This is a genomic window from Formivibrio citricus (assembly GCF_900115065.1).
Classification (GTDB): domain Bacteria; phylum Pseudomonadota; class Gammaproteobacteria; order Burkholderiales; family Chitinibacteraceae; genus Formivibrio; species Formivibrio citricus.
The window spans coordinates 1-56,239 of the sequence record NZ_FOVE01000019.1; the positions used below are offsets into that span (position 1 = coordinate 1).

Here is a 56,239-nt window from a genome sequence, read left to right on the forward strand (position 1 = left end):
AGTTGTAATCCTTGCCGTTGACCTCGCCCGTGCGCGGCGCGCGGGTGGTGAAGGAAACGGAAAGCTGGACCTTGTGATCGGCGGCGAGCAGCGCGCGGACCAGCGTGGTCTTGCCTGCGCCGGAAGGGGCGGTGACGACGTAAATGTTGCCTCGGGACATGGATGGCTCCGGAAACGGTCGATCGTGCTAGTAGTCAGTCACACAGATTCTGCTATGTTCGTCACGCCCTGCATCCCCATGCGCTTTGTCGCTCATCCTCGCCATAGCCCTGCTATGGCTGCGGTTCACTTCGTGCGCATGGGGCGCAGATGCGCGTCTCGGCATCTACGCGAACCTGCGTGACTGACTACTAGTTCTCAGAATGTCTTTATTTTAACGGCTCGCTGGGCGGGCCATGCATTTTTCTTGGCTGGGCGTTTGTGGGCGCTACAAGCCGGCCCCTGCTCCATGTTGCCGCAGCCAGCTCACCGCGCGTTCATAATCCGGCAATGCCCGCTCCACCGCATCCCAGAAATGGCGGCTGTGTGTCGGTTCGAGCCGGTGGGCGAGTTCATGCACCACGATGTAGTCGAGCACCTTCAGGGGCAGCAGCATCGTGCGCCAGTGAAAATTCAGCGTGCCGTCCGCCGAGCACGATCCCCAACGGTGGCCGAGCTCCATGACCCGAATGCCGGGTACTTGGACTCCCAGCATGGGCTGATAGCGGCGCAAGCGCTCGGGGATGCGTTCTTGGCCTTTCTGGCGATAGAACGCCTTGAACTGCTCACGGGCATCAGAGAGCTTGTGCGCGGCCATGATGATCCGTGATCAAAACAATGGGCGGATTATAGCGCCGCTTGCGGCATAGTCTGCCAATGAAAAACCCGCAAAGCCTTGAGCGATGCGGGTTTGTGGCGCCGGATGGAACGGTATGAAACGCTATTCGATGTTTTGCACCTGCTCCCGCATCTGCTCAATGAGCACCTTCAACTCCATCGAAACCCGGCTGGAATCGACGGCGACGGATTTGGAGCCGAGCGTGTTGGCTTCGCGGTTGAGTTCCTGCATCAGGAAATCGAGGCGTTTGCCGACCACGCCGCCTTTTTTCAGGATGTGGCGCAGTTCGTCAAGGTGCGTGACCAGCCGGTCGAGCTCTTCGGCGACATCGATGCGCTGGGCGAAGAGGACGATTTCCTGGCGGATGCGTTCTTCGTCGTGGCTGCCGAGCGCGTCCTGCAGGCGCTGGGTGAGGCGGGCTTCGTAGTCTGCAACGATCTGCGGCAGGCGCGGCTTGATGCCTTCGACCAGCGTTTGCATCTGCGTGGCGCGGTCGGTGAGCAGCGCGGCGAGCTTTTCGCCTTCGCGGCCACGGTTGGCGATGAAATCGACGAGCGCGGCATCGAGCAGCTCCAGCGCGGCGGCTTGCAGGGTTTCCGGGGGCAGCGCGTCCGTGGCCAGTACGCCGGGCCAGCGCAGCACTTCACCGATACTCAAGGGGCGGGCTTCGGGCGCAAAGCTGGACAGTTCCTGACCCAGTTGCAGCAGGGATTCGGCGAGCTTGCGGTTGAGCTGCAGCGAAGCCGAATCGGCGCCCTGTTGGGCGTTGAAGGCAATGCGGCATTCCACCTTGCCGCGCGACAGCTTGGCGGCGATCTTTTCGCGGATGGCGCTTTCCAGCGGGCGGAATTCCTCGGGCAGGCGCAGCGAGGCATCAAGGAAGCGGTGGTTGACGGCGCGCAGTTCCACGAGGAGTACGCCTTGCGGCCATTCGCGTTGGGCGCTGGCGTAGCCGGTCATGCTGTAGATCATGTCGAATCCTGTTCAAGGGGTGGTTTGTCCGGGTGATGCGGCGCAGCTTTACTTTCGCCGATCCAAAACCCAGAATGTGATAGCGAGAGTATAACCAATCCAGAGAATGCCGACCCCAAACGTCCCGCCGCTGGCCCGCGGTTACCAATTGCAGAATTACACCATTGCGAAGCTGCTTTCTGCGGGCGGGTTCAGTATCGTCTATCTGGCGCACGACGAAAACGATTACCCGGTCGCGATCAAGGAATACCTGCCCAACTCGCTGGAGCTGCGGCGCGAGAACAATGCGCTGGTGCAGGCCACGAACGAAAACAACTCGATCATGTTCAAGCATGGTCTCAAGTGTTTCTTCGAGGAAGGCAAGACGCTGGCGCGCATCCGCCATCCCAACATTGTGCGCGTGATCAATTTCTTCCGCGCCAACGAAACCGTCTACATGGTGATGGAATACGAGCGCGGACGCACCTTGCAGAAGGAAATCCAGCTCAAGCGCGACCGCGAAGGGGTCAGCGAGAAACTGATCCGCCACGTGTTTCTGCAGGTGCTCAACGGCCTGCGCGAAGTCCACCTGCACAAGCTGCTGCACCTTGACGTCAAGCCGGCCAACATCTACATCCGCAAGGACATGACGCCGCTACTGCTGGATTTCGGCTCGGCGCGTCAGGCGCTCACCGGCGAGCATAGCCGTCTTGCGCCGATGTACACGCCGGGTTTTGCCGCGCCCGAGCAGTATCGCCGTCAGGAGCCGCTGGGGCCGTGGACCGACATCTACGGGATCGGCGCTTCAATGTATGCCTGCATTGCCGGATGTTCGCCGCCTTCGGCCGAGCAGCGGGAAAAAGACCCCCAGCCCCTCAACTTGCACAGCCTGTTTGGCGACCGGTATTCGCCTGAGCTGCTCGACATCATCGAATATTGTCTGCAGCTTGAGCACGAAAAGCGTCCGCAGAGCGTGCACCAGTTGCAGAAAGCGCTGCAGGAACCGGCATCGCCGCCAAGGAAGAAAGGATCGGTGCTGCATGCGATCAAGCGCAAGTGGTTTGGCTTCACTCGCATGAGCAACCAACAACAAACCGAATGAAATTCACCGTCTACCAGGATAGCCGCAAGGGCGGCCGCAAATACAATCAGGACCGGGTGGGGTATTCCTACAGCCGGGATGCGTTGCTGCTGGTCGTCGCCGACGGCATGGGCGGCCATCTGCATGGCGAAGTGGCGGCGCAGATCACGGTCGAACTGATCTGCGACCAGTTCCAGAAAAAAGCCAAGCCGGTGCTGGCGCGTCCGGCGCAGTTCCTGACCGATACGTTCAATCTGTGCCACGATGCGATCTTCAGCTATGCCGCCAACCATCACATGGTCGAGGTGCCGCGTACAACCTGTGTGGCCTGCGTGGTGCAGGACGGCATCGCCTATTGGGCGCACGTCGGTGATTCGCGCCTCTACCTCGTGCGCGGTGACAAGGTCGTCGCGCGCACGCGCGATCATTCCAAGGTGCGCAAGATGGTCGATGCCGGTCTGATTACGCCGGAAGAGGCCAGGAACCACTCGGAAAAGAACAAGATCTACACCTGCCTGGGCGGTTTCTATCCGCCGGAAATCGAATCGGGCGGCAAGGTGGCGCTGGTCAACGGCGATAGCCTGCTGCTCTGCACGGACGGCTTCTGGGGCGAGCTCGCCGAGCACGAAATCACGCACTTTATGTCTTCATTTCCGGTGCTTTTCGCAGTGCCGCAGCTCATGGATCGTGCCGAGATCCGCGGCGGCAAGGATGGCGACAATCTCTCGGCGCTGGCGGTCAACTGGCACGAGGACGAGAGTCCGGTCAGCAGCGAGCAGGACTTCATCTCGACGATGCGGCTCGATGCCAATACGATCAGCACGCACATCAGCCAGATGAAGTCCGGAGGCAAGCAGGAAGACGAAGTGACCGAGGACGATATCGAGAAGGCGATTGCCGAGATTCAGGCGGCGATCAGGAAATATTCGAAGTAGGCTTAACCTGGAAACCTCAGTTGAACCACAGAGGTACAGAGAACACCGAGGAAAAACAAGTCGTTATGCCTTGAGATTGCTTCACCCCATGGCTAAGCAATGCCACAACGCACAAGGGACTGATTTTTCGTTTTTCTCCCCGTCTCTGTGGTGAGAGATTTAGGTCTAATCAGTCCACAATAGGCGAACGAACCAAAGCAGGTTGCGGGAGGCCGGAGCGCAGAAACCGGAATGTACATGCGAGTACATGAGGATTTCGAGCACCGCCCGACCGCAAGATGCGAAGACGCAGCCGCCTGTTTCAATAGGCACCTTTACCGGTCAGCACCGTACGCACGGTCTTGCACAGGATCGCGATGTCGTACCACAGGTTCCAGTTCTTCACGTACCACGCATCCAGTGCCACGCGCTCGTCATAGGTGGTTTCGTTGCGGCCGGAAACCTGCCACAGGCCCGTGAGACCCGGTCGGGCTTCGAGGTAGAAGTCCACGCGCTCGGCGTAGCGCTCCAGTTCCGCTTCGATGATCGGGCGCGGGCCGACGAGGCTCATTTCGCCCTTCAACACGTTCCACAGTTGCGGAATCTCGTCGAGGCTGGTTTTGCGCAGGAAGGCGCCGATCCGGGTGATGCGCGGGTCGTTCTTGAGCTTGAAATCCTTGTCCCACTCGGCGCGAGCTTCGGCGCTGGTGGCGAGCAGGTGTTCGAGCACTTCCTTCGAGTTGTGCACCATGGTGCGGAATTTCCAGCACTTGAACGGCTTGCCGTTCATGCCGACGCGCACGTGGCCGAAAAAGACTTCGCCCGGCCCACCCTGGCGCTTGATCTGCCAGGCCACGTAGGCGAACAGCGGGGAGAGCATCAGCAGTCCGCAGAAAGCGCCACAGAAATCGAACACGCGTTTGAGCAACATCAGCGACGGCGAGGCCAGATTGTTGCGCACCCGCAGCAGCAGTACTTCGTGGCTGAAGAAGTGGTTGGCGGTTACGCCGAACAGCGGCAGGCCGGCCAGCGGCGGGATGACGTGCATGTCTTTGTAGCGCAGGCTCAGAAGCTCGATCTCGCTCTGTGCGTTGCGCAGTTCGTCTTCGTTCACGGCGATGGTGACGTGCGGGTGGTTTTGCTGCTCCAGCCAGGGCAGCAATTCGCCCGCGGAAAGCCGCACCACGGGCAAGGTCTTGCCCTCTTCAACCTCAAGCCGATCCGGCGCGTCGCTGTCCACGGAAACGAAGCAGCGCACCTCGAAGCCCAGCAGCCGTTCGCTGCGCATTGCGCGCCAGGCTTCCACTGCATTCTGCCCGCAACCGATGATCACGGTCGGCAATTGCCAGCGCTGCATTGTCAGCAGCCAGGACTTCATGCGCGAGCGCAGCAGCGGCACCAGCACGAGTGCCAACCCCCAAGATACCGGCCACAGGAAGCGCGAGATCGGCCATTTGGCGAACAGCACGACCATGCCGTTGAGCAGCGCTGCGAGCACCAGGCTGCGCAGGATCTCCAGCAGCTCGTCCCAGAACGGCAGGCGCAGGCTGTAGTGGCCTCGCCACCAGAAGGTGCCGACCGTCAGCACGGCCAGAATCAGGAAAGCCAGCGCCTGCTGGCTGCCTTCGGCCGACCACCAGTAGAAGATGTCCGGGCGGATGCGGTGGCTGCGCAGCAGCACCAGCAGGATCGATGCGCCGGCGAAGGCCAGCAGCAAAGCAGCAAAATCGGCGAGCGCCAGCCAGGGTTTGGCGGTTTCCGCGCGTTGGTGAATGGCCATTATTTCTCCGTCAAACCATAAACCCGGTTCAAGTTTTCCATCATTGTATCGAGCGAATAGTGCGCGCGGGCAAAAGCCTTGGCCTGCGCGCCCAGCCGCTGGCGTTCGCCCCGGCTTTCGATCAATGGCACGAGGCGGGCGAGGAAGTCGTCGCGGTCATTCGCCAGCCAGCCGTTCTCGCCGTCTTTGACCAGATCGCGGTTGCCGACCACGTTGGTCGCGACCACGGGCAAGCCCGCCGCCATGGCCTCGATCACCGCGACCGGTAGCCCTTCCCAGCGCGAGGTCTGGATGTAGATGTCGAGCGTGGCAAGCTGTTTGAGCGCTTCGGCGCGGTCCACCCAGCCGGTCAGTTGCACGCCGGCGTTTTTCAGCGCGGTTTCGCCCGATTCGTCGCCGCCGCCGATCCAGACGAATTCCACGCCCGCGCCGCGCAGGGCCTCGGCGATACTGGCAAAGAGCTCCGGGTTGCGCGCCAGCGCCACGCGGCCGACGGTGCCGATGCGCACGATATTTTCATTGCCGGGGGCTGCCGGTATTGCATCCAGATCGACCCCGTTGCAGACCACCTCTACCCGGTTGGTCAGGTTGGCGCGGATCTGCTCAGCTTCCGAGGGCGAGCAGGCGATGAACGTGACCGGGATGCGCGCGAGCAGTTTCTCGATCAGCAGGAAGACGGTGTTCTTCAGCCGCCCTTCGGCGCGTTGCAGGAAAGACAGGCCGTGCGGCGAGAAGAACCAGCGCGGCCCGCGATGGAACACGCTGGTCAGCCGCCCCAAGGCCCCTGCCTTGGACGAATGCAGATGCACCACGTCCGGCCGGATGCGGCGCAGCTCCTGGGTCAGCATCCGCCCGGCGTGCCAGTCCGCTCCGGGCTTGATCGCGCGCACCATCGGCAACTGGATGAATTCGATGCGGGCATCGAACAGCGCACGCCAGTTGGCCGGTGTTTCCTCGCGTAGCGAATGGATCACCGTAACCGCCTGACCAACCTGTGCCTGGCGGTTGGCGATGGCGCTGACCATCGACAGCGTACCGGCGCCGAAGGATTCGACGACGTGGACGATTTTGGCCATTTATTTCAAATTTTCCTGTGTTCACTCCCCTCTCCCCTTGTGGGAGAGGGGTTGGGGGAGAGGGGGCAACCCAACTCTGTCCAGATACGTTCCAGTACCTCATCGGTACAGGCCAAAATTTCGTTATTCCAGAATCGCAAAATCCGGAATCCCTGCGTTTTCAACCATGCATCGCGGATTAAGTCAGTCGCTGATTCGTTGTGTTGCCCGCCATCGGCTTCAACAATCAGCCGCGCACCGAAATCCACAAAATCCACTATATAGGGACCGATGGGTTGCTGGCGCTTGAACTTTGCGCCGCCAAGCCTGTGAGCGCGCAAATGTTGCCAAAGCAATTGTTCGGCGTCAGTCATGTTTTGCCGCAAATGTTTGGCGAATCCGCGCGGCCCCATTGTTGCCCCCTCTCCCCGGCCCTCTCCCGCGAGGGGAGAGGGAGTAAATATCAGCCCCGCAACCAGCTCTTCAGCTTGAAGACCATCCCATACGGTAGCAGTAGCATGGCCCGCGTGCGCAGCATGCCGATCCACGCGGCCAGCGAGCCGTCGTTGTGCCTCTGCTGTACCGCAAGGCGCGAGCACAGTTGCTGCCAGCGTTTGCCCAGCGAAATGCCGCCGGGGTCGAGCTCGTAGCGGATCAGCACGTCGGGCAGGTTGGCGACCTGGAAGCACTCGGCCAGCGTCCAGAACAGCGCGTAGTCTTCGGCGGCGCGCGCATCAAGCGGGTAGCCGCCGGCAGCCTCCACGGCGCTGCGGCGCATGACGACGGTGGGGTGGATGAAGGCCGAATTGTTCTTGAGCGCCCGGCAGATTTCCGCATGCCCGGTCGGGTGGCGCAAGACGAACTGTTCCGCGCCCTGCAGGTCGACGAAGCTTGCCGCGCCGCCGAGCAGGGCGATTTCCGGGTGTTGTTCAAGGAAGGCCGTTTGCCGGGCGAAACGGTCGGGCAGGTTTTCGTCGCCGCAATCGAGGCGCGCGATCAGCTCGTAGCCGCGCTCGGCAATCCACGCCAGCCCGGCGTTGAGCGCGTGTTCGATGCCCCGGTTTTGCGGCAGGCGCAGGAAGTGGAGTTCGCCCTGAGCGGCAAACGCGGCGCGCGCGGCTGCCTCGTCGAGCGGCTGCTTGATGCTGCCGTCGTCGACCACCAGTACGTCGCACTGCTCGTCGCTCCCGATTGAGGCAAGCGATTTCGCCAGCCCGTGCGGGTTGTTGTAGTGCGGAATCAGGCAGACCAGTTTCATTCAAAAGCCTTACCACAGAGTCACAGAGCTTGGGAGAAAAGCAGAATCAGGTTCTGGTTTTTCTCTGTGTTCTCGGTACCTCTGTGGTTCAAAAGAAGTTCACGACCACGATTTAATGCCAACCAGCCGCTTCACGCGCTGGGCGAAAGAAAACGGAATCACCTGCCACAGCAGCGGTTTCAGCAACAGCAATGCCGAGCGCGGCGACCAGTCGAAATGGCGCCAAAGGATTTTCAGCCGTGTGCGCTGCTGCAGCTTGCGTTTGGAAAGCGAAATGCCGCCTGCCGCGTATTCGGTCCGGACCAGCACTTCCGGCAGGTTCGCGGTCTGGTAGCGGGCGACGAATTGCCAGAACCAGGCGAAATCCTCGGCGGCCTTGCAGTCGGTCGGGTAGAGGCCGACCTCCCTGACCGCTGCGATGCGGAACATCACCGCCGGATGGGTGAAGGCGTTGTCGTCGTGCATCTGGCGCACGATTTCGGCATGAGTTTGCGGCTGGCGCAGCGTGAAGCGGTCGCCGGTGGCGTCAAAAAACACCACGGACGAGCCGAGCAGCGCGACCTCGGGATGCGCGTCCAGAAACGCGGCCTGCCTTGCGCAGCGGTCCGGCAGGTTCAGGTCGCCGCAATCGAGCCGCGCTGCGTAGTCGTAGCCGGCTTCGACAATCGCCGCGAGACCGGTGTTCAGCGCATGCTCAATACCGCGATTCTCGGGCAGGTAGAGGAACTTCACCTCGCCCCGCGCCCGCCATGCGGCCTGCGCCCGCGCTTCGTCGAGCGGCGCGCGCGTGCTGCCGTCGTCGACGACATAGGCATCGACGCACTCGTCCGCCCCGACCGAGGCCAGCGATTCGGCCAGCCCCTGCGGGTTGTTGTAGTGCGGGATCAGCAGCGCAATGCGGTTCATGACTTACTTTTGCAGGGCTTTTCTCGCCAGCGCCGGCAACTGACCCTTGGCCTGCTGCGTCTTCAGGGTTTCGAGTTCGGCGATCTTCACCTTGTTCTTTTTCTTGATGATGTCGTAGGACTTCAGCGCGAATTGCCAGCCGGCCAGCGGCGTGTCGACGGGTTTGCCTGCCGCGAGCTGGGCCTTGGTGTTGCCGGCCATGTAGGCGACGAGCAGCATATAGCGGAACTGTTCTTCTGCCTTGCTTGCTGCGGGCTTGTCGCCGAAAACCCAAGGCGCCGTCTTGGGGCTCAATTGCATGCTTACGTCCTTGCTGTACTGCACGAACTGCATGACGGTCTGCGCGGCGAGCGGTGCTTCGTCGCCGAGGAAGGTGTTTTCCAGCACGGCGATGGCCTTGGTTACTTCTGCCTTGCTCGGCACGACCGGTGCCTTGGCTGCGGCTGGTGCGGAAGCTGTTGCGGCAGCCGGAGCCGAGGCGGAAACGGCGGCAGGAGCGGATGCGTTTTCTTCCGCGGCTTGGGCCAGGGGGGCCAGAATGCAGCCGGCCAGCAGGATGCGGGAAATCAAGGTGTTCATGAGGGCTCCTGAATAAAGGACTCAAACAAAACAGCACATTCCCGTAGGAATGCGATACGGATAAAGGCGGGTCAGCGGTTGCTTAACAAGCGCGCCCATGTTTTCAGCAACACCGCCGGGGCATAGTTTTTGGCGCGCTCGCACAGCCAAGCCCCGATTTCGGCATGATGCGGCAATTGTTCGGCGATTTTAGCCGCGAGCGCCTGGCCTGTCGCCTCGTTTACGACAAATTCACTGACGCGCCCGGCAAAGAAGTCGTTTACGCCGCCCGAATCGGTGCTGACCACCGGCAGGCCAACCTGCATCGCTTCGAGCACGACCAGACCGAAACCTTCGAAGTTGGAAGTCAGCAGCAGCCAGTCGGCGCGGCGCATGAAATCTTCAACTCCGCCGACCTGCCCGTGGAAGTGTACGGCCAGACGGCGGCGGGCCGCTTCGTTTTTTACCCATTCTTGCATCGGCCCCGCGCCGAGGACGGTCAGCTCGGACGGCAAGCCGCGCGCGGCCAGTGCTTCGAGCGTATCGAGCCACAGGTGCGGCTGTTTTTCCTCGGCGATGCGGCCGACGAAGAGGAGTTGCAGGGGGTGTTCGCGCCCCTCTCCCCCATCCCCTCGCCCACGGAGGGGAGAGGGGGGCAGGTTGGCGGATGTGTCCACAAGGGCTCCCTCCCCCCTCGCGGGGGAGGGCTGGGGAGAGGGGGCTTCCCTTGGCTTGACCGATGGCTCAACAAAATTCGGCATCACCAACCAACCCGGCTGTATCGGCATGCCGAGCCAGCGCGCGAGCGACTGGCGCGTGTGGTCGGAGACGCAGAGGGTTTCCGGCAGGCGGCGGTAAATGAATTGGCAGGCGGCGCGGTGGATCGGGTTCATGCGGGCGAAGGCATCGAGTTCGGCCATCGGGCCATGCACCCAGCCGATCAGACGCTTCTTCAAGCCGATGGTTGCGGCCCATGCCATGTACAGCGGCATCAGGAAGGTCGCAGCGATGACGACATCGGCTTCCTTCGCCAGCCTCCGCGCCGCGCGCCAGCCTGCGAGCCAGGTCCACGGGCGCTTGCCGTGCCAGAGCGGGGAAAGATCGACCACGCGCACGTTGGCGGTGTTCTTCTCCCACAGGTTGCGGCTGCCGCCGAGCAGGGCGATGGTGACCTCGAAACCGCTCGCGGCCAGCCCCTCGGCGACGAGCGAAACGCAGCGCTCGACACCGCCCAGGCCCAGATCGCGAACGAAGAACAGGATTTTCATTTGCGCAGCCTGTCCCGCAACGACTTGCCCATCAGGCAGCGCACGATCAGCCGCCGGTAGCGGCGGATTTCGCTGCCCGGCAACGGGTAGTGGTGCTGCATCAGACGGGTCAGCAGCACGAGCTTCAAGCCCGCATCCGGCGTGCGTTGCAGGGCGTCGAGCCAGATCGTTCCCAGCCCGCCGATGGCCGGGGTTTCCTTGTGCAGCCGCAGCAGGAACACGAACAGCCAGTGGCATTCGTCCGCAGTCAGCACGCGGCCCGGCTCGGCGAGTTCGGTCAGGCGCGGCGCGACGGATTGCAGCGCGGGCGGCAGGGCGGCGGGGATGTAGCGGGCGCGGCTTTGCTGCGCGGCAGCGAGCAGGGCATCGGCGCGGCTTTGCGTGATCTGCCCGGCATGGGTGCGGTAATCGAGCAGCACTTCCGGTACGTTGGCGAACTTGGCGCCGGCCTGCGCCAGCGTGCACCACAGGCCGTAGTCCTCGGCATGCTGGTTGGCCGGGTCGTAGGGGTGTGCGCGCATCAGGCTGGTTTTGGCCAGCACCGTCGGATGGGCGAGCGGCGAGTTGAACATCAGGTAAACGCGGATGGCGCTGTCGTCCACCGGCATGCGCCATTCGCCCTGCCGGTCGCCGAAGAAGCGAATCCAGCAGCCGCAGATGTCGGCCCCGGTCTGCTCGACGTGCGCGAGCTGCTTTTCGAGCCGCGTCGGGTGCGCGATGTCGTCGGCATCCATGCGTGCGATCCACTCGCACTGGGCGGCGGCGATGCCCTCGTTGAGCGAGGCGATCAGCCCGCGGTTTTCGCGGCTGATGATCTTGAAGCGCGGGTCGATGGCCGCGTGCGCTTCGAGAATGGCGCGGGTGGCATCGCTCGAACCGTCGTCGATGGCGATGCACTCGAAATCGCGCAAGGTCTGCATCGAGAGCGAATCCAGCGTTTCCTGCAGGTGCGCAGCGGCGTTGTAACAGGGCAGGACGATCGAAATACGGGGGGTCATGCGGCAATCTCCCGGTGAATGGCGCGCGCGCGCCACCAGAAAGCGGCAAGGATGAAGCCTTCGACCGCGACCACGACTTGCGCAGCAGTCACGGCGCTGTGGGCAAACGGCAGCAGCGCGCACAGCAAGGCGACGTTGAGAACACCGGCGACGACGAGAACGCGGCTGTAGTAGCGCTCCTCGCCGAACGGCAGCAGGGTTTGCAGGCCGTAAACATAACTCAGCGCGCCGATCAGGATTACGGCGGCCAGCCACATCTGCGTGGCGACCGCACCGGCCATGCCCTGGCCCAGCAGCAGCGGAACGATCCACGGCGCCCCGGCGGCGAGCACCAGCGTCAGCCCCAGCCCCACCCCGCCCTGGAAAACGAACGATTTTCGGATCAACGCCAGTGCGCCCTTGCGGTCATGCGCGGCGAGCTGGGCAATGCGCGGGTAGGTGGCCTGCACCAGCGGCCCGATCAGCCCCTGGGCGGTGTAGGTCAGCTTGTTGGCGGCTGCAAAGAAGCCGACCTCGGCGGCAGGCGCGAAAAAGCCGAGCAGCACGGTGGTCGAAGTCGTGTAGAGGTTGGTCGCGACCGAAGAGAGGAACAGCGGCCAGCTCGCCTTGAGCGAAGTCGCGATTTCGGCGGCGGTGGGCTTCACCCACAGCGGGCGCGCCACGCCCCAGCCGCTGCTCCACCAGATCACCCCGGCGAGCATCTGCGGTGCGGCCTGCAGCAATACGGCCAGCACCACGTCCTGCGGCCCGTCCACCCAGAAGATCAGCAGGCCGAGCATCAACGCGCGCGAAACCACGGTCAGGAACGACGCGAGCCGCATTTCCTCAAAGCCCTGGAACCACCAGATCGGGAAGAACACCGAGCTGACGATGTACACCAAGGACGCGAGGAAAACCGGCGCCTGCGCCTGCCATTGCGGAATCGCGAACGTGCAGGGAATCAGCGCCAGAAAGGAAGCCAGCATCAACCCGGTCTTGGCCCAGGTGGTGCGCCAGAACACCGCCGCCGCCGCGCGTGGATCGTCGCGCACCACGGCGACTTCGCGCGTGGCCGAAAGGTTGAAGCCGAAATCGGTAAACAGCACGCCGTACTGGATCGCCGCAAAGGCATAGTTCATCACCCCGAAGCCTTCCGCGCCGAGCGTGCGCGCCAGAAACGGAAAGGTGACGAACGAAACCAGATAATTCAGCCCTTGCACGAGATACAGCGAAACAATGTTGGAGCGCAGGCGGGAATCGAGGGTCATGGGGTGTGGCGGCAGTGGCAGGGTGCTGAATTTTAAACCTTATTGGCCACGGCGGCACGGGGGAAAAGGGAAAGCGGCTATTCTCCCGGCGTCGAGGAGCCACGCAACAAGGCTTCAACGAAGAAAGGCCCAATGGTAGGGCAATGGGATGGACTCCTCCCTCCCGAAACGGCATCTGAGTGCCAGACTGGAAGTGTCAGCCACCAGTCGAAAGAAGAAAGGAGTCCACCATGAAGATTATGCGCATCGGTCTTGATTTGGCCAAGAATGTTTTCCAGGTCTACGGCGTGGACACGCAGGGCAAGAAGGTTTTGAGCCGCCAGTTGAAGCGCCATCAGATGCGGGAGTTCTTCCAGAAGCTCTCGCCTTGTCTGATCGGCATGGAAGCCTGCGCCAGTGCGCACTACTGGGCGCGGACATTGGCCGCACTAGGCTATGAAGTGAAATTGATTGCCCCGCAGTTTGTAAAACCCTACGTGAAGGGCAACAAGAACGACGCCAACGATGCCGAAGCGATCTGCGAAGCGGTCAGTCGGCCGAACATGCGCTTTGTCCCGGTCAAAACCATCGAGCAGCAGGATATTCAGGCGCTACACCGCATCCGGTCTGAGCTGGTGCGCCAGCGCACTGCCAAGGTGAACCAGATACGCGGCTTGTTGGGAGAATACGGTATTACCGTGGAACAGCGGGTACCGGCTTTGCGCAAGAAACTGCCGGAGATACTGGAGGATGCCGAGAACGGCCTGAGCGCAGAATTTCGAGTACTGCTCGATGGTCTGCGAGAAGACTTGGTGAATCTGGATACGCGGATTGCCAGCATGGATCAGGCCCTCCAGAAGCTGGCGCAAGAACACGCGGGAGCCAAACGCTTGCAGCAACTGCGCGGTATTGGCCCCGTTACCGCCACCGCACTGATCGCCGCCATCGGCGATGGCAGCATGTTTAAACGCGGACGCGATGCCGCAGCTTGGTGTGGTCTGACACCGGCACAACACAGCAGTGGCGGCAAAGACCGACTACTGGGCATCAGCAAACGCGGCGATGCCTACCTGCGCACCTTGCTGATTCACGGTGCGCGGGCGGTGCTCAAAACCGCCACCGGTAAGGAAGATCGACTGAGCCAATGGCTGCAAAGCTTGTGCAGCCGGCGAAACAAGAATATCGCTGCCGTCGCACTGGCCAACAAAACGATGCGAATGGCCTGGGCGCTGCTGACTAGCGAACAGGATTACGATCCTGAGTTTGGTATGGAAACAGAATCGGCTTGCGCCGAACCCGCCTGAGAAGTGACCAGGCAAGCAGGCCCCGTCTCAGACGGGTTGATGAACAGAGCAACAGTCTTCACGATTGCGAAGCATGAAACGTTGATGGCAAACAGGTCGAACCGGCGCCTGGAAAACCTTACGAGACCGATGTGCCTTTGAGCACGCTAGGGCGATCAGGACCGGACGCGCGAACAGCCCATTATGGCCCGGGCAATTGAGCCCAACTCAGAGGCCGGATATACGTGTGCAGTCGAACCTACAGTCAAAAGCGTGAAATGCTTGCAAGCCGGGAGGAGTCCATATACGGCCTCGCCGCGCAGCGGCAGCCCGCCGGATCAACCGCCGAAGGCAAAACATCCGGCGGTTGATTTGTGCGTCGTACATGGGTTTATGCGCCTATCGGCGCGGGTGTTTTGAATGCGGGGTTCCGCCCCGCCTGCGGGAAAGGGGAATTGTCTCGCTCCGCTTCCTCGGCGCTGGCTGAGGGGGTAGGGAAACCATCTGCCATGGTGGCAGTACGGAATTGCGTAGCCTGGATTAGCCGCAAAGCGGCGTAATCCGGGTCGCCGCAGGCGATGTGAATCCATGAACGAAGAGGTGTTGTGGATTGTGTATTCGGCGCAAATCAGCCGATCTGTCCCAATTTGATTGTGGGCGAGGAGAAACCACTGCCCATGGTAGGGCGGCCTCGCCGCTCAGCGGCAGCCCGCCGGATCAACCGCCGAAGGCAAAACATCCGGCGGTTGATTTGTGCGTCGTACATGGGCTTATGCGCCTGTCGGCGCGGGTTTTTTGAATGCGGGGGCCGCCCCGCCTGCGGGAAAGGGGAATTGTCTCGTCGCCAAATCCCCCTTCACCCCCAAGGCGACCCCATCGCCCGCCCTCCGGGTTCCCTGTGCTTCTCACTTGTCGCGGCGGCTGCGGAACTCGGCCTGCGGCCTCAAACAGTCCTCGCCGAAACCCCCGCGCCAAGCTGCGATGCTCGGCGGGCTCAAGGGGATGAAAACCGTCTGCCATGGTGGCAGTGCGGAATTGCGTAGCCTGGATTAGCCGTGAAGCGGCGTAATCCGGGTCGCCGCAGGCGATGTGAATCCATGAACGAAGAGATGTTGTGGATTGTGTATTCGGCGCAAATCAATCGAGTCTGACCCCATTGATTGTTGCGGCGGCACGGGGGAAAGGGAAAGAGGTTATTTCGCCGGCGCGAGTGGGCATGCAACAAGGCTTCAACGAAGAAAGGCCCAATGGTAGGGCGGCCTCGCCGCGCAGCGGCAGCCCGCCGAACCAATTGCCGAAGGCAAAACAGCCTACGGTCGATTTGTGCGGCGTACATGGGGTTATGCGCCTGTCGGCGCGGGTGTTTTGAATGCGGGGTTCCGCCCCGCTTGCGGGAAAGGGGAATTGTCTCGCCAATTCCCCTTTCATCCCCAAGGCGACCCCGCCCTGCGGCCCTCCGGGCTGCCCTCGGTCGGTCGCGAGCCAGGGTCTCGCTCCGCTTCCTCGGCGCTGGCTGAGGGGATAGGGAAACCATCTGCCATGGTGGCAGTGCGGAATTGCGTAGCCTGGATTAGCCGTGAAGCGGCGTAATCCGGGTCGCCGCAGGCGATGTGAATCCGTGAAGCGAAGAGGTATTGTGGGTTGTGTATTCGGCGCAAATCAATCGAGTCTGACCCTATTGATTTTCTATTGTTCCTGTTGTTCACACCAGCAATATTATGATTTGCGGATAAGCCGAACATGGAAAAGGAGTGCCCCAGACAAAGTTAATAACGCAATTATGACTAATGTTTCTTTTATATCATCCAGTGAAAATATTTCTTTCCCATTCTTCCAAATTCTATGGGCCTGATTTCCGTCGTGGGTTATGTGAAATAACCCAGTTGCTGAACGCCACGCGTTAAATTGATCGGTCGGGCAAGATTTATGAAATGCAACGTGCCTTACCAATTTGCCATTTGTAAGTTCGAATGTGATAACTAGATCAGCGTTTGGTGTCGTTTTGTGTTCTCGGCATTCAACGTGCTTAATTGTTCCAGTATCGGTCGACATATCCGATTCATATGGAAACCATGGTGACCATATCATCAGGCCACAAAAGGCTGCGGTGGCCAAAAGTATGGTGCGCATTTTTCGAAGATCGCTGGTTGGCATAGCTGTGGGCGATGTATGCAATACGCAACTCCCTCAATCCCCAAACCCATCCGGATTCCCGCTCTGCCAGCGCCATGAATCGGCGCACATGTCGTCGAGCGTTTTTTCCGCTTTCCAGCCCAGCACTTCGAATGCCATGGCTGGGTCGGCGTAGCAGGCGGCGATGTCGCCGGGGCGGCGGGCGACGATCTGGTAGGGGATCGGCTTGCCGCAGGCTTTGGCAAAGGCGGAAACCATGTCGAGTACCGAATAGCCTTGCCCGGTGCCGAGGTTGACGGTGACGAGGCCCGGATTGCCGGCGAGTTTCTGCAATGCCTTGACGTGCCCCTTGGCCAGATCGACGACGTGGATGTAGTCGCGCACGCCGGTGCCGTCGGGGGTCGGGTAGTCGTTGCCGAATACCGAAAGCTGTTCGCGTTTGCCCACTGCCACCTGGGCGATGAAGGGCATCAGGTTGTTGGGGATGCCTTGCGGGTCTTCGCCGATCAGGCCGGATTCGTGCGCGCCGACCGGGTTGAAGTAGCGCAGCAGTGCCAAGTCCCAGCTTGGGTCGGATTTGTACAGGTCGCGCAGGATGTCTTCGACCATCAGCTTGGAGCGCCCGTAGGGGTTTGTCGCGGAGAGCGGGAAATCTTCCTTGATCGGCACCGCGTGCGGATCGCCATAGACGGTGGCGGACGATGAGAACACGAGCTTTTTCACGCCTGCGGCCTGCATGGCTTCGAGCAGTTTCAGCGTGCCGGTGACGTTGTTGTCGTAGTACATCAGCGGCTTGGCGACCGATTCGCCGACGGCTTTCAGTCCGGCAAAGTGCACCACGGCGCTGAAACTCCACTTGGCGAAAACGGCGTCGAGCGCGGCGCGGTCGCGCACGTCGGCTTCGGCGAATTCGACCGGCTGGCCGGTGATGGTTTCCAGCCGCTTCAGCACTTCGGGTTTGGCGTTGTAGTAGTTGTCGAGGATGACCGGCTTGAAGCCGGCGCTGACGAGTTCGATCCAGGTGTGGGAGCCGATGTAGCCGGCGCCGCCGGTGAGCAGGATGTGTTTCATGAAGCGCGTCCTTTTATTGTTTTTCCTGTCGCCACAGCACAACGGCGGCGAGCGAGATCAATAGCAGCGTGGGTAGTCCCGCAGCCAGTGGCGGCGGCAGGCGGTAGAGCGCGCCCAGGTGGCCCATGACCTGGCTGAGGAAGTTGAAGCCGACGCCGAGCAGGATGCCGAGGAAGACGCGGATGCCGACATTGCCGCTGCGCCGCTGCAAGAGGGCGAAAGGCAGGGCGATCAGCATCATCGAGATGCAGGCGACGGGGTAGAAGATCTTGGTCCACAGCGCGAGTTCGTAGCGCGCGGTGTCCTGCGCGTTGTCGCGCAGGTGGCCGATGTAGCGCGCCAGCGCGCGCATCGACATGTCCTGCGGCTTGACCATCAGCACGGCCAGCATGTCCGGGTTGACCGAGGTTTTCCAGTGCAGTTCGTCCACGGCGCTGACCGCAACGCGCGTCTGGTCGGCGGGGAAATCGGTTACGGTGCTGCCGCGCAGCGCCCAGTCGCGGCGGGCTTCGTCGAACTGCGCGCCGCGGGCGTCGATGATGCGCGCCAGCCGCTGGCTCTCGGCAAATTCGTAGATGCGCAGCTTGTCGAGCGTCATGTCCGGATTCATCGCCGAGATGTTGGCGATCTGCTTGCCGTCCTTGACCCAGATCCCGGACTGGAAATCACCGACGAGCACTTCCTTGGTGGCCTGCACGCGGTAGCGGTTGCCCGCCTTGGATGCGGCCGGGCCGATGTATTCGCCGATCACGGCGGTCAGCAGCGCGAAGACCACGCCGATGCTGGCCAGCCAGCCGGTCAGGCGCAGGATCGACACGCCGGAGGCGCGCATCACGGTGAGTTCGGAGTTAGCCGCGAGCGTGGAAATCGCGAAGATGCCGCCGATCAGCGTGGCGACGGGCAGCAGTTCGTAAACGTGGCCGGGCATTGAGAACAGCACGTAGATCACCACGTCGATGAAGCGGTAAGCGCCCTTGCCGATGTTGCCGAGGTCGCCCAGGAGATCGAAGAAGACAAAGAGGCCGGTGAAGGCCAGCAGGGCGAAGCCGGTGCAGAGCGCGATTTCCGCGGCGAGGTAGCGTAGCAGGAGCTTGATCATCGCTTCGCTCCCATCTGCGCGCGCCGGTGCATCAGGAAGGCGGCCAGCCCGGCAAAAGCGGCATGCAGCGGCCACATGCCGATGAGCGCGGGCAGCTTGCCGGCGCCGATCCAGGCCTGGGCGATGTTGATGCAGTTGTAATAGAGGAAGGCCAGCGCCAGCGCGAACAGCAGGTTGAAGGTGCGCCCGCCGCGTACGTTGTAGAACGCGAGCGGCAGCGCGAGGATGCTCAGGATCAGCGCGGAAACCGGCAGCGCGATGCGCCAGGCGAGTTCGGCTTGGTGGTGCGGTTTGTCGCTTTTCAGCAGCGTGAGCGTCGGCAGCGCCTGCGTGGCGGGGTCAACGGCGGCTTTCTGCGGCGAATCCAGCCGTACACGGCCCTTGGCGAATTCCATCGTGTCGTAGGCGGCCGATCCGGGCGTGCCTTCGACGGCGCGCCCGCCGTCGAGCGAAAGCCAGCGCGCGCCGGTCTCGTCGACGATCATGCCGCCGCGTTTGGCGGTGATGACGGCGATCTTGTCGTTGCGGCGGATCTGCACGAAGACGTTGTTGCCTTCCTGGGTGTCGGTGGAAAAATTCTCGACGAAATACACGCGGTCCGCGCCTTTGGTTTCGCGGAACACGCCGGGGGCGATCTGGGTGGTTTCCTGCTGGCGCAGCATGTGTTCGCGGTATTCGCGGCTTTTCTGCATCGACCACGGCGAAACGAACAGCGACAGGATCGCGGTAAAAATGACCACCGGCACGGCAAAGCGCAGCACCGGATCGAGAAAGTCGTGGATCGAGCGCCCGCTGGCGAACCAGATCACCATTTCCGAATCGCGCCACAGGCGGGTGATCGTGGTCAGCACGGTGATGAACAGCATCAGGCAGAACAGGATGGGCAGGTAGCGCACGGCGGCAAAACCCATGACGGTCCAGACCGCGCCGGAAGCCAGCGCGCCGATGGCCGCTTCGCCCAGCAGGCGCACGATCTGCGAAGTCATGACGACCAGGAGCAGTACCACGAACAGCCCGCTGGCGAACCAGTTCATTTCGTGGACGAGGCTTCTGCGGAAAATCATGTCGATGTTTGCTTTTGACTTGTGTCAGGGGCTGGGAAATAATCGTTCGATCAAACGAGCCAGGAGTTCAAGACGTGGAATTTACCATAAAACCGCTTTCCCCTTGCGATACCGGCGCTGAGTGCCTCGTTTTGCCGGTGGCAGGCGAGAAGCTGCCTGCAGCGACCGCCGAAGTGGATGCGGCGCTGGGCGGATTGATCGGACGGCTGGTTGCCGAGGGCGATCTCGCAGCGAAGGCCGGCAGCACCCTGCTGGTACCCGTGTCGGCGACGCTGGCCAAAAAGATTCTGCTGCTCCAGTTCGGCAAGGAAAAGGAATTCAAGGTCAAAACGGTGCGCGATACGCTGCGTGCAGCGGCCAAGGCTGCGCTTGGCGCCAATGCTGCGAGCGTTGCGCTGTGTCTGGACGGGCTGAAAAAGGTCGATGCCGAAGCCGCAGCGGGCGATTTTGCCCAAGCGCTGGTCACGGAAGGCTATCGTTTCGACCGGCTCAAGAAGAAGCCGGAACCTGCCTGCAAGCTTTTGCATGTCACGTTGGCCTTGGGCAAGAAGGACGACGTTGCCAAGGTCGAGGCCGCTCTGGCCAAGGGGCTGGCGGTCGGTCATGGCGTCAATTTCGCTCGCGATCTGGGCAACCTGCCGGGTAACCTGTGCACGCCGCTCCACCTCGCAGAAGCCGCCGAATCGATGGCGCGCGAATTCGGCTTCAAGTGCCAGGTGCTGGACGAACAGGCCATCGCCTCGCAAGGAATGACTTCGTTCCTGTCGGTCGCCAAGGGCAGCGACGTTCCGCCGCGCCTGATCGTTCTCGAATACAAGGGCGGCAAAGGCAAGCCGGTGGCGTTGGTCGGCAAGGGGCTGACCTTCGATGCCGGCGGCATTTCGCTCAAGCCGGGCGAAGGCATGGACGAGATGAAGTACGACATGTGCGGCGGTGCCGCCGTGCTCGGCACCTTCCGCGCCATCGCCGAGCTGGGCCTGCCGGTCAACGTGGTCGGCGTGATCCCGGCCTGCGAGAACATGCCGTCCGGTCGCGCCAACAAACCGGGCGATGTGATTGCCACCATGGACGGCCAGACCGTCGAAATCCTCAATACCGATGCCGAAGGCCGGCTGATCCTGTGCGATGCGCTGACCTATACCGCGCGCTTCGAACCGGAAGTGGTCGTTGACCTTGCCACGCTCACCGGTGCCTGCGTGATTGCGCTCGGCCACGTGACCAATGGCCTGTTCGCCAACGACGACGAGCTGGCCGACGAGTTGCTCGCGGCTGCGGATAAATCCGGCGACTTGACCTGGCGCCTGCCGCTGTTCGAGGAATACCAGGAACAGCTCAAATCGAACTTTGCCGACATGGCCAACATCGGCGGCCGCCCGGCCGGTGCGATCACTGCGGCGTGTTTCCTGTCGCGGTTCGCCGAAAAATATCGCTGGGCGCATCTGGATATCGCGGGTACGGCTTGGAAATCCGGCGCAGCCAAGGGCGCGACGGGCCGCCCGGTGCCGCTGCTGGTCGAATTTCTGACCAAGCGTGCGAAGAAAAAGTGAGGAATCAGGAGTGAGGAGCGAGGTGCGGGGATAACCCCTCACGCCTTACCCCTTCCTCCTCACACATAAATGCAGATCACCTTCTATTTCAACGTCAAAAACCGCGAGCAGGCGCTGTGCCAACTGGTCGGCAAGGCGCTCGCGCAAGGGCTGGAAATTGCGATCCTGACGGAAAGCGCCGCCGCCAGCACGGTGCTGGACCGGCTGCTGTGGGAAATCCCGCAGCACGGTTTCATGCCGCATTGCGGCGCGGATGATCCGCGCGCCGCGCAGACTCCGGTTATCATCGACCACCGACCGGAAAAGCTGCCGGCGCGATCCATCCTGTTCAACTGGACAGACCGGGTTGCCGGCGGCCTGGAGCGTTACGAGCGCTTGATCGAGATCGTCGATACCGACGAAGAATTGCGAGCTGCCGCGCGTGAGCGCTGGCGGGCCTATCAGGCGCAGGGGCATGAGCCGCGCGCCATCGACATGCAGGAGTTGGCACGCAATGGCTGAAAGCAGAAATTCCGCGGCTACAGGCGCAAGCCCTTTGTTCGACAAGATGGATGCCCTGATGCGCAAGCACCGGGGTGGCTCCGACTCGGCCAACGGCATCCCCGTCCTGACCGAGGAGGCGATCGAATTCGATCTTGAAGTGGATCATATTCCGGTGCTGACGGAAGAGTTCTCACACGACGGATTGATGTTCGACCCAAGCGAATTTTGCTCCCCCCCGCCGCCCGCGCAACCTGCTCCCGCGCCTGTTGCGGCAACGCCTCCCCGCTCCGAGCCGCCTGCGGTGCAATTTCTCGATCTGCCCCTGCTCGATCTGGACGTTGACGAACCGCCTCCCGCCGCCGCCCCGGCAGTCATTCCAGCCGTGGAAATTGAAGAGATCGAATTGCCGGCGTTTGAAGTGCTTGAAGGCGGAGACTGGCCGGATGAGGTGACTCCCCCCCTGCAAACAATCGCCGAACCAGCTGCCGAGCCGGCTTCTGCTGTCGAAGCGCCCTGCCCCGACGAGACGGTGCCGCAGGTGCCTTCGATTGGTTTTGCGCCTGAGCCGGTCACGGTCATGGAACTGGGCGAGGACAGCTTTGCAGCCCCCGAGCTTGAAATCAGCCTGCCCGCCGAACCGGCCGCCCGGTTGGAGGAGGTGGCGGAACGCCCGGCGATGACTTCGCTGCAGTCCGCAGAGCCTGCCGAAGAAGAGCTGACCTTGACCGAACTGCCGGAAGCACCAGCGCCGCAAATCCTGACGCTGGATGCCGCGGAGCCCGAACCCGTTGCCGCCGTCGCGCATGCCGCGCAGCCGCTGAAACTCGATGACGCAGCCGTGGCTGAAATCACGGCCAGCGTGGCGGCCCAGATCGCCGTGGACATCTCCACCGAAGTCGCCCAGCTCACGCGTCAGCATTTCACCAGCATGATGAACAGCTTCTATGGCGAAGCGTTGCGCAAGGTCACCGAAGAAATCAGCCGCGACATGGAAATGTGCCTGGCGCCGCGTATCGCCGATCTGGTGCAGGATGAGTTGCGGCGGAAAGGGGTGGCGGAGTAGTCGTTCCGCAGCAGCCTCCCCTTCCGTATAACACAACTCCTGTGTCGTACCATTCTGCCATGGGTGGCGAAAGCGCTTCTAAGCGCGCTGTTTATGGCCTCTCCCCAAGGGCGGAGCCGAATCTCATCGCAATCCGAAAACCATCATTTGGGCCAACTCCCGTCGTGCCGGGCCGATGAGGTCCAGCGCCAGCAGGCCGAGGCTGCGCGCATGCCTGAGTGGGGCGAAGTCGGGGCGGAACAGCTCGACAAGGCCGTCGGTGAAGCCGGTGACGAGGTCCGCATCGCGGTGGCGCAGGTGGGTGTAGCGGGCAAGCTGGGCCGGGGAGCCCAGTTCGGCGCGCGGGCTGTTCGCCAGCAACTGCGCGAGCGTGTCGGCATCGCGCAATCCCAGATTCAGTCCCTGTCCAGCAATCGGATGCAGTGTCTGCGCAGCGTTACCGATCATGACCAGCCGTTTCCCCGTCACGTTGTCCACGGTTTTCAGCGCCAGTGCAAAGCTCGTACGCGGGCCCACCGCCGTCATTTTCGGCGTACGCTGGCCAAGCCGGGTATTGAGTTCGGAGAGGAAATCCGCGTCGCCGAGTGCCAGCCGGCGCTCGGCCTGCTCCGGCTCCTGCGCCCAGACCAGCGCCAGTTGCTCGCCGCAGGGCAGCAGCGCCAGCGGTCCGTCGGTGGCAAAGCGCTCCCACGCGGTGTTGCGATGGGCGGCTTCCGGAGTGAGCATCGCCAGCAGCGCGTGCTGGCGGTAGGGCTTGCAGCGGGGGGCAAGACCGGGAAGAGTCGCGGCCAGCCCGCCGCCATCGGCGAGCACCACGAGGCGGGCCGTGAGCGTATGCTCGAACTCCGCCTGCCGCAGCGTGGCGACGGCGTAACCGTCGAGCAAATCCAGCGCGGCGACTTCCGTTCCGGGTGCAAGCAGCCCCGGAGTCGTGGCCAGCCGCTCCCGCGCCAAACCAGCCAGCTTTGCATAGGGCACGACGCAGCCGAGTTCGGGCAAGCCGATTTCTTCGGCGGCGAGTTCGACCCGCCCCAGCGTGCCTTGCTGCGAGACATGCACGCGCTCGATGGCGGTAGGCTGCAGGCCGGCATCCCAAAGCCCGGCCTCGCCGAGGATCTGTCGGCTGCTCCACGAAAGCGCCAGCGCGCGCGGATCGTCGGCGGGTTCGGTGCGGGCTTCGGCGACCAGCACCGAGAGTTGCGTCTTTGCCAGTCGTTGGGCCAGCAAGGCGCCGACCGGGCCGCCGCCCACGATCAGCACGTCGACATGAAGGGGCAGGTTCGGTGTTCTCATTTGGCCGCCATCACGGTTTCGATATCCGCCACGCTGCGCGGGCACAGCGCGGTGAGGTTTTCGTGGCCGTCGGTGGTGACCAGCACGTCGTCCTCGATGCGGATGCCGATGTTCTCCAGATGCTTCGGCACATTCGCTGCCGGACGGATGTAGAAGCCCGGCTCGATGGTGAACACCATGCCCGGTTCCAGTTTGCGCCAGTCGTCGCCGACCTTGTATTCGCCCACGTCATGCACGTCGAGCCCCAGCCAGTGGCCGGTACGGTGCATGTAGAACTGCTTGTAGCTGCCCGATTCGAGCACCGCGTCGAGCGTGCCCTGCAACAACCCCAGATCGAGCATGCCCTGTGCCAGCACTTTCGTCGCCGCATCGTGGATTTCGTGCCAGGCCGTACCCGGCTTGGCGAGATCGAACGCAGCCTGATGCGCCGCGAGCGTGATTTCGTAGACGTCCCGTTGCGGGCTGCTGAACCGGCCGTTGACCGGGAAAGTGCGCGTGATGTCGCTGGCGTAGCCGTCGAGCTCGCAGCCGGCATCGATCAGCAACAGGTCGCCGTCCTGCATGCGGCGGTCGTTTTCCACGTAATGCAGCACGCAGGCGTTTGCGCCGGAAGCCACGATGCTGCCGTAGGCCGGAAAGCGGCTGCCGTGGCGGCAGAATTCGTGCAGGAATTCGGCTTCGATTTCGTATTCGACGAGACCCGGCCTGGCGGCGCGCATGGCGCGGATGTGTGCGGTGGCGTTGATGCGCCCGGCATGGCGCAGCAGTGCGATCTCGTGGGCATCCTTGTAAAGGCGCATCTCGTGCAGCGTGTTGCGGATGTCGACAATTTCGTTGGGGGCGCGGATGCCGTTGCGGACCTGGGCGCGCACGGCATCGAGCCAGCCCGCCAGTCGCCGATCCCAGCCCGCATCCTTGCCGAACGGGAAATAGATGCGCGGCTGGTTTTGCAGCAGTTCGGCGAGCTTCGCGTCGAGTTCATCAATCGGGAAAGCCGCATCGAAACCGAACTTTTCCGCCGCGGCGGCCGGCCCGTAGCGGTAGCCGTCCCAGATCTCGCGCTCCTCGTTCTTTTCGCGGCAGAACAGCAGGTTTTCCACCTTGCCCTCGCCGATTACCTGCACGAACACCGCTTCCGGTTCGCGAAAACCGGTCAGGTAGAAAAAACTGGAATCGAAACGGTAGGGATAGGAGGAATCCGCATTGCGCGCCATTTCCGGATTGGTCGGCAGGATCACCACGCCGGGGCGGAGCCGGCTGGCCAGTCGCTGGCGGCGCTCGGCGAATGAAGGGGGATGCGACATACGGCTTTCCATGAACGGTTTGCGGTGATTATACCTTCGCGGATTACATCCGCTCCCACAACCCTTGCAATGACCGCGGGTTTACCTGCCCCTTGGCCAGCGCCGAGGAAGTGGAGCGAGACCAGAGGCTCGCGACCGACCGAGGGTAGCCCGGAGGGCCGCAAGGCGGGGGCGGCTTGGGGGTGTTGGGGGCTTTGCCGAGACAAAGTCCCCAACCTGCCTGCCGTGCGGAAACGGCACTTAAACACTGCGCCGCAGGCGCTGAAGAAACTGGGTCGCGGCCTGTGCCTGCGTTTGCATGAAGCCGCGATATCGTTCAGCGCGCGTGAATACGCCGGAAAACCGGCGTGTTGTCCACCCCGTTGGCATACTGATCCAGCTTGTCGCCGACGCTTTCCTCTATCTTGTCCAGCCGTTCGCGCGGGCTGGGGTGGGTGCTGAACAAAAGCCCCACCGCATCATCCTTGGGATTGATGTTCCCGATGGTCGTCAGCACCGCAGGCAGGGCGAACGGGTTGTAGCCGGCGCGCGCGGCCAGCACCATGCCGTAGACGTCGGCCTCGAATTCGTCGTTCTTGTCCATGCCGCGCACAAAGATTTCCGTTCCCCCGGAGAAGGCATTGGCCGCGTAATTGGCTTCGCTGCGACCGCGCGATTCGGCGACGATCTTGGCCGTGGTGGAAAGGAATTCGCCGCCCTTGGCTGATTTCATCGCGCGGATCTGGTGGCCTTTGACCACATGGGCGATCTCGTGCGCCAACACGCTGGCAAGCTCGGCTTCCGAATGGAGCCGGTCGTAAAGCCCCCGGGTGATCAGGATGTAACCGCCCGGTGCGGCAAAACTGTTGACATGCAAATCGTCGGTCACGCCGAAACGCCACGGCAGGTTGGGTCGTTCCGATTGCAGCGCCACCCATAAACCGATCTGGTTCACATAGCGCTGCATGCCGGGATTGTTGACGAGCGGTGCCGCACCTAGAAGATCGGCCATGACGCGCCGGCCGATGGCGTCTTCCTGTTCCGGGGTGTAGTCCTTCAGCGCTTCGCCGGCGCTGCTGACGGCTTTGACGACCTTGCCCAAGTCGAGCCCGCCGCCGCTGCCACTGCCGCCCCCGCCCAGCAGGTCGCCCAAGCCGAATGCCAGCGCCGGATTGCTGATACTTGCACCGAAGGCCAGTGCGATAAGGAATTTTTTCATGGTCGTCTCCTCAATCACTGGTTTTTTGGGGTTGGGAGGTGCTGGCGGAGACCTCGATTGCGGCGACTTTCTGCGGTTGCAGTTGGCTTGTCTTGGCAAAGCGTTGCGCCTCCTGCGCATTGACGCCATAACTCTTCAGCCGATCCACTTCCTGCGGGCTGGGGCGGGCATTCTTGATCTGTTCGGCAGACAGCCCCTTGACGCCGGTCGTGACGGTGCTGCCCGAGGACCCGGTGCGTGCCACGTTGAGCAGTTGGCCTACGCCGCCCAGCCCTGTGCCGTTACTGCTGGCCATGCTGCGCAAATTGAGTACCTTGAGCCATCCGGATTTCCCCTCTCCGGTCCGGACCTGCGCCCAAGCGCCCTGACGGGACTGGATGTCGACCTTGCTGTCGGCGGCGATTCTGGCGATGGTGGCCGAGTCCAGGAAAGGTTTTTCCTTGAGATCGGTGGCGCGGGTAACGCTGCCGGGTTCGGCCAGCGCGAGCGCGCTGGAAAAAAGCAACAAAGGCAAGAGCTTGTGCATCATGCATCCTCCTGGATTCGGGAAACGCTGAACAATTGCTGCGAAGACGCATGGCTGCGTCGCGCCCTCTTGCGACTTGTTCAGTGCTTCCCTTGGGGTTCAAAAAGCGCCACGGCTTGCTCGCGGCCCTTGACCGTGTAGCTGCCGTGATCAATGAATTCGAAAGCGTTGGCAGAGGCCGCCCGGGTCGAATCGGATACCAGGATGCGCGAAACGCCCTTGGTCAGCCCCTCGATGCGGGAAGCGAGGTTCACCGTATCGCCGATTACAGTGTAGTCCAGACGTGCCTGCGAGCCGATGAATCCGACAACCGCCGGTCCGGTATGGATGCCGATGCCGACGTCGAAATGCTCGCCCAATTCCGGAATTTCGCGGCGGAAGTCTTCGAGCACCTGCGCCATTTCCAGTGCTGCGGCCACGGCATGACGGGCGTGGTCCGGGTCGTGCACCGGCGCGCCCCAGAAAGCCATGATCGCATCGCCGATGAATTTGTCGAGCGTGCCGCCGTGGCGGAATATTACTTCGACCTGCCGGGTGAAATAACGGTTCAGCAGGTTGACAATGTATTCCGGGGAATGCGTTTCCGACAGGGTGGTAAAACCGCGAATATCGGAAAACAGCACCGTGATTTCGCGCGATTCGGCGTGTTGCTCGGGATCGATTCGTCCGCTTTCCACCAGATCCTTGACCACGCGCGCATCGAGAAAGCGGCCGAACATGGCCACGGCCTGCGCACCGCGCGCCTTTTCTTCGAGATAGGCGAGCAGCGCGCCCAGCCAGTAATAGCCCCAGGCCCAAGCCAGCGAACCAGCCAGCGGCCAGAACTGGCGCAGGGCCAATCCCTGCCATTGCACGGCCAGCATGCCCGCCGAAACCAGCAGCAGCCCTCCGGCCAGCCACAGGGTGTTGATGCGGCGCCGGAAGCCCAGCCAGACCAGAAGCATCAGCGCAATGCCGAGCGGGGCGAAATGCCGGCGCGGCGGCGCTTCCAGCCAGTCGCCATGTTTCAGGTTGTCGATGGCGGTGGCCAGAATGTCAACGCCGGGGTAGAGCTTTGCGACCGGCGTGGGCCGCAAATCCCACAGTCCCGGCGCGGCAGCACCGATGATCACGATCTTGTCGGTAAATTCATTTTGCGGACGTTGCGGTTGTTGTTTGTTGAAATCCAGATACAGATCGGCATAACTGATGTGTTGGCGCTTGCTTTGCCAGTTGAGCATGAAGCGCCGTCCTTCCGGGGGCGGCCAGCCGAAATCATGCGCCAGCCGGGCGGGCAGCGAAGGCATGATCCAGCCGGACTTTTCAGCTCGCATCAGGTAATGGCGCCCCACGCCGTCGCTGTCCTTGTCGAAGTTGACGAGCCCGCCGCGCCAGGTTTCGGGCGGCAAAACCAGGGGAAGCAGCAAGGGCGCGCGCGCCTTGGGGTCGGCTCGGCCGGTTTTTTCCAGCTGCAGGATGGCAGGCAGATCGGCCAGCGGCGCGCCGAGGCCATCGCCGAGCAGGGCCATCGGCAAATAGACTTCGGGGTGCGCCTTCACCGCCTCGCGAAAAGCGGCTTCGCTGTCCAGGCGGAAGGTGTCGATCTCGTTAAAGAAGATGTCGAAAACGATGGCGCGCGGCTTCTGGCGGGCAATGCCTTCCACCAGTTCGGCATGGATCGCGCGCGGCCAGGGCCAGTTGCCGGCCACCTCGTTCAGGTTTTCCAGGCTTTTCTGGTCGATATCGATCACAACCACATCGGATGAGGCCGGGCGGTGTTGGGCATGAAGCTTCAGCAGGGCATCGCCTGCGCGCTGGTCGACGGCCTTGCCAAAACCCAGCCCGCCGTAATCCAGAGCCAGAAGGCCGGCCAACAGCAGGAACAGGGAGAAAAAGGACAGTTTGCGCAGCAGGGAGGTCATTTCATGGGGGGGCGGTATTCGTATCGTTTCAATTTCGCGGTTTTGGCTGTTTTTGTCCAGTGTCCCAAACTAAAACGACGCCGGACAAAGCCGGCGCCGAAGTGGGCTATCCTAATATCGGTCAGCAATCAGGCCGCGGCCTCGCAAGCGACATCACCCTGCACTTCCCCCAACGCTTCCATGGTCCGGATACGGGCGGCAATGTCATTTTCGACCGTTTGCATGGCGGCATTGCACTTGTCTGCTTCAAGCTGTGCCGCATTTCTTTCCGACTCCCAGTGCCGATACAGTTTGAGCAGTGACTGAATTTCCTGCGACAGGTCCGCTACAGGATAAGTTTTTCCATCAATGATCAAATTCGGTTGCTCGGCAACCTGATGCCCCAAATTGGCAGCAGATGCTGCGTATTTTTTGTAGGTAGCTACCATCGATACTTCCATCCCTGAAAAAGTTGCAAAACGCACCCGTCCCCGTTGTTCAAAAGGCCGCACAAAGCTTCCTTCCGCGCGCGGAGCGCCAAGGTACAATTCACAGCTAGCAGAGGAAATGACCGGTTGCCGAAAGCAACTCACAATCCTTTGCCTTGCCTCAAAAGGGTGGAAAATCGGTATAGGCGTTATAATCCGCCGCGTATACAATCAGTGAGTTAGCTATGACCCCCTCCGTTCTGATCTGCGGTTCGATGGCCTACGACACCATCATGGTGTTCCACGACCGGTTCAAGTCTCACATTCTCCCCGAACAGATCCATACCTTGTCCGTGTCTTTCCTCGTTCCGGAAATGCGCCGCGAGTTTGGCGGCTGCGCGGGCAACATTGCTTATTCTTTCCGTTTGCTGGGCGGCGATCCGCTCATCATGGCCACGGTCGGCAGCGATTTCGCACCCTATGCCACCCGTCTCGACGATCTTGGCATCAAGCGCGACTACATCCGCGAGTTGCCGGAACACTTTACCGGTCAAGCCTTCATCACCACCGATCTGGACGACAACCAGATCACCGCCTTCCACCCCGGTGCGATGTCGTTTGCCCATTTCAACCAGGTTGCGGACGTGAAAGTGCCGGTGCAGCTTGCGATCGTGACGCCGGACGGCAAGCAGGGCATGCAGGACCACTGCGAACAGCTTGCCGCCGCCGGTATCCCGTTCATTTTCGATCCGGGTCAAGGCTTGCCGATGTTCTCGGGCGAGGAACTGCTGCACCTGATCAAGCTCGCGGATTACCTCACGGTCAACGATTACGAGGCGCAACTGATCCTCAGCCGCACCGGCCTGACGCTGGAACAACTGGCTGCTGAAGTTAAAGCACTGATTGTGACCCGTGGCGGCGATGGCGCCTCCATTTACGCCGACGGGGTTTGCCACGAGATTCCGGTCGTCAAGGTGGACGAGATCGTCGATCCGACCGGCTGTGGTGACACCTATCGCGCCGGACTGCTGTACGGCATGGCACAGGGCTGGGACTGGCCGACCACCGGCCGGCTGGCCAGCTTGCTCGGCGCGATCAAGATCGGCTGCCGCGGCGGGCAGAACCACGCGTTTACCCGCGAAGAGCTGCAGGCCCAATATCAGGCGGCGTTTGGCGAGGCTTTGCCGCTCTGATGGTTGTGTTGGCCAAAACAAAATCCCCGGTTTGCAGGCCGGGGATTTTTGTTGAGTACTGGGCGAGTTACGCCGCCAGTCGCTCCACATTCGGGCGCGGTTTTTGTTCGGCTTGCCACAGATCGTAGGCTTGCTGCATTCCAAGCCACACTTCCGGGCTGGTTCCTAGGCAGGCGGCAAGGCGCAACGCCATATCCGCGCTGATGCCCGCATGCCCGTTCAGGATGCGAGACAGGTGCGCGCGGGTCACCCCCAGCTTGGCTGCCGCGTCTGTCACACTGACGCCTTCCAGCCATTCCTTCAATACTTCGCCCGGATGGGCAGGGTTGTGCATGCGGCTCATGATGCCCTCCTAGTGATATCCTGATAATCGACCAGTTCCACATTGCCATCGTCCAGAAACCGGAAGGTCAGTCGCCAATTGCCATTCACGGTGACCGACCAATGCCCGGCCAGATCGCCCTTGAGCGGATGCAGGCACCAGGCTGGCGCAGCCATGTCCTCCGGCCCAAGCGCGACATCCAGCTGGGTCAGCAGTATCCGCAACTTTCCCGCATGATCGGGCCGGATGCCCGCCTTGCTCCCGGTGCGGAAGAATGCTTCCAAGCCTTTGTGAGAGAACTTCTTGATCATGTGTATAGTGTATAGACACATGTAGCACATGACAATGGTCGTGGAATGCGCATCTCCGATGACAAAACGGGCCAGCATCTGCCGGCCCGTTTTGTTTTGGTGTTGCCCGATCAAGCCCGTGTTTCAGAACCTGTTCTCAGGGCATGATTTCCACGTACTCGTACACCGGGCACGACTCGATTTCCGCTCGCACGGTTTCGCTGGCCTTGGCGTACCACTCGGCCGGGTTGTGGCGGTCGATTTCCTCGCCGAGGAAGCGCACCAGCTCGCAGATCGGCTCGACCACGTTGACGCGGTAGTCGTTGTCGCCGTGAATGTAGCCGCGGTACAGGTTCTTCATGCAGTTGTAGCGGCAGAAGCCGAAGGCGCTGCAATCGTGGCAGGGCATTTCCGGGCGCGGTTGCAGCGGGCTCTTGGTCAACCAGTTGCCGCGCAGGTCGCCCTGTTGCAGCTCCGGTGCCCAGGCCATGTCCGGGCAGGGGAAGATGCGGCCGTCCGGCAATACGTTGATGATGTGCGTGGAGACGCGGCACTGGCTGTAGCCGCCGTGTTCGCGTTCCAGGATGTCCGGACGCACCTTGTTGCGCACGATGCCCATCAGCGGAATGACGGGATACAACTCGTCGGTACTCTGGAAGAAACGGGCCACGAGTTGGCGCAGGACAGCTTTCTTCTTCTCCATGCCTTCGGGGTCGTAGCCGCCTTCGGCCTGCATGAACTGCCAGTAGATGTAGTCGAAGTTTTCCAGCAGGCTGTCGATTTCCTCGAAAGTGGTATCCGGGCTGCTCCAGGTCATGCGCGCGGTGGTGCTGCCGCCGAGCGAGCCGCGAACCTTGCCGAGGTTCTTCACCACCTGCCTGTACACGCCCCTGCCGCGGAAATGGTCGGTGATGTGTTCTCCGCCATCGACCGAGATCAGCACGTTGGAGAGCTTGCCCAGCACCGGTTCCGGCAGGTTGTCGATCAGCGTGCCGTTGGTCTGCAACTGGAAGCGGAACTGCGGATGGCGCTGCATCACTTCCTGCATGAACTCGCGGTTCATGACCGGCTCGCCACCGTAGAAGGTGACGTAAACGTCGTAATCCTTGAGGTGGGTTTCAATGAAGCGGTCGAGGTCTTCCAGCGAGTATTCGACATGCCCCTGCGAATGCAGCACGTCGCCGACGGCGGCAGAGCAGTAGGTGCATTTCAGGTTGCAGTTGAGCGTGGTGAAGAGCTGCAGCTCGACCTTGTTGTGGCCGGGGATGACCGGCGCAAATGGTTCACCGCGCGGTACTGCACGGTGAAGGGTGATGACTTCCGCCATGATGGCCAGAATCCTCCACTAAACCCAGGAAATTGAATTGAAAAGGCCCCTTCGCTGGAAGGGGCGCACATTATACCCGCAAGCGTTTTTTTGGGGTTATTCCCAGCCCAGCAATGCCAACTCTTCGGTGGTCAGATAGCGCCATTCGCCTTCTTCGAGATTCAGGTCCGCGAGTTGCACCGGGCCGATCGCGCTGCGGGTCAGCGCGGCGCAGTGGTTCCCGGCGGCGGCGAGCATGCGTTTGACCTGGTGGTATTTGCCCTGGTCGAGCACGATCTCGATCCGGTTGTCGTCGAGTTTGCGGCAGGCCAGCGCGGCGAGCGGAGCGGGTTCGTCGTGCAGCTTCACGCCAGCCAGCAGCGCGGCAACGAGCTTGTCGCTGACCGGTTCGGCGGTGGTCGCAACATAGGTCTTGGGCTGGTGGCGCTTGGGCGAGGATTGGGCGTGGATGAACGCGCCATCGTCGGAGAGCAGCAACAGACCGGTGGTGTCGTGGTCGAGCCGGCCCACGGTTTGCACGTCGCGCCACTCGAAATTTTCCGGGAACAGAGACAGCACTCCGGGATGGCTCGAAGGCTTGCGCGAGCATTCGTAGCCGGCCGGCTTGTTGAGCACGAGGTAGACGTGTTCGCGGAATTCCCATTCTTCATCAAACACGGTGAAGGTCAGCCCTTCCGGATCGAACTCGGTTCGCCAGTTGGTCACGACCTCGCCGCCGACACTGACTTCGCCCTCCTCGATCAGTTCGCGACAGCCCTTGCGGCTGCCAAAACCCTGCGATTGGAGAATGCGATCTAAACTGGTTTTTTTCACAAAACTGTATCCTGCATAATGGCGGGTAACTTGTTACGATGAGTCCCCTCGAGGAGAAAACCCATGCATTCTCATGATTTTACCCCGCTTTATGCCTCCGCACCGCCCCTGGATGCACCGCTGGTTTTTGCGTTCGTCGGCGACGACCTGATCCTGACGGAGGCCGATGCCCTGCCCGGAGCCTCCGATCTGGCGGGGTTGCCCGCAGCGGACACGGATTGCCTGATCGGCGAGCTGGCCGGGGAGCAATGCCGGCTGGTGGCATGGCCGGCCACGGTGGAGTTGCCGCAGGGGCTGAGTCGGGTCAATCTGCGCCTCGTTTGGGGACGGATCAGCGAAGCGCAGTTTGCCGTGGCTTCCCGTGCGCGGGTGCTGCTGGCCTGGGATCGCCAGCATCGTTTCTGCGGCGTCTGCGGAACGCCGACCGTGCCGGCAGCCCACAATGCCTCGCGGGTGTGTCCGAACTGCAAGCAAAGCGCGCGCCCGCGGCTTTCTCCCTCGATCATGGTGCTGGTGCATCGCGGCGACGAAGTGCTGCTCGCACGTTCGCCGCATTTCAAGCCGGGCATGTACACCGCGCTGGCGGGGTTCGTCGAGCCGGGCGAGAGCCTCGAAGACTGCATCCATCGCGAAGTGATGGAAGAAGTCGGGATTCGCGTCAACAACCTGCGCTGGTTCGGCAGCCAGACCTGGCCGTTCCCGAATTCGTTGATGCTGGCATTCCATGCCGATTACGTCGATGGCGAAGTCACGCCGCAGCCGGGCGAGATCGAGGACGTGCGCTGGTTCCGCAAGGGCGAGCGGCCCGAGGAATGGCCGCATCCGGGCAGCATCAGCTACCATCTGATCCGCTCGTTCCTGGGATAAAAAAGGGGGAAAACAACATGATGATTCAACTGAAATTTTACATGTGGCAAGGCATTGTTTCGGCGCTGGTAGGCGCTGCTGCGTTCTATATGGATCGGGGCGATGTCGCTGCGCTGGGCATTCTGACGACGCTGTTGATGTTCGTCCTCCAAAACAAGCTGCGCGAGCGGTATTGAACATGTTTTTTGATTTTGATGCCGTAATTCCCCGGCAGGGCACGTCGAGCCTGAAATGGGAAAAATACGCCGGCCGCGACGTGCTGCCGCTCTGGGTCGCGGACATGGATTTTGCTGCGCCGCCCGCCGTGATCGAGGCGCTGCATGCACGCATCGACCATGGCATCTTCGGCTACACGCGCTCGCCGGCCAGCGCCAATGCGGCGGTCGTCGAGTATTTGCAGGCGCGCTACGGCTGGGCGATTCAACCGGAATGGATTGTCTGGCTGCCGGGGCTGGTGCCGGGGATCAACCTCGCCTGCCGCGCAGTTGGCGAACCCGGCGATGCGGCGCTGACCTGTACCCCGGTCTATCCGCCGTTTCTGTTCGCGCCGGGACTGAACCAGCTTGAACTGGTCGCGGTGCCGCTGTGCGAGCAAGCCGGCGAATGGCAGTTCGACTTTGCAGCCATGAAAGCGGCGATCACGCCGCGTACCCGCCTGCTGATCCTTTGCCATCCGCATAATCCGGTCGGGCGCATCTGGCGGCGCGAAGAGCTGACGCAACTGGCCGACTTCGCCCGGCAGTACGACCTTACCGTGGTCAGCGACGAAATCCACTGCGACCTGCTGCTCGACGAGGGGGCGCGGCATCTGCCTTTTGCCTGTGTTTCCGAGGATGCCGGCCGGCGGGCCATCACCCTGATGGCACCGTCCAAGACCTACAACCTGCCGGGGCTTTCGTGCTCGTTGGCCGTGATTCCGGATGCCGCGTTGCGCCAGGCTTTCCAGCGCGCCATGCGCGGGATCATGCCGGAGGTCAACGCGCTGGGTTACACCGCCACCGAAGCGGCGTTCCGCCATGGCGGCGAGTGGCTGGAAGCCTTGCTTGCCTACCTGCGCGGCAACTGCGACCGCGTCGTGGCAGCACTCGACGGCGTGGCCGGCCTCAGGGTCACGCGCCCGCAGGCGACGTATCTCGCCTGGATCGATTGCCGCGAGAGCAGCATCGAATCGCCGCAACGCTTTTTCGAAGAAGCCGGTGTCGGCTTGTCCGACGGCGCCGATTTCGGCCTGCCGGGTTTCGTACGCCTGAATTTCGGGTGCCCGCGCGCTACGCTGGACCAAGCGCTGAAAAGGATGAGGACTGCTCTGTTGTCCAGATAAAAACGGGTGCCAAGCGCCTGTCTGCCCGACTTTGCGTTAACGCAATAGCCGGGCAAAATGCTGTCAGGATTGAATGAAAGGATGGCGGCGCCCATGTGGCAATTCTTGCAGCGACTGTGGAAAAGTGAACCAAACGCATCTCAGTCGGTCGATCCGGAATTCATCGATCAATTGGTGGAAATCGCCAGTCCGCGCATCCGCATGGTCAGCGGTTACCGGGACAAGCTGGGGCCGGTCGTTGCCCATGCCGGCGAAGCCGTACATGCGTTGGAGGAAAAGCTGCCGCGTCCGGTGGTGCTGACCACCGAAAACTGGCGCGCTGATCCGCTGCTTGGCATCGCGTTCGCGAACCCGACGCGCATGGCGGAGATCGTGTCCGCGAGCGAAGCGGTGCGCCAGTGGTTTGTCCAGAACCCGCTGGCCGAACGCGCGTTTGCCGTGCTGGCCATGACGCGCGAGATCCATTCCCGCTACGGAATGGAAGAGAAAGACGGTTTCGTGCGCCAGGATGTATTGCAGCAAGTACTGGTTTTGCGTGAGCACCGCTTGGGCGAGCCGGTTGCCACCGAGGGCGAACTGGCCCGGCAGGCGCGGATGCGCGCCATGGAAGAACTGGCGCACCATGCGGCGCGACGCATCCAGAGCCTGGAGGCGGAGCGGGCGCTGATCGAAAGCGAGATCAACACCTTGCGCATCGCCTTGCGCCTGGGCGGCAGCACCGATCCGATTTCGGCCTCGGCCATGCAGCGCCAGCGCCAAAAACGCCTGGATGTGCTGACCGGCGATCTGGCCGTGACGCGCGATGCGTTGCAGGCCGAAAAGCAGCTGGCCATCCTGAGCGGGGCATTGCGCGATCCCGCCGGGCAGTTGCGGTTCTGCGAAACCGAGCTTGATGTCGACTCGCTGGGCGTGTTGCGACCGGGGGATGCGCGTGCGCGCCGGGTGCGTCTGGTTGAAATCGAGATGATCACCGATGCGCCCGTGCAGCGGGTTTTGCTGCCGGTGGAAATCCCCCGCGCGCTGGTCCGGACGGAAGAAGACCGGGCGGAGCCCAGCATTTTCAGTGTGACAGCGTTTTGATGCGCTGTTCGTATAAACGAGAACAATGTTTTGATGAAAACAAAAGAAGTCAGTCTGGAGGAAATCCTCGCCGCGCGGGACAGTCGGGTGGAGCGCCAGCAGGCCGCGCTGGCCCGGTGGCGCTTGCCGCTGGTATCCCTGACGCTCGTGATGCCCGGTCCTCTGAAGGATTCGGATACGGCCCGCTTCTTGCTGGATGAGGCCATTGCCGAAGTCGATGCCCTGTGCCGCGACCGGGGTTGGGTGGTGAGATCGTTCGAAGCCATTCGCCAGCCGACCGGGCCGGAAGCGCTGTATGCGGTCGATACCGATGCGCAAACGCTGAAGCGAGCGCTGACCGGGCTCGAAGAGCAACATGCACTGGGGCGCCTGTGGGATATGGATGTGATCGATCCGGTCGAGGGGAGCCTCTCGCGGCGCAGCCTGGGGCTGGAGAGCCGCCGCTGCCTGGTCTGTGATGAGCCGGGACATGCCTGCGCACGTTCGCGCGCACACCCGCTGCCCGAGCTGATGGCTGCGATCAAGGAGAGAGTGGATGGATACCGGCATCGCCGTGCCGCTTAGCGTTTGCCTCGGACAACAGTTCGTGGCCACTGAGCGCTCGGAGGAAATGGCTACCAGAATTGGTGCCCTGGCACATGAGGCGCTCATCCGCGAGGTGGAACTTACCCCCAAGCCCGGATTGGTCGACCGCCGCAATGCCGGATCGCACCGGGACATGGATTTGCAGACTTTCCATGCCAGCGCCGCGGCGATCGCCGAATGGTTCCCGGTGTTTTTCCGGCGTGGTTTGGTGGATTGCGACGTTCCGGCAAACCGCTTCCTGCCGTTGTTGCGACCGGAGGGGGTCGCCTGTGAAAACGCCATGTTCCGGGCTACCGATGGCGTCAATACCCACAAGGGCGGAATCTTTTCCATGGGCTTGCTTTGTGCTGCGGCAGGACGTCTGCACGGGCGGGGAGAGCCGCTTGGCCAGACAGCGTTGTGCGATGAGGTCGCGCAAATCTGCGCGGCGCTGGTAGAGCAAGAACTGGAAGGGCGCGCCGAAGCGACGACTGCGGGCGAGTACCTTTTCCGCAAGCATGGCTTGACCGGTGCGCGTGGTGAAGTGGCTGCCGGATTCGCGACGGTGCGCGAACAATCGCTGCCGGTTTTCGAGCGAACAAGGGAACGCCATGGCTGCGAGGAACGGGCGCTGCATGCGGCCCTGCTGCAACTGCTGGCATTCAACCGGGATACCAATGTCGTTTCGCGTGGGGGAATGGACGGGTTGCATTTCGTCCAGGCCGAAGCGCGACGCCTGCTGGACGACGGGGGGATCGATCTTCCCGACTACCTTGAACGACTTGCTAGCCTGGACGATGCGCTGATTGTCCGCAATCTGAGCCCGGGCGGAAGCGCCGATCTGCTGGCCGTGACGTGGTTCCTGGCGGACTTTCCGGCCTGAGCGGGATAAATTACCGATGGATGTTTGACGAAAAAATGCCAGATACGGGAATTCATGAAACCAGGTGGAAGCGTTTCGCACGCTCCTTGACGTTCGAGGTGCGCCTGTTTTTGCTGCTGCTGGCAGTGACACTGGTGCTGCTGCTGACCGTCGGGCTGGCAGTTTCCTGGGCGATGGAAGATCTGCTTTATGAGCAGATCGGCTTGCGGGCCGAGGTCCAGGCCAAACAGATCTCCAGTGATCCAGAACTCGTTGCGGCGGTTCAGACCAGGAATCTGCCAGAAATTGCTGCGGTAGCCTCGCGATTGGAAACAGCCACCGATGCCGATTTCATCGTGATCGGCGACAAGAATACGAAGCATCTTTACCATCCCGACCCGAAGGTGAAGCCGGGCAGCCAGATGCAAGGCGGGGACAACGCCGAAGTGCTGGAAGGGCGAACCTCCGTAACGCTTAGAAGAGGGACGCTGGGAGTGTCCTTGCGCAGCAAGGCCCCGATCCGTTCGCAGGCGGGTGACATCATCGGCATCGTTTCGGTCGGCTATCTGCAAAAGGAAATTTTCGAGAGCCATTCCTCGCATCGCGGCCAGATCGTACTTTTCCTTGTCGCACTGATGGTGGGGCTTTTCTGGAGCGCCTGGCGCTTCTCCCTGCATATCAAGCGGCAGATGCTGGGGCTTGAACCTGTCGATATCAGCCGGTTGGTCCAGCAACAGGAAGCAGTGTTCGAATCGATCCACGAGGGCGTGGTCGCCATCGGTGAGAGTGGGCGGGTGACCGCAATCAACCGGGCCGCGCGGGAGATTCTTGGCGATATCCGTCCGCATTCGCAAATCGTTGGCGAGTTTTTCAGCGAGCTGGTCGGCTTGCCCGGCTTTGGCCTGGCCGACAGTGCCCCCATGGAGGCCAAGGATGAAATCTATTTCTTCCGTGGTGTACAAGTCATCGCCAACATCGTTCCGGTCAGGATCAACGACATCCTGCAAGGCTGGGTCATCAGCTTCAGGCGCAAGGATGAAATCAGCACGCTTTCAATGCAGTTGAGCCAGATCCAGCGCTATGTCGATAATCTACGGGTTCTGCGCCATGAGCACATGAACTGGGTGGCGACCATTTCGGGTCTGCTGCAGATGCGGCATTACGATGAGGCGTTACGGCTGGCAAAGATGCAATCGGTGACGCAGCAGCAAGTCCTGGATTACATTTCCGGCGCATTTCTTGATCCGCGTATCTGTGGTCTGCTGATCGGCAAGTATTATCGCGCCAAGGAACTGGGTCTGGAGTTGGCGTTTGACTCGGGCTGTCGCTTGAATCGGCTTCCGGATGTACTGGCTGAAGCGGAATGGATGTCGATTTTGGGCAATCTGTTGGATAATGCGTTCGATGCCGCGCTGACCGAAGGCGCGCAAGGCAACAAGGTTACGCTTTACATGGCCGAAACCGAAAAGGAACTGATTATCGAAGTCGCTGACAATGGCTGCGGGATCGATGAATCGGTGCGGGGCCGGATTTTTGAGCGCGGAGTGAGCAGCAAAGGCAAAACCGCCGGCGAGCGTGGGATCGGGCTTTACCTGGTCAAGACTTACGTTGAGCAGGCGGGCGGCGTGATTACAGTCGATGACAACGAGCCATGCGGAACGGTGTTTTCGGTATTTATTCCCAAGGGAGTCAATCGTGCAAACGTATGATGTTTTGATTGTCGAAGACGAGGTGCGTCTGGCGGAACTGCATGCCGATTTTATTCGGGGTCTGGGCCGTTTCAATGTGACCGGCATTGCGGGAACGCTGGCCGATGCGCGCCGGATGATCGAAGCTTCCAAACCCAGGCTGGTTCTGCTGGACAATTACCTGCCGGACGGCAATGGTATTGATTTGCTTGAATATCTGGTGGCCCAGGGCGGAGAGGTTCGCGTTATTTTCGTCACGGCAGCCAGTGAGATGGAGACCTGCAGCAAAGCGATTGCCTGCGGTGCCTTTGACTACATCATCAAGCCGGTTTCCTACGACCGCCTGAAGGCGGCTTTGGAGCGCTTCTGCCGTTTCGTCGATTCGCAGCAAGGCAGCGAAAAGGTGGATCAGCGACTGGTTGACCAACTCTACAACCTGCAATCCAAACCGGCCAGTGAAGAGCGGCGAACCAAGGGCATCGAGGAATTCACGCTGGGGCGTGTGAAAGAAGTTTTCCTGTCGGGCTCACAGAGCGAAACGACCGACAGCGTGGCGCGAATTCTCGGGATCAGCAAGACCACTGCCCGGCGCTACCTGGAATTCTGTGTGGAAATCCAGTTTCTGACGGCTGAGATCGTTTACGGCAAGGTCGGCCGTCCGGAGCGGGTTTATCGGCGCTTTGGCGCTGAGTAAAAATAGTTTTTCATGGGCCGGCGCAACCGGCAAACGGGCGGACCGGTTTTTGCCAGTCCGCCTTTTTTGTGACCTTTCTCCTTCCTGGGGCGTATTTCGCCCCAGTCCCGCGCGATAGTCCTCGCTCGACTTGCCGTTCGTCGGCGCGCCTGGTTGGCTATTTCCCGCGCGCAAACCGAGTCGCGGCCCCTTCTCTGCTTATTATTGTAAAGCGCCCTTGAAATATGGCATGGCTCGCCCCTGCGTGTTGCCATCACCTTTTTCGTTCTTCTGGGGCTGCAGGCAGGTAAAAATCCCGTTTGCTGTTTTTTTTAATATGTTGCACAATATGAACTCATATAAAAAACATATAAAGAGACTTGGGGAAAGGTGGATCAAGCCGGGACTCCAGGTCAACAAGAACGATTCGGGGCTTTGCCCCGTCCGTGGAGGCGGAGAGATTGGGTGACTTGATCGGGATCTGCTGGCAGCCAGGGATGGCTCAATGCGAGAGCGGATTCTGTTTCGTATCGATGGATGCCTGTTTCTTTTTATAGTGAGTCGCGGCCATGAAATTTTGCCATATCCACCAAGTTGATCATGCTCTGACGGCAGCGGCGGAGCACTATGACTTCGTTCTCGTTCCCGGGCTGTATGACAGCGGTCCCGATCATTGGCAAACGGTCTGGCAGCAGCGTTTCCCTTTCTGGAAGCGGGTCACGCAGCGCAAATGGGATGATCCCTACATCGAACTGTGGATCAGTGCCACCAGTCGCCTGGTGCAGCAGTGCTCGCGCCCCGTCATCCTGGTTGGGCACAGCTTCGGTGCGCTGGCCTCCACCTGCGTTGCGCAGGAAATGCCGGAAAAAGTGGGTGGATTGATGCTGGTCGCGCCGGCCGAACCATCGCTTTTCGGCGTGGATTACATCGTTCCGGAATGCGATCTCGAAGTGCCAAGCGTGGTAGTCGCCAGCCATGACGACCGGGTGATGCAGTTTTCGCGAGCCATCCACTGGTCTTCCGTGTGGGGCTCGGAGCTGGTTGATCTTGGTAATGCCGGCCATATCAATGCCGAAGCCGGTTTTGGCTCGTGGCTGTACGGGCTGGAAGTGCTGCGCAGTCTGGCATCAAGGGTCGATGAGCAGCGCCAGGAGAAGTCCGAGCTGGTGCTGTCTGCGGATTGCTGATCTGCATAATCGGGGTCGCAGCACCACAAAAGAAAACGCCGCCTTTTAATGGCGGCGTTTTTCGTTGCAGAAGACCCGGTTTATTCGCCAAGCGAGAGCTTGAACATTTCGTGTTTGAGCATGAGCTGGCGGGGTAGCTTGTCGCCCAGTTTGTCGAACCAGTCCTTGTGACTTGCCAGTTCCTGATCCCAGGCATCGGCATCGATCTTGATCAGGGCCTCAAATTCTTCCTGGGTGATATCGCTGCCGGTCCAGTCGAGCGTGCCATAGCGCGGCATCCAGCCCAGCGAGGTTTCCTGGGCGCCGATCCGGCCGCGGCAGCGATCGACGATCCATCTCAGGACGCGCATGTTTTCGCCGAATCCCGGCCACATGAATTTGCCGTGCTCATTCATGCGGAACCAGTTGACGCAGAAAATTTTCGGCGATTCTTCGACGGTTCGGCCCATCTTCAGCCAATGGTTGAAATAGTCGCCCATGTGGTAGCCACAGAAGGGCAGCATGGCAAACGGATCTCGGCGTACCACGCCTTGTTCGCCAAAGGCAGCTGCCGTGGTCTCCGAGCCGAGCGTGGCGGCCATGTACACGCCGTAGCTCCAGTTGAATGCCTGGTAGACCAGCGGTACTGTGGTGGCACGCCGTCCGCCGAAGATGAATGCCGAAATGGGAACGCCGTCGGGGTTTTCCCAGTCAGGATCGATGGACGGGCATTGTGCGGCCGGTGCAGTGAAACGCGAATTCGGATGTGCCGCCTTGCGGCCCGTAGCCTTGCCTATTTCCGGAGTCCAGTCGTTGCCTTGCCAGTCCAGGCAATGTGCCGGCGGTTCCTTGGACATGCCTTCCCACCATACGTCGCCATCATCAGTCAGCGCCACGTTGGTGAAGATGATGTTCTCCTTCAACGTGGCCATGGCGTTGAAGTTGGTCTTTTCGCTGGTGCCGGGCGCCACGCCGAAATAGCCGGCTTCAGGGTTGATGGCGTAGAAGCGGGTGATGCCGTCTGCATCCTTGCGAGGCTTGATCCAGGCGATGTCGTCGCCAACCGTGTATACCTTCCAGCCGTTGAACGAGGCTGGCGGGATCAGCATGGCAAAGTTGGTCTTGCCGCAGGCCGACGGGAATGCGGCTGCAACGTAGGTTTTTTCTCCAGTGGGAGCTTCGACGCCCAGGATCAGCATGTGCTCGGCCAGCCAGCCTTCTTCGCGCGCCATGTTGGAGGCGATGCGCAAGGCGAAGCATTTCTTGCCCAGTAGCGCGTTGCCGCCGTAGCCGGAGCCGTAGGACCAGATTTCCCGGGTTTCCGGGAAATGGACGATGTATTTCGTCTTGGGGTTGCAGGGCCAGCGGGAATCCTTTTCGCCGTTGCTCAGCGGTGCGCCAACACTGTGGATGCAGGGCACATAGGCGCCGTCGGTGCCCAGGATGTCATAAACCGCCTTGCCCATGCGCGTCATGATGCGCATGTTGGCGACCACGTACGGGCTGTCGGTAATTTCCACGCCGATATGTGCGATCGGGGAGCCGAGCGGCCCCATCGAAAAAGGGACGACATACATGGTGCGCCCGTGCATGCTGCCCTTGAACAGACCGTTCAGCTTTTCGCGCATGCGGGCGGGGTCTTCCCAGTTGTTGGTGGGGCCGGCGTCTTCTTCTTTTTGCGAACAGATGAAGGTGCGGTCTTCCACCCGGGCAACGTCGCTGGGGTCGGACAGGGCCAGGTAGGAATTGGGGCGTTTTTGCTCGTTGAGCTTGACCAGCATCCCGGCCTCGACCATCTCGGCGCACAAGCGGTCGTATTCTTCCTGGGAGCCATCCACCCAGACCACACGATCCGGCTCGGTCAGTTCGGCAAGCGAGGCGACCCATTCTTTAAGGCCGTCGTGGCGAACATAGGAAGGCGCGGCATTCAGAGCGGCCTCTGCAAAGCGTTGAGTCATGAGTGCAATCCCTTGTATTCCCAGACGGATTCATCCAGAATCCGCCGCTAGCGCATATTCGTCACCCCGGGATTCTTCATGCGCCCCGAGTGTGGAGAACGGGATTATACAATGGCTCTTGTAATATTAGTTTCAAAAATAAGCCGGGCATCGGTTTGTAAATAGGCGCTTTCACCAAGAAGGCGCTTTTTTTACGGCAAAAAAGAGGCGGGGGCACAACGCCTGAACGGGCTGGCCCGGAATATCGCAGGCTTGTCTTGCGCGGCAGCCCGCATATCTGTTAAAACCGGACTCAATTTATCGGGTTCCGGCATGCTGATTCGCAAACTTTTCCGTTTTGAAAGCGCGCATATCGTGCGCAATTGCTCTTCGTTGCGCTGCAGTACTTCCATTCATGGGCATAGCTACAAGGTGGAGGTGTTGCTGGAGGCGCATGCGCTGGATCACGGGCAGATGGTGTACGACTTCGGCCTGATGAAAGGCAACATCCGCGATGTGATCGATGCGTTCGATCATGCCATCTGTTTCTGGGACAAGGACGATCCGGAGTACATCCGCCTGTGCAAGCAGTTTTCTGCGCGCTGGATTTCCATGCCGGTTTCGCCGTCGGCCGAGCAGTTTGCCCGGCTTTTCTTCGTCATCATCGAAGCCATTTTGCGACAGACCATCATGGGCAACGGCGAAGGCGTGGTGCGCCTGCATTCAGTCATCGCCCATGAAACGGAAACCGGTTACGCCCAAGCGTTCCCCGAGGATGCGCACAACGAGCGCATGGGGCCGATCCGCTTGGAGGAGATTGAATTTTCCGAGCAATGCCGCAAGGAATGGAGAGACCCGCAGATGTACGAAAAACTGCAGGCGGGAGAGCCCTTCATCAATTCTGCGCCGCCGCTGCAGGTCAAATAACGCCCCCTCCCAAAAAGATCACCCGTTGGACAACAGCCTGGCTTCCAGCATTTGCGGGGGGACCGGGCGTCCATAGAAGTAACCCTGAAGCTCATGGCAATTGAGTGTTCGCAGGCATTCTGCCTGCTGTTCCGTCTCCACGCCTTCGGCGATGGTGGTCATTCCCAATGAGCTGGCCAGCGTAATGATGGCCTGGACGATTGCCGCATCGGTTGAGCCAAGGGCGATGTTGCGCACGAACGATTGATCAATCTTGATCCGGTCGATAGGGAAACGCTTCAGGTAACTGAGACTGGAATACCCGGTGCCGAAATCGTCGATCGAAAGCCGCACGCCCAGAGCTTTCAATTCTTCAATCAACTGCATCGTGGAAGCCACGTCCCGCAAGAGCGCGCTTTCGGTGAACTCCAGTTCAAGATGATGCGGGTTCAGGTTGTTCTGGCCGATCGTCGAAAGAATCGAGGCTTGCAGGTTCGGGTCGCGCAGTTGTTTGGGTGAGAGGTTGATGGCCATGACCAGTTCACCCAATCCTCTTGTTTGCCATTCGCGCAATTGCCGGCAGGCTTCGCGCATGATCCACTCGCCCAGTGGAATGATCATTCCCGTTTCTTCTGCGATGGGAATAAAGTCTGCCGGGGAAATCAGCCCTTTTCCCGGGTGGTTGAGTCGAACCAGTGCTTCCACGCCGGAAATCTTGCCGCTCTGCGCACAAACCTGAGGCTGGTAGTACAGCGTAAACCAGCCGGAATCCAGCGCCTGCCGCAGTTCCGCCATCAAACCCAGCGACAGCCCCGCCCGCTCGTTGAGATCGCCGGTATAGAACTGGCAGGTATTCCCGCCGTCGCTGCGTGCCCTGACCAGTGCGGCATCGGAATTTTTCAGTAGTCCGTCAAAATCTTCGCCGTCCCCGGGGTAGAGCGCGACGCCGATGCTCGCAGTGAGGCTGATCTGGGTCTCTCCGACCTCATGGATTTCCGAGGCGGCCTGCAGCAGGCCTTCCGCAACCGGGATCGCTTCGGAAGGCTTGGCCATGTCCGGGATGAGCACCACAAAATTGTCGCCGGACAGGCGCGAAACGGTGGCTGCTTCTCCGGCCAACCGGGCAAAACGCTCGGCGACCCCTTTCAGCACCTTGTCCCCGGCAGGATGCCCCAGTGACTCGTTCACATAGTGGAAACGGTTGAGATTGATGCACAGCAGTGCCACATGACGGCCATATTGGCGGGCATGAGCAATGGCCTCGTTGGCGCGGTCTTCCAGCAAGAGGCGGTTGGGCAAACCGGTCAAGACATCGAAACGTTTGAGCCAGTCGAGTTCTTCCTGGGCTTTTCGTCCCGACAAATCGGAGAAATTGGCAAAGTAGTTGCTTATCCTTCCGTCAGAACCCCGAATGGTGTTGATCGAGAGCCATTCGAGATAAACCTCGCCGTCCTTGCGCCGGTTCCAGATTTCCCCTTGCCAGGCACCCACGCTATCCAGTGCGGCCCACATTTGCGCGTAGAAGCCCCGGTCATGACGCCCGGAACTCAGAATATTCGGATTCTGGCCGATGATTTCTTCGGTGGAATACCCGGTTTGTTCGGTGAGGGCCCGGTTGGCCATGATGATGCGGTTATGGGCGTCGGTAATGACCATGCCGTCGCGGGTGTTTTCGAATACCTGGGCGTGCAGCCGTATCTGGGCCTCGGCACGCTCCTGTTCTTCCTTTTCGTAGATTTTGTTCAGGGCAAACGAAACGCTGTCGGCGACTTCCAGAAGCAGCAGGATGACTTCGACGTTGAAGTAATTGGCCTCGCCCGAAAAGAAACTGATCGCACCGCGGAACCCCCCGCCCTCCACCGGAATCGACATGGCCGAGCGCAAGCCGTAAGTCGAAACAGCTCGCTCCAGCAGCACCAGTTTCCCGTCATGCTCGATATCATCGATCACGACGTAATGCCGGTCCTTTGCCGCTTCAAGTGCTGGCGAGCGTTTGCCCGGTTCGGCGTCATGCGGACGGCCGAGCACCTCGGCGACGAATTCCTTTGCTTCTCCTCGTGCCGACACGGCAAACAGGCAGTGCGGCTGGATGCGCTCGTCAACGAGTTGTGCCACCCAAGCCAGGCGGAACCCGGTCATTTGCAGGGCAACGGAGCACACGGAGTCGAACAGGGTCTGGCGATCCCGAACCTCAAGCATCGCCTTGTTGACCCCGCTCAGTACCGCGTGGATCGCATTCTTGCGCTGCAGCGCCTGTTCGGTGCGCTTGCGTTCTTCAATGTCCTGTACCGATACGAGCAGGACCTCGGTCTCTCCCAGCAAGGCTTTCGTGAGCGATGCGCCGATCCAGAACGAATGGCCGCGCTTGTGCCGGACCATGCAGTCGACATGCTGCGGCCCTTCACGCATCGCCTTGCCCATGACGAGCTCGGCCTCCTTGAGGCCGACCGGGCCGGCACTCGATAAAAATCCGGCTACGCCTGAGCGACAAAATTCGTCCCGCGAATAGCCCAACAAGTCCGAGGCGCGCTGATTGGCATCGATGATGGCAAAGTCGCCCAGGCGGTGGATGAAGATGGCTTCTGTGACAGAGTTGAAAATTCCGCGAAACCTGGCTTCGCTTTCAAGTAACTTTGCGTGTTCCGAGTCGAGTTGCTCCAGGTAAACATGCAGTTGCATGTACAAGAGCGTGGCCGTTACCGCGACGAAAAGCCAGCCTTTGACGGTGCTGGCAAACGACATGGTCTCCGGATCGGAGAACAGGAACAGCACCAGCCTGTCGGATAGCAAAATCCACGTTGCGGCCAAAACAACGTAAGTCAATGCAACCTTGGCGGCAATGGGGTGCTTGAACGGGTTTAGCGAGATCGGCATGACGCGCGTGTTTCCGCAAGTCGGGAAAAAAGTTGGAACTTTTCCATTCTAGCCTGCTCCTTACCAGAATGAAGTGCCTAATATAAGGTTATGTAGCTTGGCCGGCGTTACCGGCAGAAGGAGATGACCATGTTGATCCGAAAAAGTGCGGTTGCAGCCACCGTCGCCCTGACCCTGGCTGTCGCCGGGTGTACTACCCCTGATTCCGCAAACGTTTACAGCAAGAGCGAGTTGCGCCGCCCGGCCAAGGTTCGAAGTGGTGTGATCGAGCAGATCCGGCCGGTCAAGATGGAAGATGCGATGGGTATTGGTGCCGTGACCGGTGCGGCCATCGGTGGTATCGCAGCGGGCAGTAATATCGGCGACGGTCGAGGCAGCCTGGTTGCCGGCATCGTCGGAGCGTTGCTGGGCGGACTCTTGGGCGACAAGATCGAGCGTGGCATCGTGCGCAAGGATGTGCTGGAAATCACCGTGCGCATGGAAAACGGCGAGCGGCTGGTCATTGTGGAGGACGCAGACATCAATCTGCAGCCTGGCCAGACTGTGGATGTGATTGACGACGGGAAAACCGCCCGAGTGGTCCCCGCCGCCAGGATGAGTCCTGCCGGACAACCGTAGAAGCAGTAGTTATTTTCTGGAAAAAACAAGGCCGGACATCGCTGTCCAGCCTTGTTTTTATGGCACCGGTTTACCGAAAATCAGTAACCCAGTCGCTGGCAAATCGTCGAAACCGCGCCCGCAGCGTTCAGCGTGTAGAAATGCAGCGCCGGCGCGCCACCACCGAGCAGTCGGTCGGAAAGATCGGTCACGAAGTCCAGTCCGAAAGCGCGGATCGAGGCCGAATCGTCTCCCATGGCCTGTAGACGCAGGCGCAACCAGCGCGGAATTTCCGCTCCGCACATTTCCGAGAAACGCGCCAACTGGCTGAAGTTCTGGATCGGCATGATGCCGGGAACGATCGGAATCGTGACCCCGCGCGCCATCACTTCGTCGACAAAACGGAAATAGGCATCCGCATTGAAGAAATATTGCGTGATGGCCGTATCGGCACCGGCCTTGACCTTGTTCACGAAATTGCGGATATCGGCCTCGGCAGACGGCGCCTGCGGGTGGAATTCCGGATAGGCCCCGACCTCTATGTGGAACCAGTCGCCGTACTCTTCGCGCAGGAAGGAAACCAGCTCGTTGGCATAGCGGAACTCGCCGAAATCGCCCATGCCGGACGGAATGTCGCCGCGCAGCGCGACAATCTGGCGGATGCCGTTGGCCTTGTATTGATCGACAATGGCCCGGATGCTTTCGCGGGTCGAGCCGATGCAGGACAGATGCGGCGCGGCATTCAGTCCTTCCTTCTGGATTTCCAGCACCGTATTGAGCGTGCCTTCCTGCGTGGTGCCGCCGGCACCGAAGGTCACGGAAAAATACTCCGGATGGAATTGCGCCAGTTGCTTGCGCGTATTGCGCAGCTTTTCCACACCTTCTTCGGTCTTGGGCGGAAAGAATTCGAAACTGATCGGTTTCATTGAAAAACCTTCAAATCAAAAGGCTTTCACCACAAAGCACACCAAGATCATGAAAGCGCATTTCCTGCGATCTTGGCGTGCTTTCTGGCAATAGCGCTTAGTAGCGATAATGGGTCGGCTTGTACGGGCCTTCCTTCGGTACGCCGATGTAGGCGGCCTGCGCATCGGAAAGCTCGGTCAGTTCCGCGCCGATCTTCTTCAGGTGCAGGCGGGCAACCATTTCGTCGAGTTTCTTCGGCAGTACATATACACCGATCGGGTATTCCTCCGTCTTGGCAAACAGTTCGATCTGCGCCAGTACCTGGTTGGTGAAGGAGTTGGACATCACGAAACTCGGGTGGCCGGTCGCGCAGCCGAGGTTCACGAGACGGCCTTCTGCCAGAATGATGATGCGCTTGCCATCGGGGAAGATCACGTGGTCGACCTGCGGCTTGATGTTTTCCCACTGGTACTGGCGCAGGGACGCGATCTCGATTTCACTGTCGAAGTGGCCGATGTTGCAGACGATGGCGTTGTTGCGCATCTTGGCCATATGGTCATGCGTGATCACGCCGACGTTGCCGGTGGTGGTCACGAAGATGTCGCCCTTGTCGCAAGCATTGTCCATGGTCACGACGCGGTAGCCTTCCATCGCGGCCTGCAGGGCGCAAATCGGGTCGATTTCAGTCACCCACACGGTGGCGCCCAGACCGCGCAGGGATTGCGCGCAGCCCTTGCCCACGTCGCCGTAACCGAGCACCACGGCGACCTTGCCGGCGATCATCACGTCGGTGGCGCGCTTGATGCCGTCCACCAGCGATTCGCGGCAGCCGTAGAGGTTGTCGAACTTGGACTTGGTCACCGAGTCGTTGACGTTGATCGCCGGGAATGCGAGCTTGCCCTGTTCGAACATCTGGTACAGACGATGTACGCCGGTGGTGGTTTCCTCAGTCACGCCCTTGATAGCTGCCAGGCGGGTCGAGTACCAAGTCGGATCCTGGGCGATCTTGGCCTTGATCGCGGCGAACAGGACGGTTTCCTCTTCGCAGGTCGGCTTGGCGACCACCGAAAGATCCTTCTCGGCGCGCGCGCCCAGATGCAGCAGCAGGGTCGCATCGCCACCATCGTCGAGGATCATGTTGGCGAGCAGACCGTTCGGCCACTCAAAGGCCTTGTGAGTGTATTCCCAGTACTCTTCCAGGGTTTCTCCCTTGTAGGCGAAGACCGGGATGCCTTCCGCGGCAATGGCGGCGGCTGCATGATCCTGGGTCGAGAAGATGTTGCACGACACCCAGCGCACTTCGGCTCCGAGTGCCACCAGTGTTTCGATCAGCACGGCGGTCTGGATGGTCATGTGCAGCGAACCCATGATGCGTGCGCCCTTGAGCGGCTGCGTCCTGGCGAACTCTTCGCGCACGGCCATCAGGCCCGGCATCTCGGTTTCGGCAATGCGGATTTCCTTGCGGCCCCAGTCGGCCAGTGCAAGGTCTGCAACATGGAAATCGGTAAATTTGGAATCGACCGCTGCGTTCATTGAATTCTCCTTGAACGAAGGGCCGGGAGGGGATCGGTCTGCTCACCTGATCCACCGTGCCCGGCACGGGGTTTATAGTCAGGTGAGCGCCGTTATTGTTGCCGAGCCTCGGGCAAAACTACCCTGCAGCGCTCCTCGGAATGAACCGTATTTTACGCCGGAATGCGCTCTTCACGCCAGATCAGAAGCGCCGGGTTAGCGACGCGCCTGCTGTCGTGCCGCGATAGCCGCCCGATCCCTGCCGGGAGTTGTGCAGCAGCGAAACGTAACCGCGCAGATACCAGTCATCGTAAATGCCATGGAACACCTCAAGCACGGCATCGCCGCCTGGCTTGAAGCTGCTCATGGTGTTGTCCTTGTGCGCCCCAGCCGACAAGGCCAGGCTTGCCCCGCTGTTATCGCTGATTTTCCAGTAGGTAAAGGCCGTTAACGCATAGCGCTGGTAATTCTGCGGGTCGTAGTAGCCATTGTTGAGGTCCTTCTGGAAGCCGAACCATCTGGCGCTCAGCCCAAGATCGATGTTGACCAATTGGGTACGCCACATTGCACGCCGGGGGGCCAGGCTGACTTCCCAGCGGTTGTTGCTGTCCGAAAAATGGTCATACGATGCAAAACCATCCACGGTATAACGGGAATCGGGGGTCCAGCGTGTGTAGAGACGATTGCTGTCACGCTTGACCGGCAGCGATGCGGCTCTGGGCGATACGGCAAACAGGTCACGCTCGACTTCGGGGCGTACCCACCATTCGTCATTCGGCCGCAGATCAAACCCTACCTTGTAAGTCAAAAACTGGTTATGCCCTGCAGCCGAGGCACCGCCCACCCGCATATCGCCTGCCGCCATGCGTGAAAACCGCCGCTTAATGCCCAGCCAGGCCCCGCGATAGTTGACATCGTTGTCCCCATTGATGTTTTCCAGGCCGCTGCCGGTGTCGGCGCGCAACCTTTGCCACTCACCGCCAGCCAGGAAACGCGTTTCAGGATTGAGCACATATTCGCCCGTGAGACTGGTGCGGCCGATCCGGACATCATCGGAATCCTTGCCATAGTTGTAGGCCAGCGTGACCGAGGAGCGTTGGGGGGTGAGCAGGTAACGGGACAGATCAGCCGTTTCCTTTGTATCCGGTCGCAGGCGCTTGATGGTTTGCAAATCGGCCAGCGCTTCCCGGTGGCGGTTGGCTGCGTGACGGGCGATGGCGCGTGTGGTCAGCAGATCGACATCCTGAGGCGTTTCACCCAGCAGTTTTTCCACGATTTCCAGCGCCGGTTTGGTTTTTCCCAGCCAGGCGAGCGCGCGCGCACGTTGCTCCAGGTAGGAGCGGTCCTCCCCGAAGCGAAGCAGATATTCGTCGAGCTCATCCAGTGCGTCAGGGTAATTGCCGCGCCATCCTTCGGTTTTTACGAGATCCAGCCAGACCTGCTTGTCGTCCGGGCGTTGTTTCAGGTATGCCTTGTAGCCAGCTACTGCCGAGTCTGTCCGTCCACTCCAGGCATCGAGGCGGGCCAATCCCAGTTGCGCCTTGGCGTCATTGGCTGCGAGCCTGGAGATGCGCTGATAAGCTTCTGTGGCGGCCTGCCTGTTGTCGACCCAAGTGGCCAGTTCCGCTCGGGCATGCAGGAATTCGATGTTGTCCGGCTGCAGTTTCAGCGCTTCTCCGCTGGCGGCGAACGCGCCTTGCCCGTCTCCTGCCATGGATCTTGCGCGGGAGAGTTTCATCCACAGGCCGGCGTCTTCTGGATTCAGCCTGACCGCCTGTTCAAGGGCTTTGGCCGCCTGATCATGCTGCTTCAGGCGGGAGTGGATGTCGGAGAGCCTTAGCCACAAATCGCCGCGGGCCGGGCTGGCTTCCAGCGTTTGCCGGTAAATTTTGGCGGCATCTTCCCAGCGGTTCTCCATTTCGGCGCGAAGCCCGTTTTCAGGCAGGGTGCCGGCGGCGATGAGCTGCTGCGCGGAAAACATCATGCAAACCAAAAGAGACCGTTTCATTTACGCCACCGTTTGTTCTTGAAGATCCAGATGTCCGCAGCAAAGCGCAGCATCGTCACGAAGTCGAAGAGGATTACCAAATAACGGACCGGCGTCAAGGCAATGCCTTTGAGCAGGAATTCAAGCCGGTACCCTTTGGCCGAAATCGCCAGTGCAATCAATGCGACCACACTTTCCACTGCCAGGGTAATTCCCAAGGGCTCCCATCTCTGGAGTAGCAGCATGACGATGACAATTACGGGGAAGAAGATTTTCTCCAGTGCCGACATGAACATGACCCAGCCGATGGGGCGCCCGTATTCCCGGGTGTAGGCGTCGCCGAAGGGCTGGCGGTACTGTTCATGGATCTTGCGCTTGTCCAGGATATCCTGGGGGATGGAGCGTTCCTTGCGGAATCGCTTGAACGCCTTGAATGGGCTGCGCATCAATCCATCGAAGTAATAGCAGGTTTGCAGGAACGAGGACGACCACATGTAAAGCTGATGCGGCAGCCGTGAGGCTTCCGGCTCCTGCGAGCGGGCGATGACATCATCCAGCTGAATGTTGCGGAACCCCTGGTCCAGCATGGCGAAGCCGATGAAAATGTCTTCCGAGTTGGTGAGGTTGTCGCCAAGGATCGGTTCGTATTTGTCGAACAGGTTTTTCACATAGCTGCGGCGATAAGCAACGGCGCATCCGACCGGGTTGAGAATGCTGCCAAAAAAGGTTAATTGTCCGCGGTAGATGAAACGTTGCAGCAGCATGTACAGCACTTCCCGGTAGAGATTGCTGATGCCGCGCTGGATGTGGTGTTCCCAGTTGACTTTCGGGAACATCGGTGCATCGGGGGCTTCAGCCATGAATTTCTGCAGGCTGGCGGTATTGTCCAGCAAATGATTGCGGTCCCGGTCGCGCAGGGGGAGGATGGTGCCGCAAGCCGAGGCGATGCCTTTGCCCTTGTAGAGTTCCTCGACCACCCGCTCGATGTAATTATCGGATTCCAGCACGGTGTCTCCGTCGAGGATGAACTCCACGTCCGCCTCGAATTCACGTGCCTGGCGCTTGATGGTCGGGGTTTTGCCGATGGGATGGTCGCGCTGGATGATCAGCACATCCAACCCGTTTAACTGACTGAATTTTTCGGCGAACTCCACCGTGCGGTCGTTGCTGCCGTCATCCACCAGGATGATCTTCTGCGGTTTTTTGGTTTGTTTGGCAATGGACGACAAACACAAGGCGATATTGGCCTCTTCATTGAGGGCCGGGATGACCACGTTGACCGTGGCCTCGCGCCAGTCTTCTGCCGGATTCGGCACAGTTTTGTCCGGTCCATGGAGAAAACCGACAAGGCTGAGGACGGTGTTCGGGCTCAGGAAAAATGTGGAAACGGTAGCCATTTTTTTCTACCCTGCCTTTCTTTTTCGGTATTGGGCGATCAGATCATCCAGGGTTTCTTCCAGCCGCCACTGATGTGTGAAGCCAGTCAGACGGACCAGTTTTTCCAGGGAGGGCTTGCGCCGAAGGATGTCGTCATACTGCTGCCCGTACGCTTCAACATAGCTTAAATGTTGTCTCTCAACATTCATTTTTGCGCGCGCACATACCAAGTCGGCAAGCGCACTGATGGAAATTTCCCGGTCGTTGCCCACGTTGACGATTTCCCCGCTTGCTGCGGGGGTGTCGGCGAGCAAATCCAGCGCAACAACGGTATCTCGTACATCACAGAACGAGCGCGTCTGTGTGCCGCCGCCGTAAATGGTGATTGGTCCCCCGGACAGCGCTTGCTCGACAAACCGGGGAAGTACCATGCCATAGCGTCCGGTCTGGCGGGGGCCGACCGTGTTGAACAGACGCACCACACAGATGGGGATGTTGTATTGCCGGGCGTAAGACAAGCCCTGCGCTTCGTCTGCCAATTTGCTGAGGGCATAATTCCAGCGGGATTTGCCGGCAGACTGCACATACAGCATGGCGTCTTCGCGCAGAAGTTCTGCCGGTGTCGGCCCGTAGACCTCGGATGAGGACGCAATGACAATCTGTGGTTTCCATCTTCCGGCCGAAGCGAAACGCAAAAGACGCTCAGTGCCTGCGATGTTGGTGGCCAACACCCGAATGGGGTCTTCCAGCACCCGGAATACGCCTACGACGGCGGCCATGTGATAGATGCGGTCTGCCCATGTCGCGGCTTTTTCCAGTCCGGCCCAAGTCAGAATGTCAGCTTCATCAAAATGGAACCTGGGGTTGTCGAGAAACGGTTCGATATTTTCAAACCGGCCGGTGCTGAGATTGTCTACCACATGCACGGCATCGCCCTTGGCCAGGTGATGCTCAACCAGATGTGAGCCGATAAAGCCGGCTCCGCCAGTCACCAGAATATGCATGATGCCCCTCCTCCGCCCTACAGGCGCCAGACCCGATAGCCCCAGGCTTGCAGGCTGGCCGCGTCATGGCTGCTCTTCACGTCCATGAAAACGCCGCCTGCAGCCAGCTTGGCCCGATAGTCTTCCAGGGGGCGTTGTAACAACGACCGGTGAGCGACTGCGGCAATCAGCCCTTGTGCCTGAGGCAGCGCATCCCATGCGGTCAATTCGATGCCGTATTCCGTCCGGGCTTCTTCGACATCAGCGACGGGATCGTGGACATGAACCTCAATGCCGTAGCTTTTCAATTCCTTGACGATATCTACCACGCGGGTATTTCGCAGGTCGGGACAGTTTTCCTTGAAGGTCAGCCCCAGCACGTTTACGACCGCCCCCTGGATTGGCAAGCCGGTCTGGATGATGTTTTTAACCGTCTGTTCGGCGACGAACTTGCCCATGTGGTCGTTGATGCGCCGCCCGGCCAGGATGACTTCGGGGAAGTACCCCAGCGTTTCTGCTTTGTAGGTCAGGTAATAGGGGTCGACACCGATGCAGTGTCCGCCGACCAGGCCAGGGCGGAAGGGCAGGAAATTCCACTTGGTACCGGCGGCTTCCAGAACCTCTGCGGTATCGATGCCGACTTGGTGGAAGATGATCGCCAGCTCGTTCATCAACGCAATGTTCAGGTCGCGCTGTGTGTTTTCGATGACTTTGGCCGCTTCGGCTACTTTGATCGAAGAGGCGCGGTACACCCCTTTTGCAAGAATGGATTCGTAGAGCGTGGCAATGCGGTCGAGGGTTTTCGCGTCGTCTCCGGACACGATCTTGGTGACTTCGGTCAGCGTGTGCAGCGTATCGCCCGGGTTGATGCGCTCCGGCGAATAGCCGACATGGAAATCGCGACGCCAGACCATCCCGGATGCGCGTTCCAGCTCGGGGATGCAGATTTCTTCCGTGGCGCCGGGGTAGACGGTCGATTCGTAAATCACCACGGCCCCCTGTTTCATATACCGCCCCGCCTCTTGGCTGGCTGCGATCAACGGCCCGAAATCGGGCTGGTGGGCAATGTTGACCGGGGTGGGAACGGCCACGATCAGGTAGTCGGCCTCCCGCAGCGGTTCGGGCGAACAGGTGAATTCCAGCTTCGTGGCTTGCTTCAGGTCGGAAGAGGGCAGGTTGCCGTGGGGGTCGATGCCTTCACGGTACTCGTTGACCAATTTTTTTGAGGTATCGAATCCGATAGTCGGGAAACGTTTACCAAATTCGACCGCCAGGGGGAGTCCAACGTATCCCAAGCCGATGACAGCAATTGTCTGATCCATGTTGCGCCCCCTCTCCGCCGTGAAGGCGGGCCGATCGCGGGATTGATCTCGTATTGCGATTCATTTTCATTGTGGCAGCTTCCCCCCCGAGTGCAATGACAAGTGCATGCATGGCCTGTGCGCAGGCAACAAAAAAGGGAGCAGAACGCTCCCTTTTTTATAGAGACGGCTTGCCTGGTTTACAAACCGGCATCGGCCCTCAGTTGTTCCACCTTGTCGGTGCGTTCCCAGCTGAAATCCGGTTCTTCGCGGCCGAAGTGGCCGTAAGCTGCAGTGCGCGAGTAGATCGGGCGCAACAGGTCGAGCTCCTGGATGATGCCCTTCGGGCGCAGGTCAAAGTTACGGCGGATAAGTTCGACGATCTGGTCGTTGGTGAATTTGCTGGTGCCCCAGGTGTCGACCATGATCGATACCGGCTTGGCGACGCCGATCGCGTAGGCGACCTGCACCTCGCACTGCTTGGCGATACCGGCCGCGACGATGTTCTT

Annotated in this window: 51 protein-coding genes, 1 pseudogene and 1 riboswitch (1 of these 53 cut by a window edge); of the genes and pseudogenes, 18 read left to right on the forward strand and 34 right to left on the reverse strand. The window is 60.7% G+C overall.

Annotated features, from left to right (window positions below; genetic code table 11):
• The 3 genes and pseudogenes from BMZ36_RS11760 to BMZ36_RS11770 all read right to left on the reverse strand — a co-directional run.
• Positions 1–160: pseudogene (locus BMZ36_RS11760) on the reverse strand (guanylate kinase); the annotation flags it as partial.
• A 267-nt stretch (positions 161–427) separates the two neighbouring features.
• Positions 428–796 (reverse strand): M48 family metallopeptidase, encoded by a 369-nt coding sequence (locus BMZ36_RS11765; protein ID WP_091196706.1) that lies wholly within the window; start codon positions 794–796, stop codon positions 428–430.
• A 123-nt stretch (positions 797–919) separates the two neighbouring features.
• Complete coding sequence (locus tag BMZ36_RS11770) at positions 920–1,789, reverse strand: YicC/YloC family endoribonuclease (protein WP_091196708.1); 870 nt, start codon at positions 1,787–1,789, stop codon at positions 920–922.
• 106 nt (positions 1,790–1,895) lie between these two features.
• On the opposite strand from BMZ36_RS11770, the gene BMZ36_RS11775 reads away from it, so the two are divergent.
• Together BMZ36_RS11775 and BMZ36_RS11780 are read left to right on the forward strand one after the other, a co-directional pair.
• Complete coding sequence (locus tag BMZ36_RS11775) at positions 1,896–2,870, forward strand: serine/threonine protein kinase (protein ID WP_091196710.1); 975 nt, start codon at positions 1,896–1,898, stop codon at positions 2,868–2,870.
• Positions 2,867–3,784 carry a PP2C family protein-serine/threonine phosphatase gene (locus tag BMZ36_RS11780; RefSeq protein WP_091196712.1) on the forward strand — a complete coding sequence of 306 codons (918 nt, stop codon included), beginning with the start codon at positions 2,867–2,869 and terminating at the stop codon, positions 3,782–3,784. The genes BMZ36_RS11775 and BMZ36_RS11780 overlap by 4 nt, the downstream gene beginning before the upstream one ends.
• Before the next feature lie 301 nt (positions 3,785–4,085).
• Here the strand turns inward: BMZ36_RS11780 and wbaP are convergent, their stop codons facing one another.
• From wbaP to BMZ36_RS11825, 9 genes are all read right to left on the reverse strand, one after another.
• Positions 4,086–5,543, reverse strand: a complete 1,458-nt coding sequence (gene wbaP, locus BMZ36_RS11785; protein WP_091196714.1) for an undecaprenyl-phosphate galactose phosphotransferase WbaP — start codon at positions 5,541–5,543, stop codon at positions 4,086–4,088.
• The gene (locus BMZ36_RS11790; RefSeq protein ID WP_091196716.1) at positions 5,543–6,619 is read right to left on the reverse strand and encodes a glycosyltransferase; all 1,077 of its coding nucleotides are present in this window, start codon (positions 6,617–6,619) and stop codon (positions 5,543–5,545) included. Before BMZ36_RS11790 ends, wbaP begins: the two co-directional genes overlap by 1 nt.
• A gap of 5 nt (positions 6,620–6,624) precedes the next feature.
• Positions 6,625–7,011 carry an endonuclease domain-containing protein gene (locus BMZ36_RS11795; RefSeq protein WP_091196719.1) on the reverse strand — a complete coding sequence of 129 codons (387 nt, stop codon included), beginning with the start codon at positions 7,009–7,011 and terminating at the stop codon, positions 6,625–6,627.
• 50 nt (positions 7,012–7,061) lie between these two features.
• A complete protein-coding gene (locus BMZ36_RS11800) occupies positions 7,062–7,856 on the reverse strand; it encodes a glycosyltransferase (RefSeq protein WP_091196720.1) in 795 nt (264 codons plus the stop codon).
• Between the two features lie 99 nt (positions 7,857–7,955).
• Entirely contained in the window at positions 7,956–8,762 is an 807-nt protein-coding gene (locus tag BMZ36_RS11805; RefSeq protein ID WP_091196722.1) for a glycosyltransferase, read from the reverse strand.
• Between the two features lie 3 nt (positions 8,763–8,765).
• Positions 8,766–9,341 carry a hypothetical protein gene (locus tag BMZ36_RS11810; protein WP_091196725.1) on the reverse strand — a complete coding sequence of 192 codons (576 nt, stop codon included), beginning with the start codon at positions 9,339–9,341 and terminating at the stop codon, positions 8,766–8,768.
• A gap of 71 nt (positions 9,342–9,412) precedes the next feature.
• Complete coding sequence (locus BMZ36_RS11815; RefSeq protein WP_177187873.1) at positions 9,413–10,588, reverse strand: glycosyltransferase; 1,176 nt, start codon at positions 10,586–10,588, stop codon at positions 9,413–9,415.
• Positions 10,585–11,586 (reverse strand): glycosyltransferase family 2 protein, encoded by a 1,002-nt coding sequence (locus BMZ36_RS11820; RefSeq protein ID WP_091196730.1) that lies wholly within the window; start codon positions 11,584–11,586, stop codon positions 10,585–10,587. Before BMZ36_RS11820 ends, BMZ36_RS11815 begins: the two co-directional genes overlap by 4 nt.
• The gene (locus BMZ36_RS11825) at positions 11,583–12,833 is read right to left on the reverse strand and encodes a flippase (protein WP_091196733.1); all 1,251 of its coding nucleotides are present in this window, start codon (positions 12,831–12,833) and stop codon (positions 11,583–11,585) included. The genes BMZ36_RS11820 and BMZ36_RS11825 overlap by 4 nt, the downstream gene beginning before the upstream one ends.
• A gap of 230 nt (positions 12,834–13,063) precedes the next feature.
• On the opposite strand from BMZ36_RS11825, the gene BMZ36_RS11830 reads away from it, so the two are divergent.
• Positions 13,064–14,116 carry an IS110 family RNA-guided transposase gene (locus BMZ36_RS11830; protein ID WP_091196735.1) on the forward strand — a complete coding sequence of 351 codons (1,053 nt, stop codon included), beginning with the start codon at positions 13,064–13,066 and terminating at the stop codon, positions 14,114–14,116.
• Between the two features lie 2,166 nt (positions 14,117–16,282).
• Here BMZ36_RS11830 and galE read toward each other — a convergent pair.
• The 3 genes from galE to lptF are packed head-to-tail and all read right to left on the reverse strand — an operon-like array spanning position 16,283 to position 19,462.
• Positions 16,283–17,299 carry a UDP-glucose 4-epimerase GalE gene (galE, locus tag BMZ36_RS11835; protein WP_091196738.1) on the reverse strand — a complete coding sequence of 339 codons (1,017 nt, stop codon included), beginning with the start codon at positions 17,297–17,299 and terminating at the stop codon, positions 16,283–16,285.
• A gap of 13 nt (positions 17,300–17,312) precedes the next feature.
• Positions 17,313–18,398 (reverse strand): LPS export ABC transporter permease LptG, encoded by a 1,086-nt coding sequence (gene lptG, locus BMZ36_RS11840; RefSeq protein WP_091196740.1) that lies wholly within the window; start codon positions 18,396–18,398, stop codon positions 17,313–17,315.
• Positions 18,395–19,462 (reverse strand): LPS export ABC transporter permease LptF, encoded by a 1,068-nt coding sequence (gene lptF / locus BMZ36_RS11845; protein WP_091196742.1) that lies wholly within the window; start codon positions 19,460–19,462, stop codon positions 18,395–18,397. The genes lptG and lptF overlap by 4 nt, the downstream gene beginning before the upstream one ends.
• Positions 19,463–19,536: 74 nt before the next feature.
• On the opposite strand from lptF, the gene BMZ36_RS11850 reads away from it, so the two are divergent.
• From BMZ36_RS11850 to BMZ36_RS11860, 3 genes are all read left to right on the forward strand, one after another.
• A complete protein-coding gene (locus BMZ36_RS11850; RefSeq protein WP_091196744.1) occupies positions 19,537–21,009 on the forward strand; it encodes a leucyl aminopeptidase in 1,473 nt (490 codons plus the stop codon).
• Between the two features lie 69 nt (positions 21,010–21,078).
• Positions 21,079–21,510: a DNA polymerase III subunit chi gene (locus BMZ36_RS11855; RefSeq protein WP_091196746.1), complete on the forward strand. Its 432-nt coding sequence runs from the start codon at positions 21,079–21,081 to the stop codon at positions 21,508–21,510.
• Positions 21,503–22,555 carry a hypothetical protein gene (locus BMZ36_RS11860; protein ID WP_143086049.1) on the forward strand — a complete coding sequence of 351 codons (1,053 nt, stop codon included), beginning with the start codon at positions 21,503–21,505 and terminating at the stop codon, positions 22,553–22,555. The genes BMZ36_RS11855 and BMZ36_RS11860 overlap by 8 nt, the downstream gene beginning before the upstream one ends.
• A gap of 123 nt (positions 22,556–22,678) precedes the next feature.
• Here the strand turns inward: BMZ36_RS11860 and BMZ36_RS11865 are convergent, their stop codons facing one another.
• From BMZ36_RS11865 to BMZ36_RS11885, 6 genes are all read right to left on the reverse strand, one after another.
• Positions 22,679–23,848, reverse strand: coding sequence for an FAD-dependent monooxygenase (locus BMZ36_RS11865; RefSeq protein WP_091196751.1), 1,170 nt, complete (start codon positions 23,846–23,848; stop codon positions 22,679–22,681).
• A complete protein-coding gene (gene pepP / locus BMZ36_RS11870; RefSeq protein ID WP_091196838.1) occupies positions 23,845–25,152 on the reverse strand; it encodes a Xaa-Pro aminopeptidase in 1,308 nt (435 codons plus the stop codon). The genes BMZ36_RS11865 and pepP overlap by 4 nt, the downstream gene beginning before the upstream one ends.
• Before the next feature lie 316 nt (positions 25,153–25,468).
• Positions 25,469–26,350, reverse strand: a complete 882-nt coding sequence (locus BMZ36_RS11875) for a M48 family metalloprotease (protein ID WP_177187874.1) — start codon at positions 26,348–26,350, stop codon at positions 25,469–25,471.
• 10 nt (positions 26,351–26,360) lie between these two features.
• Positions 26,361–26,879: an SH3 domain-containing protein gene (locus BMZ36_RS14390; protein ID WP_143086050.1), complete on the reverse strand. Its 519-nt coding sequence runs from the start codon at positions 26,877–26,879 to the stop codon at positions 26,361–26,363.
• A gap of 77 nt (positions 26,880–26,956) precedes the next feature.
• Positions 26,957–28,777 carry an adenylate/guanylate cyclase domain-containing protein gene (locus BMZ36_RS11880; protein ID WP_091196756.1) on the reverse strand — a complete coding sequence of 607 codons (1,821 nt, stop codon included), beginning with the start codon at positions 28,775–28,777 and terminating at the stop codon, positions 26,957–26,959.
• Positions 28,778–28,905: 128 nt separating this feature from the next.
• Complete coding sequence (locus BMZ36_RS11885; RefSeq protein ID WP_143086051.1) at positions 28,906–29,268, reverse strand: hypothetical protein; 363 nt, start codon at positions 29,266–29,268, stop codon at positions 28,906–28,908.
• A gap of 161 nt (positions 29,269–29,429) precedes the next feature.
• Here BMZ36_RS11885 and BMZ36_RS11890 point away from each other — a divergent pair, with 161 nt between their 5' ends.
• A complete protein-coding gene (locus BMZ36_RS11890) occupies positions 29,430–30,377 on the forward strand; it encodes a carbohydrate kinase family protein (protein ID WP_091196759.1) in 948 nt (315 codons plus the stop codon).
• Positions 30,378–30,444: 67 nt separating this feature from the next.
• Here the strand turns inward: BMZ36_RS11890 and BMZ36_RS11895 are convergent, their stop codons facing one another.
• The 4 genes from BMZ36_RS11895 to BMZ36_RS11910 form a co-directional block, all read right to left on the reverse strand.
• Entirely contained in the window at positions 30,445–30,720 is a 276-nt protein-coding gene (locus BMZ36_RS11895) for a HigA family addiction module antitoxin (RefSeq protein WP_091196761.1), read from the reverse strand.
• Positions 30,717–31,010, reverse strand: coding sequence for a type II toxin-antitoxin system RelE/ParE family toxin (locus tag BMZ36_RS11900; protein ID WP_091196843.1), 294 nt, complete (start codon positions 31,008–31,010; stop codon positions 30,717–30,719). Before BMZ36_RS11900 ends, BMZ36_RS11895 begins: the two co-directional genes overlap by 4 nt.
• A 136-nt stretch (positions 31,011–31,146) precedes the next feature.
• Positions 31,147–32,316: a radical SAM protein gene (locus tag BMZ36_RS11905; RefSeq protein WP_091196763.1), complete on the reverse strand. Its 1,170-nt coding sequence runs from the start codon at positions 32,314–32,316 to the stop codon at positions 31,147–31,149.
• Between the two features lie 96 nt (positions 32,317–32,412).
• Entirely contained in the window at positions 32,413–33,129 is a 717-nt protein-coding gene (locus BMZ36_RS11910; protein ID WP_091196765.1) for a pseudouridine synthase, read from the reverse strand.
• A 63-nt stretch (positions 33,130–33,192) separates the two neighbouring features.
• Between BMZ36_RS11910 and nudC the strand changes: the two genes are divergently transcribed.
• The 9 genes from nudC (at position 33,193) to BMZ36_RS11950 (ending at position 41,371) form a co-directional block, all read left to right on the forward strand.
• On the forward strand, positions 33,193–33,996 hold the full coding sequence (nudC, locus tag BMZ36_RS11915; RefSeq protein WP_091196768.1) for an NAD(+) diphosphatase: 804 nt from the start codon (positions 33,193–33,195) through the stop codon (positions 33,994–33,996).
• 17 nt (positions 33,997–34,013) lie between these two features.
• Positions 34,014–34,172, forward strand: coding sequence for a hypothetical protein (locus BMZ36_RS14555; RefSeq protein WP_177187875.1), 159 nt, complete (start codon positions 34,014–34,016; stop codon positions 34,170–34,172).
• Positions 34,173–34,174: 2 nt separating this feature from the next.
• Positions 34,175–35,317: a MalY/PatB family protein gene (locus BMZ36_RS11920; protein WP_091196771.1), complete on the forward strand. Its 1,143-nt coding sequence runs from the start codon at positions 34,175–34,177 to the stop codon at positions 35,315–35,317.
• 93 nt (positions 35,318–35,410) lie between these two features.
• The gene (locus BMZ36_RS11925; RefSeq protein ID WP_091196774.1) at positions 35,411–36,397 is read left to right on the forward strand and encodes a hypothetical protein; all 987 of its coding nucleotides are present in this window, start codon (positions 35,411–35,413) and stop codon (positions 36,395–36,397) included.
• A 33-nt stretch (positions 36,398–36,430) separates the two neighbouring features.
• Entirely contained in the window at positions 36,431–36,961 is a 531-nt protein-coding gene (gene citX, locus BMZ36_RS11930) for a citrate lyase holo-[acyl-carrier protein] synthase (protein WP_091196776.1), read from the forward strand.
• Entirely contained in the window at positions 36,933–37,844 is a 912-nt protein-coding gene (gene citG, locus BMZ36_RS11935; protein WP_091196778.1) for a triphosphoribosyl-dephospho-CoA synthase CitG, read from the forward strand. The genes citX and citG overlap by 29 nt, the downstream gene beginning before the upstream one ends.
• A gap of 35 nt (positions 37,845–37,879) precedes the next feature.
• A complete protein-coding gene (locus BMZ36_RS11940) occupies positions 37,880–39,532 on the forward strand; it encodes an ATP-binding protein (RefSeq protein WP_218142723.1) in 1,653 nt (550 codons plus the stop codon).
• A complete protein-coding gene (locus BMZ36_RS11945) occupies positions 39,519–40,205 on the forward strand; it encodes a response regulator (protein WP_218142724.1) in 687 nt (228 codons plus the stop codon). Before BMZ36_RS11940 ends, BMZ36_RS11945 begins: the two co-directional genes overlap by 14 nt.
• Positions 40,206–40,753: 548 nt before the next feature.
• Positions 40,754–41,371 carry an RBBP9/YdeN family alpha/beta hydrolase gene (locus tag BMZ36_RS11950; RefSeq protein ID WP_091196781.1) on the forward strand — a complete coding sequence of 206 codons (618 nt, stop codon included), beginning with the start codon at positions 40,754–40,756 and terminating at the stop codon, positions 41,369–41,371.
• A gap of 80 nt (positions 41,372–41,451) precedes the next feature.
• Here the strand turns inward: BMZ36_RS11950 and BMZ36_RS11955 are convergent, their stop codons facing one another.
• Positions 41,452–43,308 carry a phosphoenolpyruvate carboxykinase (GTP) gene (locus tag BMZ36_RS11955; RefSeq protein ID WP_091196785.1) on the reverse strand — a complete coding sequence of 619 codons (1,857 nt, stop codon included), beginning with the start codon at positions 43,306–43,308 and terminating at the stop codon, positions 41,452–41,454.
• 312 nt (positions 43,309–43,620) lie between these two features.
• Between BMZ36_RS11955 and BMZ36_RS11960 the strand changes: the two genes are divergently transcribed.
• Entirely contained in the window at positions 43,621–44,214 is a 594-nt protein-coding gene (locus BMZ36_RS11960; protein WP_091196788.1) for a 6-pyruvoyl trahydropterin synthase family protein, read from the forward strand.
• Between the two features lie 18 nt (positions 44,215–44,232).
• Here BMZ36_RS11960 and BMZ36_RS11965 read toward each other — a convergent pair whose 3' ends face one another.
• Positions 44,233–47,067, reverse strand: a complete 2,835-nt coding sequence (locus BMZ36_RS11965) for a sensor domain-containing protein (protein ID WP_091196791.1) — start codon at positions 47,065–47,067, stop codon at positions 44,233–44,235.
• A 129-nt stretch (positions 47,068–47,196) separates the two neighbouring features.
• Between BMZ36_RS11965 and BMZ36_RS11970 the strand changes: the two genes are divergently transcribed.
• Positions 47,197–47,685, forward strand: coding sequence for an outer membrane lipoprotein (locus BMZ36_RS11970; RefSeq protein ID WP_091196857.1), 489 nt, complete (start codon positions 47,197–47,199; stop codon positions 47,683–47,685).
• A gap of 80 nt (positions 47,686–47,765) precedes the next feature.
• Here the strand turns inward: BMZ36_RS11970 and metF are convergent, their stop codons facing one another.
• The 7 genes from metF to metK form a co-directional block, all read right to left on the reverse strand.
• The gene (metF, locus tag BMZ36_RS11975) at positions 47,766–48,590 is read right to left on the reverse strand and encodes a methylenetetrahydrofolate reductase [NAD(P)H] (protein ID WP_091196794.1); all 825 of its coding nucleotides are present in this window, start codon (positions 48,588–48,590) and stop codon (positions 47,766–47,768) included.
• A gap of 97 nt (positions 48,591–48,687) precedes the next feature.
• The gene (ahcY, locus tag BMZ36_RS11980; protein WP_091196799.1) at positions 48,688–50,103 is read right to left on the reverse strand and encodes an adenosylhomocysteinase; all 1,416 of its coding nucleotides are present in this window, start codon (positions 50,101–50,103) and stop codon (positions 48,688–48,690) included.
• 77 nt (positions 50,104–50,180) lie between these two features.
• Positions 50,181–50,246, reverse strand: a riboswitch (S-adenosyl-L-homocysteine riboswitch).
• 38 nt (positions 50,247–50,284) lie between these two features.
• On the reverse strand, positions 50,285–52,090 hold the full coding sequence (locus BMZ36_RS11985) for a tetratricopeptide repeat protein (protein WP_091196804.1): 1,806 nt from the start codon (positions 52,088–52,090) through the stop codon (positions 50,285–50,287).
• Complete coding sequence (locus BMZ36_RS11990; protein WP_091196807.1) at positions 52,087–53,466, reverse strand: glycosyltransferase family 2 protein; 1,380 nt, start codon at positions 53,464–53,466, stop codon at positions 52,087–52,089. The genes BMZ36_RS11985 and BMZ36_RS11990 overlap by 4 nt, the downstream gene beginning before the upstream one ends.
• A 6-nt stretch (positions 53,467–53,472) precedes the next feature.
• Positions 53,473–54,450, reverse strand: a complete 978-nt coding sequence (locus BMZ36_RS11995) for an NAD-dependent epimerase/dehydratase family protein (RefSeq protein WP_091196811.1) — start codon at positions 54,448–54,450, stop codon at positions 53,473–53,475.
• A 17-nt stretch (positions 54,451–54,467) separates the two neighbouring features.
• Entirely contained in the window at positions 54,468–55,751 is a 1,284-nt protein-coding gene (locus tag BMZ36_RS12000) for a nucleotide sugar dehydrogenase (protein WP_091196814.1), read from the reverse strand.
• A gap of 179 nt (positions 55,752–55,930) precedes the next feature.
• Positions 55,931–56,239, reverse strand: partial view of a methionine adenosyltransferase gene (gene metK, locus BMZ36_RS12005; protein ID WP_091196817.1) — the end only. It continues 858 nt past the right edge of the window; only the last 309 of its 1,167 coding nucleotides appear in the window; its start codon lies off the right edge, out of view — the gene reads right to left on this strand; its stop codon occupies positions 55,931–55,933.

What these genes read in the sequence shown, in the direction of transcription:
- nudC (WP_091196768.1), top strand. Translation starts at nt 33,193, where the DNA reads ATGCATTCTCATGATTTTACCCCGCTTTATGCCTCCGCACCGCCCCTG.
- BMZ36_RS12000 (WP_091196814.1), bottom strand. Translation starts at nt 55,751, where the DNA reads ATGGATCAGACAATTGCTGTCATCGGCTTGGGATACGTTGGACTCCCC.
- BMZ36_RS11880 (WP_091196756.1), bottom strand. Translation starts at nt 28,777, where the DNA reads ATGACCTCCCTGCTGCGCAAACTGTCCTTTTTCTCCCTGTTCCTGCTG.
- BMZ36_RS11990 (WP_091196807.1), bottom strand. Translation starts at nt 53,466, where the DNA reads ATGGCTACCGTTTCCACATTTTTCCTGAGCCCGAACACCGTCCTCAGC.
- BMZ36_RS11810 (WP_091196725.1), bottom strand. Translation starts at nt 9,341, where the DNA reads ATGAACACCTTGATTTCCCGCATCCTGCTGGCCGGCTGCATTCTGGCC.
- metF (WP_091196794.1), bottom strand. Translation starts at nt 48,590, where the DNA reads ATGAAACCGATCAGTTTCGAATTCTTTCCGCCCAAGACCGAAGAAGGT.
- BMZ36_RS11920 (WP_091196771.1), top strand. Translation starts at nt 34,175, where the DNA reads ATGTTTTTTGATTTTGATGCCGTAATTCCCCGGCAGGGCACGTCGAGC.
- BMZ36_RS11795 (WP_091196719.1), bottom strand. Translation starts at nt 7,011, where the DNA reads ATGGGGCCGCGCGGATTCGCCAAACATTTGCGGCAAAACATGACTGAC.
- BMZ36_RS11905 (WP_091196763.1), bottom strand. Translation starts at nt 32,316, where the DNA reads ATGGCGGAAGTCATCACCCTTCACCGTGCAGTACCGCGCGGTGAACCA.
- BMZ36_RS11790 (WP_091196716.1), bottom strand. Translation starts at nt 6,619, where the DNA reads ATGGCCAAAATCGTCCACGTCGTCGAATCCTTCGGCGCCGGTACGCTG.
- BMZ36_RS11875 (WP_177187874.1), bottom strand. Translation starts at nt 26,350, where the DNA reads ATGAAAAAATTCCTTATCGCACTGGCCTTCGGTGCAAGTATCAGCAAT.
- BMZ36_RS11775 (WP_091196710.1), top strand. Translation starts at nt 1,896, where the DNA reads ATGCCGACCCCAAACGTCCCGCCGCTGGCCCGCGGTTACCAATTGCAG.
- ahcY (WP_091196799.1), bottom strand. Translation starts at nt 50,103, where the DNA reads ATGAACGCAGCGGTCGATTCCAAATTTACCGATTTCCATGTTGCAGAC.
- BMZ36_RS11800 (WP_091196720.1), bottom strand. Translation starts at nt 7,856, where the DNA reads ATGAAACTGGTCTGCCTGATTCCGCACTACAACAACCCGCACGGGCTG.
- BMZ36_RS14555 (WP_177187875.1), top strand. Translation starts at nt 34,014, where the DNA reads ATGATGATTCAACTGAAATTTTACATGTGGCAAGGCATTGTTTCGGCG.
- BMZ36_RS11965 (WP_091196791.1), bottom strand. Translation starts at nt 47,067, where the DNA reads ATGCCGATCTCGCTAAACCCGTTCAAGCACCCCATTGCCGCCAAGGTT.
- BMZ36_RS11770 (WP_091196708.1), bottom strand. Translation starts at nt 1,789, where the DNA reads ATGATCTACAGCATGACCGGCTACGCCAGCGCCCAACGCGAATGGCCG.
- lptG (WP_091196740.1), bottom strand. Translation starts at nt 18,398, where the DNA reads ATGATCAAGCTCCTGCTACGCTACCTCGCCGCGGAAATCGCGCTCTGC.
- BMZ36_RS11855 (WP_091196746.1), top strand. Translation starts at nt 21,079, where the DNA reads ATGCAGATCACCTTCTATTTCAACGTCAAAAACCGCGAGCAGGCGCTG.
- galE (WP_091196738.1), bottom strand. Translation starts at nt 17,299, where the DNA reads ATGAAACACATCCTGCTCACCGGCGGCGCCGGCTACATCGGCTCCCAC.
- BMZ36_RS11955 (WP_091196785.1), bottom strand. Translation starts at nt 43,308, where the DNA reads ATGACTCAACGCTTTGCAGAGGCCGCTCTGAATGCCGCGCCTTCCTAT.
- BMZ36_RS11825 (WP_091196733.1), bottom strand. Translation starts at nt 12,833, where the DNA reads ATGACCCTCGATTCCCGCCTGCGCTCCAACATTGTTTCGCTGTATCTC.
- lptF (WP_091196742.1), bottom strand. Translation starts at nt 19,462, where the DNA reads ATGATTTTCCGCAGAAGCCTCGTCCACGAAATGAACTGGTTCGCCAGC.
- BMZ36_RS11860 (WP_143086049.1), top strand. Translation starts at nt 21,503, where the DNA reads ATGGCTGAAAGCAGAAATTCCGCGGCTACAGGCGCAAGCCCTTTGTTC.
- BMZ36_RS11890 (WP_091196759.1), top strand. Translation starts at nt 29,430, where the DNA reads ATGACCCCCTCCGTTCTGATCTGCGGTTCGATGGCCTACGACACCATC.
- BMZ36_RS11940 (WP_218142723.1), top strand. Translation starts at nt 37,880, where the DNA reads ATGCCAGATACGGGAATTCATGAAACCAGGTGGAAGCGTTTCGCACGC.
- wbaP (WP_091196714.1), bottom strand. Translation starts at nt 5,543, where the DNA reads ATGGCCATTCACCAACGCGCGGAAACCGCCAAACCCTGGCTGGCGCTC.
- BMZ36_RS11995 (WP_091196811.1), bottom strand. Translation starts at nt 54,450, where the DNA reads ATGCATATTCTGGTGACTGGCGGAGCCGGCTTTATCGGCTCACATCTG.
- BMZ36_RS11985 (WP_091196804.1), bottom strand. Translation starts at nt 52,090, where the DNA reads ATGAAACGGTCTCTTTTGGTTTGCATGATGTTTTCCGCGCAGCAGCTC.
- BMZ36_RS11780 (WP_091196712.1), top strand. Translation starts at nt 2,867, where the DNA reads ATGAAATTCACCGTCTACCAGGATAGCCGCAAGGGCGGCCGCAAATAC.
- BMZ36_RS11865 (WP_091196751.1), bottom strand. Translation starts at nt 23,848, where the DNA reads ATGAGAACACCGAACCTGCCCCTTCATGTCGACGTGCTGATCGTGGGC.
- citX (WP_091196776.1), top strand. Translation starts at nt 36,431, where the DNA reads ATGAAAACAAAAGAAGTCAGTCTGGAGGAAATCCTCGCCGCGCGGGAC.
- BMZ36_RS11960 (WP_091196788.1), top strand. Translation starts at nt 43,621, where the DNA reads ATGCTGATTCGCAAACTTTTCCGTTTTGAAAGCGCGCATATCGTGCGC.
- BMZ36_RS11900 (WP_091196843.1), bottom strand. Translation starts at nt 31,010, where the DNA reads ATGATCAAGAAGTTCTCTCACAAAGGCTTGGAAGCATTCTTCCGCACC.
- BMZ36_RS11815 (WP_177187873.1), bottom strand. Translation starts at nt 10,588, where the DNA reads ATGAAAATCCTGTTCTTCGTTCGCGATCTGGGCCTGGGCGGTGTCGAG.
- BMZ36_RS11950 (WP_091196781.1), top strand. Translation starts at nt 40,754, where the DNA reads ATGAAATTTTGCCATATCCACCAAGTTGATCATGCTCTGACGGCAGCG.
- BMZ36_RS11765 (WP_091196706.1), bottom strand. Translation starts at nt 796, where the DNA reads ATGGCCGCGCACAAGCTCTCTGATGCCCGTGAGCAGTTCAAGGCGTTC.
- BMZ36_RS11820 (WP_091196730.1), bottom strand. Translation starts at nt 11,586, where the DNA reads ATGACCCCCCGTATTTCGATCGTCCTGCCCTGTTACAACGCCGCTGCG.
- BMZ36_RS11830 (WP_091196735.1), top strand. Translation starts at nt 13,064, where the DNA reads ATGAAGATTATGCGCATCGGTCTTGATTTGGCCAAGAATGTTTTCCAG.
- BMZ36_RS11805 (WP_091196722.1), bottom strand. Translation starts at nt 8,762, where the DNA reads ATGAACCGCATTGCGCTGCTGATCCCGCACTACAACAACCCGCAGGGG.
- BMZ36_RS14390 (WP_143086050.1), bottom strand. Translation starts at nt 26,879, where the DNA reads ATGATGCACAAGCTCTTGCCTTTGTTGCTTTTTTCCAGCGCGCTCGCG.
- BMZ36_RS11895 (WP_091196761.1), bottom strand. Translation starts at nt 30,720, where the DNA reads ATGAGCCGCATGCACAACCCTGCCCATCCGGGCGAAGTATTGAAGGAA.
- BMZ36_RS11925 (WP_091196774.1), top strand. Translation starts at nt 35,411, where the DNA reads ATGTGGCAATTCTTGCAGCGACTGTGGAAAAGTGAACCAAACGCATCT.
- pepP (WP_091196838.1), bottom strand. Translation starts at nt 25,152, where the DNA reads ATGTCGCATCCCCCTTCATTCGCCGAGCGCCGCCAGCGACTGGCCAGC.
- BMZ36_RS11970 (WP_091196857.1), top strand. Translation starts at nt 47,197, where the DNA reads ATGTTGATCCGAAAAAGTGCGGTTGCAGCCACCGTCGCCCTGACCCTG.
- citG (WP_091196778.1), top strand. Translation starts at nt 36,933, where the DNA reads ATGGATACCGGCATCGCCGTGCCGCTTAGCGTTTGCCTCGGACAACAG.